The sequence below is a fragment of the Pseudomonas sp. E102 genome (genome assembly GCF_052660185.1).
The window spans coordinates 2,176,374-2,234,044 of sequence record NZ_CP084025.1 but is presented as its reverse complement, the minus strand read 5'-3'; the positions used below and the strand labels follow the sequence as shown (position 1 = coordinate 2,234,044).

General features: G+C 61.5%; 46 protein-coding genes (2 of these 46 cut by a window edge). 15 read left to right on the top strand and 31 right to left on the bottom strand.

Annotated elements, in window-relative coordinates; translation table 11 throughout:
- From DOCECA_RS10075 to DOCECA_RS10045, 7 genes are all read right to left on the bottom strand, one after another.
- A protein-coding gene (locus DOCECA_RS10075) for an amino acid adenylation domain-containing protein (RefSeq protein WP_445571902.1) crosses the window boundary here: on the bottom strand, positions 1–2,033 show its 5' portion. The gene continues 7,432 nt to the left of window position 1, outside the view; 2,033 of the gene's 9,465 nt are visible here — the first part of the coding sequence; the start codon lies at positions 2,031–2,033; its stop codon lies beyond the left edge, outside the window.
- 41 nt (positions 2,034–2,074) lie between these two features.
- Positions 2,075–6,889, bottom strand: coding sequence for an amino acid adenylation domain-containing protein (locus DOCECA_RS10070; RefSeq protein ID WP_445571901.1), 4,815 nt, complete (start codon positions 6,887–6,889; stop codon positions 2,075–2,077).
- Positions 6,890–6,959: 70 nt separating this feature from the next.
- Positions 6,960–7,913 (bottom strand): TauD/TfdA family dioxygenase, encoded by a 954-nt coding sequence (locus DOCECA_RS10065; protein WP_434564112.1) that lies wholly within the window; start codon positions 7,911–7,913, stop codon positions 6,960–6,962.
- A gap of 157 nt (positions 7,914–8,070) precedes the next feature.
- On the bottom strand, positions 8,071–9,000 hold the full coding sequence (locus tag DOCECA_RS10060; RefSeq protein ID WP_445571900.1) for an iron-siderophore ABC transporter substrate-binding protein: 930 nt from the start codon (positions 8,998–9,000) through the stop codon (positions 8,071–8,073).
- Positions 9,001–9,063: 63 nt separating this feature from the next.
- The gene (locus DOCECA_RS10055; protein ID WP_420763717.1) at positions 9,064–10,113 is read right to left on the bottom strand and encodes a FecCD family ABC transporter permease; all 1,050 of its coding nucleotides are present in this window, start codon (positions 10,111–10,113) and stop codon (positions 9,064–9,066) included.
- Positions 10,110–11,093 carry a FecCD family ABC transporter permease gene (locus DOCECA_RS10050; protein ID WP_420763716.1) on the bottom strand — a complete coding sequence of 328 codons (984 nt, stop codon included), beginning with the start codon at positions 11,091–11,093 and terminating at the stop codon, positions 10,110–10,112. Before DOCECA_RS10050 ends, DOCECA_RS10055 begins: the two co-directional genes overlap by 4 nt.
- On the bottom strand, positions 11,090–11,893 hold the full coding sequence (locus DOCECA_RS10045) for an ABC transporter ATP-binding protein (RefSeq protein WP_420763715.1): 804 nt from the start codon (positions 11,891–11,893) through the stop codon (positions 11,090–11,092). Before DOCECA_RS10045 ends, DOCECA_RS10050 begins: the two co-directional genes overlap by 4 nt.
- 289 nt (positions 11,894–12,182) lie before the next feature.
- Between DOCECA_RS10045 and DOCECA_RS10040 the strand changes: the two genes are divergently transcribed.
- Complete coding sequence (locus tag DOCECA_RS10040) at positions 12,183–14,393, top strand: TonB-dependent siderophore receptor (protein WP_445571899.1); 2,211 nt, start codon at positions 12,183–12,185, stop codon at positions 14,391–14,393.
- 192 nt (positions 14,394–14,585) lie between these two features.
- Entirely contained in the window at positions 14,586–15,800 is a 1,215-nt protein-coding gene (locus tag DOCECA_RS10035) for a multidrug effflux MFS transporter (RefSeq protein ID WP_445571898.1), read from the top strand.
- A 7-nt stretch (positions 15,801–15,807) separates the two neighbouring features.
- On the opposite strand, the gene fabF is transcribed toward DOCECA_RS10035, so the two are convergent.
- From fabF to DOCECA_RS10020, 3 genes are read right to left on the bottom strand one after another with little or no spacing between them, the layout of a single operon-like run.
- Positions 15,808–17,106: a beta-ketoacyl-ACP synthase II gene (gene fabF / locus DOCECA_RS10030; RefSeq protein ID WP_434606059.1), complete on the bottom strand. Its 1,299-nt coding sequence runs from the start codon at positions 17,104–17,106 to the stop codon at positions 15,808–15,810.
- Complete coding sequence (locus DOCECA_RS10025) at positions 17,103–20,165, bottom strand: efflux RND transporter permease subunit (protein ID WP_445571897.1); 3,063 nt, start codon at positions 20,163–20,165, stop codon at positions 17,103–17,105. Before DOCECA_RS10025 ends, fabF begins: the two co-directional genes overlap by 4 nt.
- Complete coding sequence (locus DOCECA_RS10020) at positions 20,162–21,271, bottom strand: efflux RND transporter periplasmic adaptor subunit (protein WP_445571896.1); 1,110 nt, start codon at positions 21,269–21,271, stop codon at positions 20,162–20,164. The genes DOCECA_RS10025 and DOCECA_RS10020 overlap by 4 nt, the downstream gene beginning before the upstream one ends.
- Before the next feature lie 211 nt (positions 21,272–21,482).
- Between DOCECA_RS10020 and DOCECA_RS10015 the strand changes: the two genes are divergently transcribed.
- Positions 21,483–22,943, top strand: a complete 1,461-nt coding sequence (locus DOCECA_RS10015; protein WP_445571895.1) for an efflux transporter outer membrane subunit — start codon at positions 21,483–21,485, stop codon at positions 22,941–22,943.
- Between the two features lie 53 nt (positions 22,944–22,996).
- Here the strand turns inward: DOCECA_RS10015 and DOCECA_RS10010 are convergent, their stop codons facing one another.
- On the bottom strand, positions 22,997–23,617 hold the full coding sequence (locus DOCECA_RS10010; RefSeq protein ID WP_420763708.1) for a TetR/AcrR family transcriptional regulator: 621 nt from the start codon (positions 23,615–23,617) through the stop codon (positions 22,997–22,999).
- A gap of 88 nt (positions 23,618–23,705) precedes the next feature.
- Positions 23,706–24,662, bottom strand: a complete 957-nt coding sequence (locus DOCECA_RS10005; protein ID WP_445571894.1) for a threonine dehydratase — start codon at positions 24,660–24,662, stop codon at positions 23,706–23,708.
- Between the two features lie 103 nt (positions 24,663–24,765).
- On the opposite strand from DOCECA_RS10005, the gene DOCECA_RS10000 reads away from it, so the two are divergent.
- From DOCECA_RS10000 to DOCECA_RS09990, 3 genes are all read left to right on the top strand, one after another.
- On the top strand, positions 24,766–25,578 hold the full coding sequence (locus tag DOCECA_RS10000) for a helix-turn-helix transcriptional regulator (RefSeq protein WP_445571893.1): 813 nt from the start codon (positions 24,766–24,768) through the stop codon (positions 25,576–25,578).
- Between the two features lie 168 nt (positions 25,579–25,746).
- Entirely contained in the window at positions 25,747–26,706 is a 960-nt protein-coding gene (locus DOCECA_RS09995; RefSeq protein ID WP_445572159.1) for a response regulator, read from the top strand.
- Between the two features lie 3 nt (positions 26,707–26,709).
- Entirely contained in the window at positions 26,710–27,663 is a 954-nt protein-coding gene (locus DOCECA_RS09990) for a diguanylate cyclase (RefSeq protein WP_434606072.1), read from the top strand.
- A 58-nt stretch (positions 27,664–27,721) separates the two neighbouring features.
- Here DOCECA_RS09990 and DOCECA_RS09985 read toward each other — a convergent pair whose 3' ends face one another.
- Positions 27,722–28,147, bottom strand: a complete 426-nt coding sequence (locus DOCECA_RS09985; RefSeq protein WP_445571892.1) for a VOC family protein — start codon at positions 28,145–28,147, stop codon at positions 27,722–27,724.
- Positions 28,148–28,263: 116 nt separating this feature from the next.
- Here DOCECA_RS09985 and DOCECA_RS09980 point away from each other — a divergent pair, with 116 nt between their 5' ends.
- A complete protein-coding gene (locus tag DOCECA_RS09980; protein WP_434647772.1) occupies positions 28,264–29,190 on the top strand; it encodes a LysR substrate-binding domain-containing protein in 927 nt (308 codons plus the stop codon).
- A 12-nt stretch (positions 29,191–29,202) separates the two neighbouring features.
- Here the strand turns inward: DOCECA_RS09980 and DOCECA_RS09975 are convergent, their stop codons facing one another.
- The 4 genes from DOCECA_RS09975 to DOCECA_RS09960 all read right to left on the bottom strand — a co-directional run bounded on the left by DOCECA_RS09975 (position 29,203) and on the right by DOCECA_RS09960 (position 33,379).
- On the bottom strand, positions 29,203–30,051 hold the full coding sequence (locus tag DOCECA_RS09975; protein ID WP_434606079.1) for an ureidoglycolate lyase: 849 nt from the start codon (positions 30,049–30,051) through the stop codon (positions 29,203–29,205).
- A 25-nt stretch (positions 30,052–30,076) separates the two neighbouring features.
- A complete protein-coding gene (locus DOCECA_RS09970) occupies positions 30,077–30,817 on the bottom strand; it encodes an SDR family oxidoreductase (RefSeq protein WP_434559201.1) in 741 nt (246 codons plus the stop codon).
- On the bottom strand, positions 30,814–32,196 hold the full coding sequence (locus DOCECA_RS09965; RefSeq protein ID WP_445571891.1) for an MFS transporter: 1,383 nt from the start codon (positions 32,194–32,196) through the stop codon (positions 30,814–30,816). Before DOCECA_RS09965 ends, DOCECA_RS09970 begins: the two co-directional genes overlap by 4 nt.
- Before the next feature lie 244 nt (positions 32,197–32,440).
- Positions 32,441–33,379, bottom strand: a complete 939-nt coding sequence (locus DOCECA_RS09960; RefSeq protein WP_434559205.1) for a LysR family transcriptional regulator — start codon at positions 33,377–33,379, stop codon at positions 32,441–32,443.
- A gap of 114 nt (positions 33,380–33,493) precedes the next feature.
- On the opposite strand from DOCECA_RS09960, the gene DOCECA_RS09955 reads away from it, so the two are divergent.
- Both DOCECA_RS09955 and DOCECA_RS09950 read left to right on the top strand, forming a co-directional pair.
- The gene (locus DOCECA_RS09955; protein WP_434647780.1) at positions 33,494–34,675 is read left to right on the top strand and encodes a fumarylacetoacetate hydrolase family protein; all 1,182 of its coding nucleotides are present in this window, start codon (positions 33,494–33,496) and stop codon (positions 34,673–34,675) included.
- A 46-nt stretch (positions 34,676–34,721) separates the two neighbouring features.
- A complete protein-coding gene (locus DOCECA_RS09950; protein ID WP_434559209.1) occupies positions 34,722–36,506 on the top strand; it encodes an IlvD/Edd family dehydratase in 1,785 nt (594 codons plus the stop codon).
- Between the two features lie 57 nt (positions 36,507–36,563).
- On the opposite strand, the gene DOCECA_RS09945 is transcribed toward DOCECA_RS09950, so the two are convergent.
- The gene (locus DOCECA_RS09945) at positions 36,564–38,300 is read right to left on the bottom strand and encodes an OPT family oligopeptide transporter (protein ID WP_445571890.1); all 1,737 of its coding nucleotides are present in this window, start codon (positions 38,298–38,300) and stop codon (positions 36,564–36,566) included.
- 229 nt (positions 38,301–38,529) lie between these two features.
- On the opposite strand from DOCECA_RS09945, the gene DOCECA_RS09940 reads away from it, so the two are divergent.
- The 4 genes from DOCECA_RS09940 to DOCECA_RS09925 all read left to right on the top strand — a co-directional run bounded on the left by DOCECA_RS09940 (position 38,530) and on the right by DOCECA_RS09925 (position 42,017).
- Complete coding sequence (locus DOCECA_RS09940; RefSeq protein ID WP_434606088.1) at positions 38,530–39,300, top strand: substrate-binding periplasmic protein; 771 nt, start codon at positions 38,530–38,532, stop codon at positions 39,298–39,300.
- Between the two features lies 1 nt (position 39,301).
- A complete protein-coding gene (locus DOCECA_RS09935) occupies positions 39,302–40,645 on the top strand; it encodes a GGDEF domain-containing protein (RefSeq protein WP_434606090.1) in 1,344 nt (447 codons plus the stop codon).
- A 23-nt stretch (positions 40,646–40,668) separates the two neighbouring features.
- Positions 40,669–41,403 (top strand): substrate-binding periplasmic protein, encoded by a 735-nt coding sequence (locus DOCECA_RS09930; RefSeq protein ID WP_445571889.1) that lies wholly within the window; start codon positions 40,669–40,671, stop codon positions 41,401–41,403.
- Between the two features lie 83 nt (positions 41,404–41,486).
- On the top strand, positions 41,487–42,017 hold the full coding sequence (locus DOCECA_RS09925) for a cupin domain-containing protein (protein ID WP_445571888.1): 531 nt from the start codon (positions 41,487–41,489) through the stop codon (positions 42,015–42,017).
- Positions 42,018–42,040: 23 nt separating this feature from the next.
- Here DOCECA_RS09925 and DOCECA_RS09920 read toward each other — a convergent pair whose 3' ends face one another.
- From DOCECA_RS09920 to DOCECA_RS09880, 9 genes are all read right to left on the bottom strand, one after another.
- On the bottom strand, positions 42,041–42,949 hold the full coding sequence (locus DOCECA_RS09920; RefSeq protein ID WP_445571887.1) for a hypothetical protein: 909 nt from the start codon (positions 42,947–42,949) through the stop codon (positions 42,041–42,043).
- On the bottom strand, positions 42,946–43,641 hold the full coding sequence (locus DOCECA_RS09915) for a hypothetical protein (protein ID WP_445571886.1): 696 nt from the start codon (positions 43,639–43,641) through the stop codon (positions 42,946–42,948). Before DOCECA_RS09915 ends, DOCECA_RS09920 begins: the two co-directional genes overlap by 4 nt.
- 120 nt (positions 43,642–43,761) lie before the next feature.
- The gene (gene treS / locus DOCECA_RS09910) at positions 43,762–45,828 is read right to left on the bottom strand and encodes a maltose alpha-D-glucosyltransferase (protein WP_434647797.1); all 2,067 of its coding nucleotides are present in this window, start codon (positions 45,826–45,828) and stop codon (positions 43,762–43,764) included.
- 180 nt (positions 45,829–46,008) lie between these two features.
- Positions 46,009–47,262, bottom strand: coding sequence for a lipase family protein (locus DOCECA_RS09905; RefSeq protein ID WP_445571885.1), 1,254 nt, complete (start codon positions 47,260–47,262; stop codon positions 46,009–46,011).
- A complete protein-coding gene (locus DOCECA_RS09900; RefSeq protein ID WP_434676413.1) occupies positions 47,259–48,242 on the bottom strand; it encodes an alpha/beta hydrolase in 984 nt (327 codons plus the stop codon). Before DOCECA_RS09900 ends, DOCECA_RS09905 begins: the two co-directional genes overlap by 4 nt.
- Positions 48,239–48,664 (bottom strand): NAD(P)-dependent oxidoreductase, encoded by a 426-nt coding sequence (locus tag DOCECA_RS09895; protein WP_445572158.1) that lies wholly within the window; start codon positions 48,662–48,664, stop codon positions 48,239–48,241. Before DOCECA_RS09895 ends, DOCECA_RS09900 begins: the two co-directional genes overlap by 4 nt.
- Positions 48,601–49,266: an NAD(P)-dependent oxidoreductase gene (locus DOCECA_RS09890; RefSeq protein WP_445571884.1), complete on the bottom strand. Its 666-nt coding sequence runs from the start codon at positions 49,264–49,266 to the stop codon at positions 48,601–48,603. Before DOCECA_RS09890 ends, DOCECA_RS09895 begins: the two co-directional genes overlap by 64 nt.
- Positions 49,267–49,296: 30 nt before the next feature.
- A complete protein-coding gene (locus DOCECA_RS09885) occupies positions 49,297–50,694 on the bottom strand; it encodes an OprD family outer membrane porin (RefSeq protein WP_434647807.1) in 1,398 nt (465 codons plus the stop codon).
- 83 nt (positions 50,695–50,777) lie between these two features.
- Positions 50,778–52,067 carry a CitMHS family transporter gene (locus DOCECA_RS09880; protein WP_420763683.1) on the bottom strand — a complete coding sequence of 430 codons (1,290 nt, stop codon included), beginning with the start codon at positions 52,065–52,067 and terminating at the stop codon, positions 50,778–50,780.
- Between the two features lie 259 nt (positions 52,068–52,326).
- On the opposite strand from DOCECA_RS09880, the gene DOCECA_RS09875 reads away from it, so the two are divergent.
- Entirely contained in the window at positions 52,327–53,532 is a 1,206-nt protein-coding gene (locus DOCECA_RS09875; RefSeq protein ID WP_445571883.1) for a citrate synthase, read from the top strand.
- Between the two features lie 41 nt (positions 53,533–53,573).
- Here the strand turns inward: DOCECA_RS09875 and DOCECA_RS09870 are convergent, their stop codons facing one another.
- From DOCECA_RS09870 to DOCECA_RS09860, 3 genes are all read right to left on the bottom strand, one after another.
- Positions 53,574–54,947 (bottom strand): MmgE/PrpD family protein, encoded by a 1,374-nt coding sequence (locus DOCECA_RS09870; protein WP_434606110.1) that lies wholly within the window; start codon positions 54,945–54,947, stop codon positions 53,574–53,576.
- A gap of 75 nt (positions 54,948–55,022) precedes the next feature.
- Positions 55,023–55,331, bottom strand: a complete 309-nt coding sequence (locus tag DOCECA_RS09865) for a DUF4387 domain-containing protein (RefSeq protein WP_420763680.1) — start codon at positions 55,329–55,331, stop codon at positions 55,023–55,025.
- On the bottom strand, positions 55,328–56,743 hold the full coding sequence (locus DOCECA_RS09860) for an acyclic terpene utilization AtuA family protein (protein ID WP_434606112.1): 1,416 nt from the start codon (positions 56,741–56,743) through the stop codon (positions 55,328–55,330). The genes DOCECA_RS09865 and DOCECA_RS09860 overlap by 4 nt, the downstream gene beginning before the upstream one ends.
- Before the next feature lie 405 nt (positions 56,744–57,148).
- Between DOCECA_RS09860 and DOCECA_RS09855 the strand changes: the two genes are divergently transcribed.
- On the top strand, positions 57,149–57,502 hold the full coding sequence (locus DOCECA_RS09855; protein ID WP_420763678.1) for a hypothetical protein: 354 nt from the start codon (positions 57,149–57,151) through the stop codon (positions 57,500–57,502).
- Positions 57,503–57,521: 19 nt separating this feature from the next.
- On the opposite strand, the gene DOCECA_RS09850 is transcribed toward DOCECA_RS09855, so the two are convergent.
- Positions 57,522–57,671, bottom strand: the 3' portion of a protein-coding gene (locus tag DOCECA_RS09850) for a LysR family transcriptional regulator (RefSeq protein WP_434606115.1). It continues 726 nt past the right edge of the window; only the last 150 of its 876 coding nucleotides appear in the window; its start codon lies beyond the right edge, outside the window — the gene reads right to left on this strand; the stop codon is at positions 57,522–57,524.

Genomic DNA, 57,671 nt, shown 5'->3' with positions numbered 1-57,671 from the left:
TCAAAGCACTGCGGCGCGGTCTGGGCAATCACATCGTTCGCATCGAGCCCCAGCCCCGGCAATTTACCGAGAATGTTATTGAGCATGCCCGCCTGCGCCACCATCGCGCCCTTCGGCGTGCCAGTGGAGCCAGAAGTGAAGATGCAGTATGCCAATGATGTGCCGTGCACCGTGATGTCGAGGTTATCGTCGCTATAGCTGCCCAGCACCGAAGGGTCGTAGCGAACGGCCTTGGGTCGGTGCATGAGCAGGTCGAGGGCCTGCATCGCCAGCTCGCCCTGCCCTGCGCTATGGATCAGCAACGGCGTGCGGCTCTGGCGCAGCACTTGGGCCAGGCGCTGCGCCGGGTTGCGCGGATCGAGCGGCAGCCAACCGGCACCGGCCTTCAGCGTGGCGACAATCATCACCACCAGATCCAGGCCCCGCTCGTCGAACACCGCGATCAGGTCGTCGCTGCCCACACCCTGGGCGCGCAAGTGCCGAGCCAGTCGGTTAGCGGCGCGGTTCAGCTGATCGAACGTCAGGCTTTGCTCGCCATGGACAACGGCGACACGCTCTGGCGTCTGGCGCACCTGTTGCTGGAATCGCTCAATGTATAAGGGTTGCAGCAGTTGCTCGTCCGCCGCCAGGCCACCGCCGGCCCAAACCTCGTGCTGGTGAGTGACTTCGCTTTCATCCAGCATCGCCAAATGATGCAAGGGCGTGCCGGCGTCTGCGCCGAGGGCATCGCCCATGTTCAACAGCAAGGTGCGGAAATGCCGCAGCATCTGCTCGATTTCTTCGCGCAGGAACCAGTCGGTTTGATAGGTCAACTGCAGGTGCAGGCGCTCGCCCGGCACGATTACCACAGTGACCGGGTAGTTGGTGTGGGTGCGGTTGGCCATGTCGCTGATCAGGTAATCCAACTGGCCCTGGCGCAAGTCGGCGGCAATGGGCGCGTTCTCGAACACGAACAGGCTCTGGAACAAGTCCTGTCGCTGAACGTCGCTCCAGCGCTGGATGTCGGCCAGGGAAACACTTTCGTGTTCGCGCAGGCTCAGGTTTTCGGTCTGCAAGGCTTTCAGCCACGGGCCGAGCTTATCCTCCGGACCACAGCTCCAGCGCAGCGGCAAGCTATTGATGAACAGGCCGACGATGCTTTCCATGCCTTGCAGGTGCACCGGGCGGCCAGCGACGGTGATGCCCATTACCAAGTCGCGATCACCACTGTAGCGCCCGAGCAATAGCGCCCAGGCGCCTTGCACCAGGGTGTTGAGGGTCAGGCCGTGCTGCGCCGCGACGTTCTGCAACGCCTGGGTCTGCCCGGGCTCCAGGAGTTCGACACAGTCTTCGACCGGTTCGGCAGCACCTTGGATGCGACCGACATGACCAAAGCCAAACTCGTTGGGCGTATCGAAGCCCGCCAGTCGCTGTTGCCAGAAGGCTTGGTGATCTTCCGGTTTCTGGGTTTCCAGCCACCGGATGAAGTCGCGATACGGGCGCGGTGTCGGCAGGCTCAGTCGGCGCCCTTCCCGGGCGGCGCGGTAGCCGTTGAGGAAGTCCATCATGATGATCGAGAAGCACCAGGCATCCATGAGGATGTGGTGGTAGCTGCGCACGAACTGGTAGGTGTCGGGCGCCAGTTTGTACAGCCTGACCCGCATCAGTGGCGCCTTGGTGAAGTCCAGGCCTTCGGCACGCTCCGCGCTGAGCAATTGCTCGAGGCGGTCCTGCTGCTCGCCTTCGCTCAGATGCGACCAATCTTCATAGGTGATCGGTAATTCGACCTGCTTGTGCACCACCTGCATCGGGCGTTTCTGCTGCTTCCAGACGAACGATGTGCGCAGCAGTTCATGGCGCTCCACCACCTGCGCCCAGGCCTGGCGGAAGGCCGCGAGGTCCAGGTCCGGCATGACCATGACATGGCGATATTGGAGCAGATACATGCCCTTGCCAGGGTGCATCAGGCTGTGAAACAGCAGTCCTTGCTGCATGGGAGCCAGCGGGTAAATAGCTTCGATATTGCGCGAAACAGCTTTGACCTTGTCGTTCATGCTGACGGTATCCGAACCTGTAATTGGGGGGCGCAGGGGGTTCACTGCTCAAGTTGTTCGAGCAACCCCAAAAATTCATCGTCGGACAGGCCCGAGTCGGCGAAATCCGAAGCCGTGGCGCGGCCCGCCGTAGGGGCCTGACAGTGATCCAGCAAGGTGCTGAGTCGCTGCTGGAATTGCCGCGCCAGTTCGTTCACCAACACCTGATCGTGGACCTGCGGCGCATAACGCCATTCGACGTGTAGCTGGCCTTCATTGACGAGCGCCGTCACGTCCAGCCAATGGGTGCGGCAGGTGCTGGCGGCGCGCATGCCGGGGCACATCGGCCGCGCCAGGCGCCAGAGGCTCGATGCGCCGATCCACTGATCGACACGCCCCAGGTAGTTGAACGTCAGCAGCGTGACGGCACCCAGGCCGTGGGCCGGATCCTGGCGCAGCAGGCCGTAGCCGATGCCTTGTTCGGGGACGCGGCGCAGGGCTTCCTTGGCCGCGATGATCGAGGATTCCAAATCCCAGGAAGTATCGATGGCCAATGGATATCGGCTGGTGTGCCAACCGATGGAGCGCGACAGCTCGGGGCCTTGCTCCCAGCCACTACGACCGTGGCTTTCCAGCTCCAGGGTGACGCGCTCGCGCCCCTGCCATTGGCCGATGACACCGGCCAACGCGGCCACCAGCAGATCCTGGACCTGCGTGCTGTAGGCCGAGTGACAATCGCCCAACAGCAATTGTGTTTGCTCGACCGACAGTTGCATGTCCAGTGTCCGGCTTTCGCCGTATGTATTGGGCTGTTGAGGAGCGCTATGTTCGGCGGCTACCTGCTCATGCCAGTAGCCAACCTGGGCCAGGACGGCGGGCTCGCGGCGATGCTGCTGCAAGGCCTCGCTCCATGCGTGGAAACCCGCCGACACGGCAGGCAACGCGGCGTTCGGTTGCAAGTAGAGGCTTTCCAATTCCTCCAGCAGCACTTGCCAGGACACGGCATCGACCAGCAAGTGATGCGCCGTGCATAGCAGCTCACGGCTCTGGGAGAAATACACCCAGCGGATCAAAGGCGCCTTGCCCAAATCAAAGCCTTGTTGCCAGCGCTGCAACAGCGCTTCGTCCAAGGGTTGGTCTTCGATGTGGAACAACCCGTCGAGCTGGCCCGAGGAAAACGCCTGGTAGCGTTGTTGCCAACCCTGCTCCGACGTTTCAAATATCAGGCGCAAGCTGGCATGACGTTGTAACAGTGCGCCAACAGCCTGGATGAACCGCGCCTGTTCCAATGGTGCGTTCAATGCCAGAAGCAAGGATTGGTTCCAATGCTCGGGCTCGGTTTGCTCCTGGGCGAAAAACCATTGCTGGATCGGCGTCAGGGCGAACGCTGTGACAGGTTCGAGCACGGCCGGCGTAGCGCCCGTCTCCACCGCGCCAAGATCAACCACCTGCTCGGCCCAACCGCGCACGGTTGGGAACTCGAAAATCTGCTTGGGCTTGAGCTGCAGCCCGTGCTGCTTGGCCCGGGCGATGATCTGCAAGCTCAGGATCGAGTCTCCCCCGACACTGAAGAAATTGTCATCGACCCTCAGGTCGGGGTTATTGAGAATCTCACGAGCGATATCGAGCAGACGCTGTTCGAGGTTGCGCTGTGGCGTCTGCACCACTCGGGCCAAGGCGCGTACGCTCTGTTCGGCAAACAACTGCTTGGGCGTCATCAGGATATGTTGCTGGCGGGCCAAGGCAATGATCTGCAGGCCGAGGATCGAATCGCCGCCCAAGGCGAAGAAGTTGTCATCGGGGCCGAGGTCGGGGTTGCCGAGCAGCCCGCGCCAGATATCCAGCAACGCGCTTTCAACCGCATTCAGAGGTTCCTCGATGGGAGACGTCGTCTGCGCGGTGGCCGGCGCTTGCCCGGCCAAATGCTGCAATGCCTTGCGATCGACTTTTCCGTTGGGCAACAAGGCAAACCCATCGAGGCAATGCCACTGGGACGGTTGCATATAGTCCGGCAGTTGCGCTTGCAGGGCGGCCTGAATATCAGGCAACGCGGCCAATGGTGCGACCAGGAACGCCACCAAGCGGTTGCCCGTCAGGGGCGATGGGTTGTTCAGCACCTGTACGTCGCCGACCTGCGGCATCGCCCGCAGCCGTGCCGCAACCTCTGCCGGCTCGACCCGATACCCGCGGATCTTGACCTGCTCATCGAGCCGACCGAGAAACTCCATCTGCCCCCGATGATTGAGCCGCACCCGGTCACCGGTGCGATAGCCATGGGCACCGAAGCGGGCGTGGTCTGAATCGTTGGCGCTGAGGTAACCCAGCGCAACCGTTTTGCCCTGCACGCAAAGTTCGCCGCTGACACCGATCGGCAACAGACGGCCCTCGGGCGAACGCACGCTGACCTGGACATTGGGCAGCGGTCGTCCCAGCGGTGCCGCGCCATCGATATCGACCTCATGAGTCAACACCCCGACGGTGGTTTCACTGGGGCCGTAGTGGTTGACGATACGCAGGTCCGGCATCAATGCCCGCAAGCGCGAAACCAGCTCATGGCCCAGGGCTTCGCCACCGGTGACCAGGCATCGGCGCGGCAATAGGCGCTGGGGATCGTTGGCGACCAGCAAGGCGTTGAGGTGTGAAGGCACAATTTTAAGCAGGTCCACGGGATCGCGCTCAAGCACGGCCGCCAGCTCCTCGGCGTCGAATGACAGTTCCTCAGCCAATAGCCGCAGGCGACGGCCGCTGAGCAACGCACCGAACAAGGCCGTGTGCCCCAAGTCGGTGGCGCAGCTGGCGAGACTTGCCAGACTGGCATCGGCGGACAGATCCAGGCGTTCCAGGCACCCGACCACGTAATGGATCAGGTTGCCCTGGCTGACCATCACCCCCTTCGGCCGTCCCGTGGAGCCGGAGGTGTAGACGACGTAGGCCGACCTTTCAGCGGGCAAGGACGCGCGCAACGGCGATTCACCCGACAACGCCTCAGTTGGCAACGACAGCCACCGCACCGTTTCAGGCAGCCACTCGGGACGCTGGCCCTCGCCGACCCAGACCTTGGGCGTGCCATCCTGGCAGATGTCCTGCAAACGCGACTGCGGCCACTGCGGATCGAGGGCCAGGTAGGTGGCGCCGCACTGCCAGGCGGCGAGCATGTGCATCACCAGCTCGCGGCTGCGGGGCAAGCATAAGGCGATGCGTGCGCCCTCCAGATTCGCGCCTGCTTGCAAGCGCTCGCCACGGGCGACCACTGCACGGCCCAATTCGGCATAGCTGAGCGTGCCCTGTTCGTCTTGCAGGGCAATCGACTCGGGCTTTCGAACGCACTGCTGGACGAACGCCTGCCAGGCGTTGCTGACCGGGACCGGCAGGTCCTCGCCACAGAGCAAGGATTGCTGCGCCGGTGCCAGCCAGTCGAGCTGGGCAAACGGTACGTCCGGCTGTTCGATGACCGCGTGGACCAACGCAACGAACTGGTCGCAAAAACGTTGGACTGTTTCGTGGCGGTACAAGGCCTTGCTGTAACGCCACCGGCACAGGAAGCCGTCTTCCTCGTCGATCATGACCATGTTCAGCTCATGGGCCGCGCCACGCTGCTCCGACAGCAGACGGTCGACGTACTGCTCGAACGGCGCGATGCGCTCCTTGTTGAGGGTGAACATGTGCTGAAACAGCGGCGCCCTGCCCATCTGCCGAGGCAGATCCAACTGTTTGACGAGGCGCGAGAACGGATAATGACGGTGCTGCAAGGTTTGTTTGACGTTGGCGTCCACCTGCCTGGCCCAATCGCCGCCGGACAGCTCGCGCTGCAAACGACAGCGGACCGGCAACGGGTTGACCAGGTAGCCCGGCAGATTGACGTGCTCGCGGCGCAGGCGCCAACCGCTGGGAGTGCCCAGCACAAAGTCATCCTGGCCGGACAGCACGCCGAGAAACTGCTGGAACAAAGAGAACCAACATATATAAGGCGTCACGCCCCATTGACGGGCCACGGCACGAATTCTGGCCGTGGTGGCCCGGTCGAAACGAAACGACAGCTCCCCGCCTTGGAATGCCTGATTGCTGCCGTAGTGGAAATCGGTCGGTAACTCCAGTGCCGGGGCGCCTTCCAATTGCGCCTGCCACCAGGCCAGCTCCATCGGTTCGGCGGCTTCGCTGCGTATGTGCAATTCGCTGCAATAGTCGCGATAGGCATCTGGATTCACAGCGGGCAATGCTTGCTCGTTGATCAGCGCGAACAGTTCATTGAGCACGATGTAGAACGTGGCCAGGTCAGCGGCGATGTGATGAATTACCAGCAGCACGGTGTGCTCGACATCACCGGCGTGAACGTTGCTCAACAGGACGACCCGACTGACGTCGCCGGCTTCCAGGTCGAAAGGCTTATCGGCCCACTCGGTGACGCGCTGCTGCAACGCCTGCCTGTCGGCCGCCTGCAGCGCGATGCGCTCCAGCGGCCGGACTCGCTCGCGGTCGCTCCACTGCAACAGGTCGCCATTGCGCTCGGCATAGGCGGTGCACAGCATGGGATAGCGTCGCTGCACCGTTTCCCAGGCGTCTTGCAGGCGTCGGGGCAAGTCGTCGGTGACGAACTGCGCCTTGATGCGCCCTGCGTAAGCGATGTTATAGGCGCAGCTGTCCGGCTCCAGTCGTTGCAAGAACCAGAGCGCCTGCTCGTTATCCGTCAGCGGGCGCGCTTCAAAATAATCGGGGTGCCGGGCCAGCCATTGCAGCACGTCGGCGCCGTGCGCCGTCAGTTCGCTTGCCAGTTCATCGTCCAACGCCCTAGGTGATCCGGGGGTGATGACCAATTGGCCTTCGACTTTCGATAGGCGAATCCCACGCAGCCAGCAGCGATGCATCAAGCGATCGAGCATTTGATGTCCTTCATTTTGCTTGTTCTGAATGAGCCGCCCCATGTGACGGCTGTCTGCAAGAGCGTCTAGCTCAGTTCGCGGAAGCAGGCTCGGCCATGGCGACCACGACCTTTCGCGCGCCCTGGAATGTCGAACGGCCATGGGCCACCAGCATGTTGTCGAGCATCAGCACGTCACCGGCTTGCCAGGGAAAGCTCACCTGGCAGCGCTGCAATACGGCACGGACATGCTCCAGGGCATCAAGCTCGATAGGCGAGCCATCACCGTAGAAAACGTTACGTGGCACGCCCTCTTCGCCGACGATGGAAATCAGCGTCTCGCGCACGGGTGCGGCGAGATTGGAGATATGGAACAGATGCGCCTGGTTGAACCACACCCACTCCCCAGTCACCGGGTGCTGGGCCACGGCCTGGCAGATCTGGCGGGTGGACAGCTCGCCGTCCTCTTTCCACTGGAACTGGATCTGGTTGGCGCGGCAGAAATGTTCGACTTGTGAACGGTCTTCCGTGCTGAACGCCTGTTGCCAGGGCAAGTCGAGGCCGTTGCCATAGTTGCGCACGTACATCAGGCGCTTCTCGGCGAAACGCTGACGTATGGCGGGGTCGAGTTGCTGGTAGACCTTGCGGCTGTCGGCAATGGGGGTTTCACCGCCCACCGCAGAGGCCTGCATGCAGTGGAACCAGATTTTCATTGGCCAGTTAAGCGAGTAGGACTGCTCGTTGTGTAGAGGGATCACTTGGTGGGCCGGGTACTCGGTCGACGTGTAGACCCGGTTGTTGAGCTTGGTGCGCGGCGTTGAGGCGTAGTCGTAGGTCAGCAGTTCATGACCGAAACCGCGGGCAAATGCTTCAAAGTCCGCTTCGCCATTGAACACAAAGCCACGAAACAGGATGCCGCCCGCTCGCGGTAACTGCGCCTCGACTGCTTGCAGGATCTGCGCCCGGCTGTCCTGCCACGCAGCCCCCGCGCCTGGCGCGTGGAAGATAAATGGCAAGGTCTGTTCGTCGCCCGGTACGCCTTCCATGGGTTGAACCTGTGCACGCGCCAAACCAGTTTCCATTTGTGATCCCTCGCCATTCCGATGAGCGTGTTTTTTCGAGAGCACAAACTATTACAAACGAGTAACAACTGCAATAGAGAATCATTGTCATTAATGACGTTTGTATGACAATCGACACAAATCATTTGGCCTGAAGCGTGCTCTCCCGCTCAGCGATATGGGACATCAACAGGTAGGCGGAACCCAGCAAGCCCTGCATCGTATCGGCATAGCGGCTGCGGTTCAGGTACAGAAACTGGCGGTTCTTCACCGCAAACAGGTTCTGCCATTGCGGCGACTGGCGAAACGCAGCCGTGCTCGCTTCCGAATCGAGCAGTTCTTCGTATGTGTCGATAATGAAATCACTGTCGAAGTCGCCGATTCGCTCCAGGCTGTAGGGCACGTTCTGGCGCGCTTCGCGATAGGCGGCGACACGGCCCAGGCCGAAATCCTTGATGACGTCATCCATCCCGCCACGGCCGATCAACTGGAAACCATCGGTATAGACCTCGAGCGTCGTGACCGTGATCCGCGAAGGGTCCTTGACCCGCTTCTTGAACTCGCTGACGACCCATTCGTATTCATGGAGCATTTCTTCGTAACGCTGCTGCTTGCCGACCAGCTCGGCGAGCTGCCTGGCGTAGGTCTTGATGTCGCTTTCCCGGGAGGGCAGCAGCACGACCGGTGCGATTTTGCTGAGCTTTTCCTTTAGGTCCGCGTGATAAGACAGGCCGACAATCAGGTCAGGCTTCAGGGCGGCGATGGCTTCCAGGTCAGGAGATTGGTGCGAGCCGATGTATTGAATGCCCGTCACGTCGAAGCGCTCTTGGGCACCGCGAAACAGCACGTCCGAAAACAGCTTCTTCCTGCCTGTCGATCCGCAGGGCTTGATACCCAATTCGAGCAACTGATCGGTCAGGCTGAAATCGTGCAGGGAGACAATGCAGTGGGGTGAAACAGGCACCTCGACACGACCGAAACTGTTCTCGAACACTTTGGTTTCGGCCGCGCCAGCGTGCATCGACATCAATGCAAACGGCACGCAAAGCATGCCAAACAACCTCTTGAACACTTCTCTCATCCCTACCCGCACGCGTTTGCCTCCGATAATTTCAAGATAAGCGCCGCTGTGTTTTCAGCGACTGCGTTGACGCGCCAACAATATGATCAGATAAGGTGCGCCGATAATTGCAACCACCAGCCCCGCCGGTAATTGCAGCGGTGGGAACAGCCCCCTGCCCAGTGTATCCCCCGCCAGTACCAGCAATGCCCCCATCAACGCCGACAAAGGCATCAGCGCACCGTGGCGATCGCCTGCCAGTTGGCGCGCCAGGTGCGGCGCCACCAGCCCGACGAAAGTCATGGTGCCGACGTTCGCCACGGCGGCCGCTGTCAGCATGACACTGCACAGCAATAGGAAAGCCATGACACCCGTGACGTTCAGGCCCCGGCTGAGCGCGACTTTTTCGCCCAACTGCAACAGGTTTAATTGACGGTGAAAAAACAGCAAGGGAACCCCCGCGAGCAACAGCCAGGTGCCGAGGCTGTGAACCTGCGGCCAACCGGCCCGGTGCAAGCTGCCGCCCAGCCACATCAGGGCCGACTCGACCTGGTCGATGTTGCCGTAGGTGATCAGTAAATCGGCTACTGCACTGAGCATCGCGGTGAGCCCAACGCCGACAAGGATCAACCGCAGCGGCGAAATCCCCTGGCGCCACGACAGCAGCGCGACGAAGAATGCCACGGCCAACCCGCCCGCCAGTGCCGCCAATGGATAGAGCTCAAGGGGCAACAGCGTGGGCCAGAGCACAATGATCAGCAGCATCGTCACACTGGCGCCCGACTCCACGCCCACCAGCCCCGGCGCCGCCAGCGGATTGCGCGTCAACGACTGCATCAACAGGCCGGCCAGCGACATGGCCATGCCGGCGAGGATCGCCAGGGCCACACGTGGCAGTCGCAATTCCCAAAGCAGATTGCGCGTCGTCGAGTCGACCTGTTCAGGCGCCCACAGCGCTTGCCAGGCCTGGACAACCCCCAACGAATAACTGCCGACAGTCAACGCGTACAACGATAAGGCAACCAATGCGAACATCAGGGCCAGCACCGAAATCACGTCGATGGGCCGGGCCACCCAAGGCAGTAATGGAAGTGCCCTGGGCAAGATCAGCCCAACGCGCGTCATTTGACTTTCCTCAACACCAACGCGACGAAAATCGGCCCGCCGATCAGTGCCGTGACAATCCCGGTGTTCAGCTCAAAGGGCCGCACAACGGTTCGTGCGGCAATGTCCGCCAGGATCAGCAGCAACGCGCCGAGCAGCGGCGCGGCCAGCAATAGCCGTCGATAATCATCGCCAAACAACAGCCGCGCCGCATGGGGCACCACCAACCCGACAAAACCGATCGGTCCCGCCAGCGCCACGGCGCATCCTGACAGCAGCACCACGGAAGCCAGCCCGAACAGGCGCATTTTCAACAAGTTGACGCCCATGCCGGCCGCGGCCTGCGGACCGAGCCGATGGGCGTTCAAGGCCCGGACATTGACCAGGCACAAGACCATGCCCAACACCACATAAGGCCAGACCCATGCCTGCATCGAGCCTCCGGTCACGCCGATCGACCCGGTGAGCCAGCGGCGAAGGCTGTCGAGCCCCTGCTGGTCGAGCAACAGCAGGATTGACGTGATGGCGCTGAACAACGCCGCGATCATCGCGCCGGACAAGGTCAGTCGAATCGGGTTATGGCCCCTGCCCGCCAGCAGCAGGACACCAATGGCTGCCACCAGGGCACCGCTGAAAGCAAACAATGGGATCATCGACAGGTCGTGACCGGGCAGCACCAGCAAGCCGAACACCACGAATAATGCCGCGCCGCTGTTGATGCCGAGAATGCCGGGGTCGGCCAGGGGGTTGTCACCTACCGCCTGCATGATCACTCCCGCCAGGCCAAGGCTGGCGCCCACCAGCATGGCAACCAGCAAGCGTGGCAGGCGGCTGCCACGGATGACGCTCTGATCGGCGTTGTCCGGTGCATACGCCACCAGTGCCTGCCAGGCCTCGTTCCAAGGGATGCTCTTGGCGCCAACCGCCAGGTGCAGCAGCGCGGCCAAGGCGATGGCAACCAGCAGGCCCAGCCACACCGGTATTCGCAAACCGTGACTCACATCGCCTCCCGTACAGCCGATGGCTGGCTACGAGTGGTTTGCGGAACACACAGCGGGTCGCCCGAATAAGGGTCGGTGATGATGTGCGCGTCCAGGTCGAAGACCGCCTTGAGATTCTCACGGGTAAAGACTTCAGCGGGCGCGCCCTGGGCCAGCAAGCGGCCTTCACGCATCATCACCAGGTGATCGGCATAACGCGCGGCCTGGTTGAGATCGTGAAGCACGGCGACGACGGTCTTGCCTTGCTCGCGCAGGTCCACCAGCAGTTCGAGCAAGGTGATCTGATGAGCGATATCGAGAAACGTCGTGGGCTCGTCCAACAGGATCACTGGGGTGTCCTGGGCCAAGGTCATGGCAATCCAGCAGCGCTGCAGTTGTCCACCCGACAGGGTGGCCAACGAGCGATCGAGCAACGGTGCGATGCCCGCCAGTTCGATGGCACGGTCGATTGCCTGCTGATCCTGTTCGGACCATTGCCGCCACCAGCTCTGCCAGGGGAAACGTCCCTGCATCACAAGCTCTCGCACGCTCATGCCGGCCGGTGACGTAGTGCGCTGGGGCAACAACGCCATGCGCTGCGCCAGCGCCCGGCGCGAATACTGCCCCAGAGCCTTGCCGGACAGGTGCACCTCACCCGCGCTTGGGCGCAGCATATGTGCCAGCACATTCAAGAGTGTGGTCTTGCCACAGCCGTTGGCCCCGATCAACGCCGTGAAGCAGCCTTCGGGAATGTCCAGGCTGACACCGTTGAGAATCTGTTGCTCGCCATAGCTCAGCCGCACATTGCTGGCTTTCAGCATGACCGTCCCTCCACCGCCCAAGAGGGCCTGATCGAATCGTCCATCGTACAGATCCCGCGCATTCGTTTCCCGGTAACAACGCTGGAAAACCCACCGCAGGCTGAAAAGTGCGGCACAGAATATGTCGAAACTAAAATAAATTCCCTACAAGCCTGACAATATTAATGCAAACCCTTATCATTCACAGTCAGATTATGGCCAGTAGACACTAACTTCGCTCGCCTGCCCTGCCGCCGGACCGCGACGATAGGCTTGCGAAGATCAATAACAATCCTCAAGGACTTCCTCGATGCTCGTAAGAAAAACAACAGTTGGCACCGAAAAACGTTACGTCTCGCGTCATCCAGCGTTTCACTTGAGCACTCTGGCCCTGGCTTTGGGGAGCATCTTTTCAGCACAGGCGTTCGCCGCACAAGAAGAGGCTGCAGCCAACGCTCCTCTTCAACTCGGCGAAATCAACATCAATGCCGCCGCCGTGGAAAACCCCACGGCGCCGCTGGCCGGCAAAGTCGCCCTGCGCAACGGCAGTGCCACCAAGTCCAACGCGGCCATCACTGAAACGCCGCAATCGGTGTCCGTGGTCACCGCCGATGAAATGCGCGATCGCAAGTCCGACACCATGGCGGACGCCCTCAGCTACACCCCGGGCTTCACCAGCCAACCGAGCAGCTTCAACCGCACCTCGGACCGGTTCCGCATTCGCGGCTTCGACGTCGAATCCGCCACTGGCGGCTCCCTGCGCGACGGCATGCGCCTGCAAAACAACTCCTACGATGGCGTCCAGGACCCGTATGGGTTGGAGCGCGTGGAAGTTATCCGCGGCGCGGCGTCGGTGCTGTACGGCCAACTGTCGCCAGGCGGCTTCGTCAACGGTGTCAGCAAGCGCCCGACCGAAACCCCGCTGCATGAGTTGGGGCTGCAATATGGCAACCATGATCGCAAGCAACTGACCGCCGACTTCAGCGGCCCGCTCGGTGACAGCGAGGTCCTCACCTACCGCCTGACCATGCTCAAGCGCGACAGCGACACCCAGCAGGATTACGTCAACGACGACAAGCTCTACATCGCCCCGGCCCTGACCTGGCGCCCTGATGAAGACACGTCCCTGACCCTGCTCTCGTTCTATCAGAAGAGCGACACGCGTTTCTCCGCCCCGCTGCCCTATCAATTGGTCAAAGGCGTAGGCAACGGCCCCTTCACCATCGGCCGCCACGATTTCATCGGCGAACCCGACTACGACGACATGAACGGCGAGATGTCCGCCATCGGTTATGAGTTCGAACACCGGTTTGATGAACACACCCGTATCAGCAACAAGTTGCGTTACTACGAAGCGGATGTGAAGTGGAAATACATGCAGATTCGGACAGGGAATCCAGTCAATACAGCAGCCGCCACGGGCGTTTTGGGTCGTCAGCACAGTGATCGGCGGGAGCGCTCCCGGGCGTTGGCCAGCGACACCAACATCGAGACGCGTTGGAACATTGGCGGGATTGAAAACACCTTCCTGGTGGGTGCCGATACCTACGACGCGTCATACGACTCGCATAACTTCCGAGCCAACTCGACCTCTATCAATATTGGTGACTACAACTACGGTCAGCCAGTGGTGGTGGACAAGAGCCGGAACCGCGACCGCGGTTCACAGATCGATACCTTCCAGACAGGTATCTACCTGCAAGACCAGATCAAGTTCGACGATCATTGGCTATTGCTGCTCGGCGGTCGCCACGATTGGGCAGATCAGGATCAGGAAGGCTTCGCCACCGGCGAGAAGCTGAGCCAGAACGACGAATCCACCACTTGGCGCGCCGGCCTGGTGTACCAGGCGGACAACGGCCTGGCACCTTACATCAGCTACAGCGAATCATTCTTCCCAGTTGCGGTGGCCGACGCGCCTGGCCAGACATTCAAGCCTACAGAAGGCAAGCAGTACGAAATCGGCATCCGCTACCAACCTCCGGGCAGCAATACACTGTTGAGCGCAGCGGTTTATGAACTGACGCAGGAAAACGTCGTGAAGCGCGACCTGGCTGGCCTCAATCCCCAGCAGATTGGCGAGCAGCGCTCCCGTGGGCTGGAACTCGAAGCCAAGTCCGACATCACGCCTCAACTGACGGTCATCGCGACGTACGCCTACACCGATGCGCGCATCACCAAAAGCGTAATCCAGAGCGAAGTGGGTCAGCGCAGCGAAGATACGCCTTACCACCAAGCCGCGCTGTGGGCCGACTACAACTTCGCCCGTTTCGGCGTACCGCAGCTGAAAATCGGCGGCGGCGCGCGCTACAAGGGAACCACCCAAGCTTCGGGCATCGATTCGCAAATGCCTGCCTACACGCTGTTCGATGCAATGGCCAGCTACCAGATCGACAAGAACTGGGACATCGCCCTTAACGCCAACAACGTGACGAACAAAAAATACACTTATTGCGAATTTGCCATCTGCCGCTACGGCGACGAGCGCGAGTTGGTGACCTCCGTCAACTTCCGCTGGTAAATACCCCTGACTCGGTCGGCGCCGCCAGGTGTCGACCGAGTCATTTCAGCTGTATAAACTTTTGTAAGCCCTCTCGAATCCCCTCATCGCACCCATCCCCCTAAATTTTCCATTGACCTTGACGCCCTAGATGACGATCGTCATATTACGATCATCATAAGCCAGACAAAAACCGGCCAAGGGGATTGATTCATGGAAACTGGGAATGCATCAGCGATTGCAGACGCGCAGCCACTCGCATCGAGCCCAGCCCTGACCGGCCGAATCGTCGCACTGCTCGCCGGCCTCGCGGCCATCGGCATGCTCTCCACCAACATCATCCTCCCGGCGTTCCCGGTGATCGGTGATGATCTCGGCGTGACCGCCCGCGAACTGGGCCTGACGCTCTCAAGTTACTTCGTCACCTTTGCCCTGGGTCAGTTGGTGGTCGGGCCGTTGGCTGACCGTTATGGACGGCAGAAACTGGTGCTGGGCGGACTGTCGGTGTTCATCGTCGGCACCGTCATCGGCGGCCTCGCCACCACCCTTGAGGTACTGATTGCCGGCCGCGTCGTTCAAGCGTTGGGCGTGTGCGCGGCCTCGGTGCTGTCGCGGGCCATCGCACGGGATCTGTTCGAAGGCGAGACACTGGCCCGCGCCCTGTCATTGACGATGGTCGCCACGGCCGCTGCGCCAGGTTTTTCACCCTTGGCGGGCAGCGTGCTGTCCGTCACGCTCGGATGGCGCGCCATCTTCATCCTGGTGGGATTGGCCGCCGTGGTGCTGGCGTTCTTCTATGTACGCGATCTTGGCGAAACCCATCCCGCCGACCGCCGGGCGCCGCACTCTACCGGCAGTGTGGTGCGCGCTTACGCCAGGCTGATGGTGGACAAGCGTTTCATCCTCCCTGCCCTGTCGATGAGCCTGTTGCTCAGCGGTCTGTTCGCGTCATTCGCCGCTGCCCCGGCCATTCTCATGAAAGGCATCGGCCTGACGTCCCTGCAGGCCGGCCTGTATTTCGCATCAACGGTGTTTGTGGTGTTCGCCGCCGGCCTGGCCGCTCCTCGCCTGGCCCGACGTTTTGGCCCAGGTAACACCGCCCTGCTGGGCATTGCCTGCGCCATGGTCGGCGGTGGTTTGCTCATCGTGGGGCCAGCCAGCCCGGGGCTTGGCTGGTATGCGGTGTCGATGGTGACGTTCCTTTGGGGCATGGGCCTGGCGAATCCGTTGGGTACGGCGATCACCATGGGGCCTTTCGGCAAAGAGGCCGGGATGGCCTCGGCGCTGCTGGGTTTTCTCTCCATGGGTGCGGCAGCGTTGACCACCTGGCTCGCCGCCGTGCTGAGCTTTTCACCCATCGCCACACTGGGCGCGATCCAGGCGTCGACCTGCCTGATCGCGCTGGTGCTGTTCCGCTTGCGCCGCTGACGCGGCGTCAATCGTCCCAACGACGGAATAACACGCTGGCATTGACGCCACCAAAACCGAACCCATTCGACAGTGCATGGGTGATCGGCATTTTCCGGGCCTTCAGGCCAACCAGATCGAGGCCGTTGGCTGCCTCGTCGGGATGCATCAGGTTCAGCGTCGGCGGCACGATCTGATCACGCAGCGCCAAAACCGTGAAGATCGCTTCGATGCCGCCGGCCGCGCCCAACAAGTGGCCAGTGGCTGATTTGGTAGAAGTGATCGCCACGCCTGCGCCCGCGCCGCCGTTCGTGCCAAAAACCGCGCGGATCGCCGCCAGCTCACCGGCATCACCCACCTGGGTGGACGTCGCGTGGGCATTGATGTGCTGCACCTCGCTGGGGTTGAGACCCGCCTGGCGCAACGCTTGCTCCATGGCGCGGCGGGCTCCGTTGCCATCCTCCGGGCCCGCGGTCAGGTGGTAGGCATCGGCGCTGGTGCCATACCCCACCAATTCCGCCAGGGGCTTGGCACCCCGGGCCAGGGCGTGTTCCAGCGACTCGATCACCAGCAACCCGGCGCCTTCGGCCATGACGAAGCCGTCGCGCTCCCGATCGAACGGCCGCGAGGCCTCTTGTGGACGCTCGGCAAATCCCGTGGACAGTGCCCGCGCCGCCGCGAAGCAGCCCAACGTCACGCGGTCGATCGCCGCCTCGGTACCGCCGCAGATGGCAATGTCCGCCTCGCCACTCTTGATCAGCCGGGCGGCATCGCCAATGGCTTGTACGCCGGCAGCACAAGCGGTAACGGGCGCACCTAGCGGCCCTTTGAAACCATGCCGGATGGACACCTGCCCGGCCGCCATGTTGGCCAGGAAAGCCGGCGCTGTGAACGGCGACAGTCGACGTGGACCGCGAGCATCGGTGGTGCGCACCGCATCGGCAATCGTGGCGAAACCACCCACGCCCGAAGAAATGATCGTGGCAGTCCGCTCCTGATGGACGGGATCAACAGGATGCCAGCCCGCCTGCTCCAAGGCTTCGTGAGCCGCCACCAGGGCGAACTCGATGAAGCGGTCCATCTTCTTGCGATCCTTAGGCGCGATGAGGCGCTCCGGGTCGTAACCGGCGATACCGTCCTCTTCCAAGGTCGGCACTTGCCCCCCCACGGCGACGCCGGTCCCGTCGGTGACGTCGGCGGACAGGTTGCGAATGCCGGATTGCCCGGCCAGCAAGCGCTGCCAGACCTCTTCCACCCCGCAGCCCAGCGGGCCGACGATGCCTACGCCAGTGATGACGATGCGTTTTTGACCTTCGCGATTTTTCATGGAGCCCTCTTCGTATCAGGACGGATCTTGAACCAGATGGAATACATCGCCGGCAGGAACACCAGCGTCATGATGGTGCCGACGAACGTGCCGCCGATCAGGGTGTAGGCCAGCGTGCCCCAGAACACCGAATGTGTCAGGGGGATGAATGCCAGGATTGCCGCCAGTGCCGTGAGCAACACCGGCCGTGCACGCTGCACCGTGGCCTCGATCACCGCATGGAACGGATCCAGCCCTTCGTTGGCGTTGTGATGGATTTGCCCGATCAGGATCAGCGTATTGCGCATGAGAATGCCCGACAGGGCGATCAGGCCGACCAATGCATTGATACCAAATGGCTGATTGAAGATCAGCAATGTCGGCACGACGCCGATCAGCCCCAGTGGCGCCGTCAAGAACACCATGATCATCGCCGAGATCGAGCGCACTTGCAGGATGATGATCAGCAACGTCAAGGCGACCATGATCGGCACCAGCGGCACGATGGCCTTGCCGGCCTTGCCCGACTCCTCGATGGCGCCCGCCTGCTCGATCCGGTAGCCGGCGGGCAACCTGTTGATGACCGGTTGCAGTTGCTTGATAATCGCGCTGGAGACGTCCGGTGGCTGCAGGCCTTCGGCAATATCGCCGCGCACCGTCATGGTCGGCGTGCGATCACGACGGCGCAGGATCGGATCTTCCATGCGCACATCCACCTCGCCGACCTGGGACAGCGGAATGCGCTGGCCTGTCGCGCCCACTAGGGTGAAACCTTCGATCCGCGCGGGGTCGAGGCGGATGTCACCGGCGGCGCGGCCGATCACCTGCACCGAACGGATGTCCTCGCGCATTGCCGTGATCGGCACGCCGCTGAGCAGGAATTGCAATTGCTGGGCGACCGCATTGGACGTCAGCCCCACCGCTTGCAAGCGGTCCTGGTCGAGATTGAAATGCAGCGTCGGCACCAAGGGTCCCCAGTCGGTGTTGACGGTCCTCATCATCGGGCTCGCCTGCATGATGCCCTGGACCTGACTGGCGATCTCGCGCAGCTTCGTCGAATCAGGGCCCATCACACGATACGCCACGGGGAACGGTGAATACGGGCCGAACACCAATTGAGTGACCCGCACCCGCGCCTCGGGAGCCAGCCCCTCGGCGATCGCTTCGCGGAGACGGAACTTGAGGGCTTCGCGTGCTTGCTGGCTGTCCGTCAGCACGACAATCTTGGCAAATGACGGATCGGGAAGTTCCGGCGCCATCGCCAGGTAGAAACGCGGCGCGCCTTGGCCGATGTAGGCGGTGACGATCCGGGCCTCTTCCTGTTGTTGCAGCCAGGCCTCGACCCTGGCGGTGGTGGCGCTGGTTTGCTCGATGGAGGTGCCGTACGGCATCTGCACTTCCACCAGCACCTCGGGCCGATCCGAGGTCGGAAAGAACTGTTTTTTCACCAGGCCCATGCCGAGGATCGCCAGCACGAATGTCGCGATCACCGTACCGGCCACCCACCATTTACGAGCGATGACTCGCGTCAGCACTCGGCGGAAACGGTTGTAGTGCCGCGTGTTGTAGATGGCCGCGTGCCCGCCTTCGACCTGCTTGATGTCGGGCAACAATTTCACGCCCAGGTACGGTGTGAATGCCACCGCGACCACCCAGGAAGCAATCAGCGCGATGCCGACGATCCAGAACATGTTGCTGGTGTATTCGCCAGCGGTCGATTGCGCGAAGCCGTTGGGCATGAAGCCGATGGCGGTCACCAGCGTGCCGGACAACATCGGTGCGGCCGTGTGGCTCCAGGCATACGCGCTGGCCTTGATCCGGTCGTAGCCCTCCTCCATTTTCACCACCATCATTTCAATGGCGATGATCGCGTCGTCCACCAACAAACCGAGCGCGAGGATCAGGGAGCCGAGGGTGATTCGGTCGAAATTCTTGCCGGTGGCGGCCATGACCACGAACACCACGGCCAACGTCAACGGCACGGCCGCCGCGACCACGACACCCACGCGCCAGCCCATGCTGAGGAAACAGACAATCATCACCACCAGCAGCGCGACGAAGAACTTGACCATGAACTCGCCGACCGCCGAGTCGATATTGACCGATTGATCGGTAACCTTGGTCAGCGCCATGCCCAGCGGCATGTCTTGGTTGATCTTGCTGATCTGCGTATCCAAGGCCTTGCCCAGGTCCAGGCCATTCCAGCCCTCGCGCATGATCACGCCCAATAACAGCGCCTCTTCGCCACCGTTGCGCACCAGGAACGTGGCGGGGTCTTCATAGCCGCGCTCGACAGTCGCCACGTCCGACAGCTTCAGCGAGCGCCCCTGTACCACGACCGGCGTGTCGCGAATCTTCTGCAGCTTGTCGAAAGCGCCATCCAGGCGCAGGAACACCTGCGGCCCGACGGTTTCGATGGAGCCGGCGGGCGTGAGCATGTTCTGGCTGTTGAGGGCGGTAAAGATATCCTGGGGCGACACACCCAAGGTCGCCAAGCGATCGTGGGAAAAGGACACGAAGATCCGTTCGGCCTGCTCGCCGATGATATTGATCTTCTTCACGCCTGGCACATGCAGCAGTTGTTGGCGCAGCGCTTCGGCATCACGCACCAGCCGTCGTTGCGGCTCGCCTTTGGCTTTCAGGGCGAACAAGGCGAAGGTCACGTCGGAAAATTCATCATTGACCATCGGCCCTATAACCCCGGGCGGCAGTTTGATCGCCTCGTCAGCCAGCTTCTTGCGCGCCTGGTAGAACTCTTCCTGCACTTGCGACGGCGGCGTCCGATCGACCAGCGACACCATCGTGAACGCAAGGCCGGGACGGGTATAGGTTTCCGTGCGGTCGTACCACTTCAATTCTTGCAGGCGTTTTTCCAGCGGTTCGGCGACCTGGTCTTGCATTTCCTGGGCTGTCGCGCCTGGCCAGGCGGTGATGACCGTCAGTTGCTTTACCGTGAAGGGTGGGTCTTCCGCGCGGCCGAGCTGGAAAAAAGCGAGGACACCCGCAACGGCGATCAGCAACAGCAGGAATACCGTGATGGAACGCTCGCGGACGGCGAGCGCGGAGAGGTTGAAGCTCATGGGCGACTCCCCGCAACCTTCACGTCTTGCGGTTGCGCAAGACGCACTGCCTCGCCCTCGTGCAGCAGATGGGCGCCGAGCGCAACGATCTGCTCGCCCATTTTCAGCTCGCCCAAGACCTGCGCGGCGTCGTCGCTCAAGCCGACGACCTTCACCGGACGCCAGGCGACTGTCGCCGGTTCGCCCGTGATGACCCAGACACCACTGCCTTTGCCCGAGTCGAAAATGGCAGCGATCGGAACTTGCAGTGCCTGTTCCGTCCGAGGCCCCGCGGCGACCCGGAGCGTGACCGTGGAACCCAGCGGTGCGCTGGCCAGCGCGCCCTCCAACACGTAACGCGCCTCGAAGGTGCGCGTTACAGGGTCGGCGGAATCCGACAGCAACCTCAGCTTCGCATTGACCGCCTCGCTGGCATTGCCGTACAGCGTCGCCTGGGCGACTGACCCCGACGTCGGCCGCAGGGTTTCAGGCAGTTGCACTACGGCTTCGCGCTGGCCTGCCCGGGCCAGTCGAACCACGATTTGTCCAAGAGCGACAACTTGCCCGGGCTCGGCGAGCGTTTCCATCACAACGCCATCGGCGTCGGCGAGCAGCACGGCATAACCAGAAGCGTTGCGGGCAACGTCAGCCTGGGCCTGGGCCGCGCTGAGTTGCGCCCTTGCGGTATCGGCGGCGGCCTTGATCTGGTCGTAGCCCGAGGCGGAAATAGCGCCGGCAGCGACAAGGTCTCGGTAACGAGCCTCGTCATCGGCGGTCTGCTTCGCCCTCGCCCGAGCGGCGGCGACGGCCTCCTGTTGTGCTCGCGCTTGCAGCCCCAGGTCGACAGGGTCCAGGCGCATCAGTGGCTGGCCGCGCTTGACCGTCTGGCCGGTGTCGACCAGCCGCTCGAGGACCTTGCCCGACACGCGAAAGCCCAGGTCGCTCTGGATCCTGGCCGTGACCACGCCGGTAAACGAACGCGACCGGTCGGGCGAACCCAAAACTTGCGCGACCCTCACTATGGGCGCAAGCGTGCGTGGATCTTTCTCGGTGGATGACTCGCCACACGCCGTCAGGACGAGAGGCAGCAAGCAAGCGGCAAGGGTGACAGGTCGGCGCCGGAGCATAAGGTCCCTTTTCATGAGCGGACAGGATGGAAGGCGCATTCTCATTCGAGTGACCATATCTGTCAATCGTCACGACCCATGCACTATGACCGTCAGCCTTCAAGCCGTGTTGCGCTTAACAATTGTCCGTTAGCCCTGCCTGGAAGCCAATTGACAGCGTGTGACCATCTTATGATATGGTCACAATCCGCATCGACTCGAGGAATTTTCCATGCCACCCTTGCGCCCCCTGGCTTTTTTTCTGAGCACCGGCTTGTTGACAGGTTGCGCGGTCGGCCCGGACTACCATCGTCCCGCAGTCCCACTTTCGAGTCGTTACATAGGCCAGCCTCTGGTCGAACAGCGGTCCTCGAGCGTTCGGGCCGACTCGATTGTCTGGTGGGAAGCGTTTGGTGATCCAAACCTCACGGTGTTTGTCACCAAGGCCCTTGAACAAAACCTGGACTTGGCGCAGGCATCGGCGCGCGTGATGCAGGCACGGGCCGGACTGGGCGCAGCGAACGCCGCTTTGCTGCCCTCGGGAAATATCAGTGGCCAGGCCGCGCGCGCCTACCAGTCGGTGGAGACCCCGCTCGGCCAGGTGCTCGATTCAACGCCTGGCTATGATCGATACGGAAGTTCCTACGAACTCAACCTCGGCGCCAGTTGGGAGATAGATGCCTTCGGCGGCCTGCGGCGTGGACGCGAAGCAGCGCTGGCGGACTACCAGGCGTCCGAGGCCGGTGCGGTCGCCACGCGCTTGGCGGTCACCGCGCAGGTCGCCGACACCTACATCACCGTTCGTGGACTGCAGGCCCGGCTGGACATTGCAAACCGACAGGTCAGGACGCAGCAAGACCTGCTGGAAAAAGTCCAATTGCTGTACAACAAAGGCCTCGCCGCCAGCTATCAGGTTCGCCAGACCGAGGGGCAACTGGCACAAGTCCAGGCAACGTTACCGGTCCTGCAGACCGGCCTGGATGCCGCGATGAACGCCTTGGATGTCATGCTCGGCACTCCGCCCGGCACCCATCGGCCGCTATTGGCCGAGCGCCGCGACATTCCCCTCGCCCCACAAATAACCACAACCGGAACGCCGGCGGACCTGCTGCGTCGCCGGCCAGACCTGATCGTCGCCGAGCGTCACCTTGCGGCCTCCAATGCGCGCATCGGCGAGGCCGTCGCCGAGTACTATCCAAAGTTCTCCCTCAGCGCCTTGCTCGGCAGCGCCACGGCGGTGTCCGGCGGTAACTTGTTCAGTGGCGGCGCCAGCCAATCGGCGGGCGTGCTGGGGCTGCGCTGGAGGCTCTTCGATTTTGGCCGCATCAACGCCCGGATCGACGAGGCCAAGGGCGAGGAAGCCGAAGCGTTGGCTGCGTATCGCCAGTCCGTGCTGCGCGCCACTGAAGACGTTGAAAACGCCTTTAGCGCGCTGGTCAATCGCGAAACCCAGGCGACCACCCTCACCCAAGGCGAAACGTCTTTGAACCAGGCCCGTCAATCGACCTTCGTCGCCTACCAGAAAGGCACCGCCAGCCTGATCGACGTGTTCAACGCCGACGAGACGTTGCTGCAGGCATCCGATGCCCGAGCCCAGGCTCGAACGGAATCAGCACGGGCAGCGGTCGCGGCATTCCGTTCGCTTGGCGGTGGTTGGCAAGCTCCCGAGGAAGGAGCTGTGGCGACAAGGTGAACATTTTTAGAAATGGTCACTAAATAGCGGCAAGAGTGGCCATCAGCCAAAGCTCAGGGCATCAGGCTACGCAGGATGAGATTGGTCGTGAGCGTGGGGGCTTCCTCGACGAAGTCGAGGTTGTATTGCAGCAGCAAGGGGTTGACGAACGGCCGCAAGGCCAGGTGGATGGCCTCCACCGTTTCGTCCAGAGGCGTGCGTCGTTCAAACTCGCCGAGCTCACGCCCTTGGCGGATGATCTCCAGCACGAAGCTCTTGATCCGTTCGTTATACGCCTGGGAACTGGGCCAGCGCTCCGAAGCCGAGAAAGCCGCGATATCGTAGAGCTTGCGGTCGTTGAAAAACAAGTTCACGCCCGTGACCACTAACGTTTTGACCAGCCTGCGCAAGCGCTCCGTTGCCGTCAGCCCGTCTACATTGATCGCCTCTTCCACCGCCTCGACGATCGTCGACAGGCAGTTGGCGCAGATGGCTTCGCCGATCGCCTGCTTGGAATCGAAGAACTTGTAGATGTACGCCTTGGAGAAGCCAATAGCCTTGGCCAGGTCGGAAACCGTGGTCTTGCCAAAGCCGTACTGGCTGAAATGTTCATGGGCGGCCGCGATGATCTGGTCACGAATGTCGTGATCGGCGGGTCCACGGGCGCTGGGTGGTGCAATGGATGGCTGGTTCATCGGGGCAGCTTACGCATCCCGACGACCGTTGACAACTTATGACCAAACCTGGATTTAGTCACAATCCCATCGCCCTGTCGTCTCTTGACTACCCGGTTACGCGGGCATACACCGATCGATCGATATTACCGCCGGACAAAATCACCCCGACCTTCTTCCCTTCCATCTTCCCGCGCTCCTGGATAAGCGCCGCCAACGCCGCCGCGCCGGCACCTTCGGCCAGGTTGTGGGTGTCGGTGTAATAGACGCGCATGGCCTCGGCAATTTCCTGGTCGCTGACTGCTACGATGCGCGCCGCGCCAGCGCCGTAGATGGCGAAGGCCTGCGCAATCGGCTTGCGCACGGCGAGGCCGTCGGCAAAGGTATCGGCCGAGGCGGTTTCGCGGATTTCACCCGCTTCAAATGACAGTTTCGCCGCCGTCGCCTCGGTGGACACCACGCCCACGACCTGGGTTTGCAAGCCCAGGGCATCACGGGCAGCGATGACCGCGCAGATCCCGGAGCCGCAGCCAATGGGCACGTAGACGGTGTCCAGGTCAGGCACGGCCTTGAACAGCTCGAGCGCGTAGGTAGCGACGCCTCTGACCAGCTCGGTATGAAACGGCGGTACGAGATAGAGTCCCTGGGTCTGCGCCAGGCGTGCCGCTTCTTCACGGGCCTCATCGAAATCGCGACCGTATTCGATCACTTCGCCACCGAAGCCGCGCATGGCGTCGTTCTTCTCGACCGAGTTTCCCTCCGGCACCACGATCAATGCCCGCAGCCCCGCCGCGCTGGCCGCCAGCGCCTGGCTCTGGCCATGGTTGCCACGGGTCGCGGTGACAATGCCTTTCGTTCGCGGATGCTCACGCTTGAGCCAATCCATGAATGTGATGCCGCCGCGGACCTTGAACGCGCCCGTGGGGGTATGATTTTCGTGCTTGACCCACACCGTGCAACCGAGGCGTTGCGCCAGCAAGGGCCAGGCGTACTGGGCCGTGGCGGGCATGACCTGGTAGACCTGGCGAGCCGCTTGTTCGATATCGTCGAGAGTCAGTGCGTACATGATGGGTCTCCTTGGGTTTCGGCCAGTCTAGCCAGGGACGCCGAAGCCGGGCTTTCAAAAAACTGACCTGACTTTTGTCCCCTCGCTTCACTACTATGGGTAGATGAGCCATCGAAACCGCCCACAGCCACCGCGCCCGACTGAATCGACCCGTCGCGTCGAGGCCGGCCCGTGGCTCATCGAACTGCTCCCCGGTAGCGCCTATTCGGCTCGATACATTGCAACCCAGCCGGTCATCGGCTTTGCCTTCGACAGCCAGCGAGGCCTGCATGCCATTGGCAGCGACCGGGTGCAGCCGTTCTACGCCAAGCCCAACGGCCTGGCGTTCGTCCCAGCCCAGTGCGACGTGTATTCGGAGTCACCCGTTGGCGGCGAATACCTGCGTCTGGTGCGCACTGACGGCGCCGTGCTGCCTGGAGATCATGCGTTCAACAATCGCGTCGACCCACGCGCCAGCGCCCTCGCGCAACGCATGCGCAAGGCGTTGCTGCACGCTTCGGTCGAAGATGATTGGCAAGCCTGGGCCGTGGCGCTGGCCGAGCGCGTGACGCCGGGCGAACATTCTTGCGCAACGCTCCAGGGCTCCATGACCGACAGCCGGATGCGCCTGCTCGACGAGTTCATCGATGCCGGCCTCGATCAACCGCTGGGCGTCTCGGCAATGGCGCAGTTGCTGGGATTGTCCGAAGGTTATTTCATGCGCGCCTTCAAGTTCGCGACGGGCAAAAGCCCCCACGCTTACCTGATCGACCGCCGCCTCGCCAAAGCCCGGGCGTTGATACGCGACTCATCGGCGACGTTGGCACAAATCGCCCACGCCTGCGGTTTCAGCTCCCAGGCGCACATGACAACAACGTTCAAGCAGCGCCTAGGGGTGAGCCCGGCGCAGTTGCGCCAGATGACGAGTGGCGTTTGACGCCCTTGACTTAATGGTCCAGTTTTTAAAAGAAGCCAAGACAGCATCCCGTTCATTGATCAGAGGGCCACTGCCGCCTATGAATGAGGCACGAAGGAACTCCCCCGCTATTCGTCGTTGGACACCCCAGTGCCGTTGATCCCTCTGGTTGTGTGCGATGACTCCACCATGGCGCGCAAGCAAGTGTTGCGTGCGCTGCCGCAAGACTGGCCGGTTTCAGTCACCGAGGCGGTCAATGGCCGCCAGGCCATGGATGCCATACGTCAGGGCCTCGGCCATGTGGTGCTGCTCGACCTGACCATGCCGGAAATGGATGGATACCAGGTCCTGAGCGCGTTGCGCGCCGAAGGCCTCCAGGCGCAGGTCATCGTGATTTCCGGTGACATCCAGGATGAGGCCGTGCGCCGCGTCCTTGAGCTGGGCGCGTTGGCCTTCCTGAAAAAACCGTTCGATGAAAACGAACTGCGCCAGACCCTCAATCGCGTGGGGCTGTTGAGCCAGCCCGCTCAGGCGCCGCCGCAGAACCGAGCGACACCGAACACGGCCATCAGCTTCCAGGACGCGTTCCGCGAAACGGTCAACGTTGCCATCGGCCAGGCAGCCGCCCTGATTGCCAAGGTGCTGGGGGTTTTCGTGCAACTGCCGGTGCCGAACGTCAACGTGCTCGAAGTCGGCGAATTGCACATGGCCTTGAACGACGTCGGCGGTTCCCAGCAACTCACGGCCATCTGCCAGGGGTTTATCGGCAGCGGGATTGCCGGCGAAGCCCTGCTGATCTTCCATGATTCGGAAATCGCCGATATCGCCCAGTTGATGCAGCGCGAAAGCGCCGACTATTCAGACCTGGAGATGCTGGTGGACCTTTCGAGCATCCTGATCGGTGCGTGCCTGAGCAGCATCGCCGAGCAGATCGATGTGGTGTTCTCCCAAGGTCATCCGCAGGTCCTCGGCCAGCATGCGGCCATCGAGGAATTGATCCGGGCAAACCGCGTCCATTGGAAAAAAACCCTCGCGGTGGAGATCAGCTACGGCCTTGAAGGCCAAGATATCCGCTTCGACCTGTTACTGCTGTTCACGGAGGATTCCATCGAGCGGCTGACCCACAAACTCGCCTACCTGATGAGCTGAGCCATGACCGACTCCATCGATCTGAACGAATTCCACTGGTTGCTGGCCATCGTTCAGAGCATCGACGTCGGCGTGGTGGTGCTCGACCGTGAGTACCGCGTTCAGGTCTGGAACACCTTCATGGAGAACCGCTCCGGCGTCCAACCCAAGGACGCCCAGAACCGGAATTTCTTCAGCCTGTTCCCGGAAATCGACCGCCAATGGTTCAGCCGCAAGGTGGAAAGCGTCGCGACCCTGGGCACCCCCGCCTTCACGGTCTGGGAGCAGCGCCCGTACCTGATGCGCTTCAAGAGCTACCAACCGATCACCGGCCAGGAAGAGTTCATGTACCAGAACACCACCTTGCTGCCGCTGCGCTCGCCTGACAACCGAATCAACCACATCTGCCTGGTGATCTATGACGTCACCGACGTCGCGACCAATCGCCATCAGATCCAGGCCGCCAATGCACAACTGCAGTTGCTCTCCAGCACCGATCGCCTGACCGGCCTCTATAATCGCGGTCATTGGGAAGGCACCCTGAAAGCCGCCTACGCCCGCCATCAGCGCTATGGCAACGCCCTGAGCCTGGTGATGCTGGACATCGATCATTTCAAGCAGGTCAACGACACCTACGGCCACCAGGCCGGCGACAAGGTGATCGAACAGGTTGCCGCGCTATTGCACGAGCACGTACGCGAGTCCGACGTGGCCGGGCGCTACGGGGGCGAAGAGTTCGGCGTGGTGCTGTCGGACACCGACCAGGCCGGCGCACGGATTTTCGCAGAGCGCCTGCGCAAGGCTGTCGAACAATTGTTGGTGCAGTACAACGGCCAGGAGATTCGGTTCACCATCAGCCTGGGCGTGGCCGACCTGAGCACGCCGGCGAACGACCATGCCGAGCTGATCGCCCGGGCCGACCAGGCGTTGTATACATCGAAGAAGACAGGGCGCAATCGCGTGACGGTGCATGGCTAAGGACGGCACCGAACCCTATCGCGAGCAGGCTCGCTCCCACAGGGTCATGTGCATGCCGTTATTTGGCGAACAACTGACTCATGTCCTTGAACGCCTTGAACTCCAGCGCATTGCCGCAAGGGTCGAACAGGAACATCGTCGCCTGTTCGCCCACCTGCCCCTTGAAACGCACGTAGGGCTCGATCACAAATTGAGTGCCGAAGGATTTCAGTCGCTCGGCCAGCGCTTCCCATTCAGCCCACCCCAATACCACACCAAAATGAGGCACCGGCACATCGTGCCCATCCACGGCGTTGCTGTGCACGCTTTCCTGGGACGCGGTCTTGGGGTGCTCGTGGATCACCAACTGGTGACCGTAGAAATTGAAATCGACCCACTGTTCACTGGAGCGGCCCTCCTCCAACCCAAACACTTGGCTGTAAAAAGTACGGGCTGCCGCAAGGTCATAGGCCGGAATTGCTAAATGGAAAGGCGAGACGCTCATCGGGACTCCAAAGATTCAATCATGGGATACGCAACCGCGCGTTTGCCCATCGTAGGCGCGGGAACCGAACAATAAAATCAATATAAATTTCTTAGAAAGACCATTAATCTTTATCAATGATCAAAGAACTCAAGACCCTCATTGCCGTCGCGCGCGAAGGCACCTTCGCCGCAGCCGGGCACAAGATCGGCCTCACCCAGGCGGCGGTCAGTGCGCAGATCCAGCGCCTGGAAGCCGAGCTGGGCTTCGAGCTATTCGACCGCAAGGGGCGCACGGCCCACCTCAACAAGCGGGGCCACCAGGTTCTCCTGCAAGCCCAGGAACTGCTTCGCCTTTACGAGAGTCTCGGCTCCGCCACCCCCGGGCTTCCCGCCAGCGTGCTGGTGAACATCGGCGCGATCGCCTCGGTCCAGCGCTCGTACCTGCCGGACGCTCTCGCCAGGTTTCACCAGCAATGCCCGCAGTGCCGCACACGCATCGTGCCGGGCCTGTCGGTGGAATTGATCAATCTGGTGGACGCCGGTGAAATCGACATGGCCGTGATGATCCGCCCGCCGTTCTCGCTGCAAAGCGATCTGCGCTGGACCACCCTGGCATTGGAGCCTTATCGGCTGATCATTCCCCGTGCAATGCCCGGCGAGGATTGGGCGGCGCTGCTGTCCAGCCAACCCTTCATCCGTTATGACCGGTCCTCGTTCGGCGGCAGGCAAGTCGATCGTTTCCTGCGGCAGATGCATTTCACCCTGCGGGAAGTGTGCGAACTGGATGAACTGGACGCGATCATCAAACTGGTGGAAAAAGGCGTCGGTGTCGCCCTGGTGCCGCAGACGTCAGCCCATCAGCCGTGGCCCAAAGGCGTGCGGGCCCTAGACCTGGGGCCACACACGTTTCATCGGGACATCGGCCTGATCCATCGGTCGCGACAGAGCCTGGCCGACCCCGTTGCGATTCTTGCGGAGCTGGTCATCGAGCAGGCAGGCACGCCCGCAAGCGCGTCAGGTGTCGCAGACCCGAATAGGATTGGCGGCACTACTTACCCTTGAACGCTTCCCGGATCAATCCGCCTGCACGGTCACCTGACGCTGCTCACCCAATCCTGCAATCCCGAGGCGCATGGTCTGGCCCGGCCGCAGGAACACCGGGTTGGGCTTGATGCCCAGCCCGACACCCGGCGGCGTGCCGGTCGAAATGACGTCACCCGGTTGCAGGCTCATGCACCGGCTGAGGTAGGCGATCAGTTGCGGCACGCTGAAGATCAGCGTCCGGGTGTTGCCGTTCTGATAGCGATGCCCGTCGACTTCCAACCACAGGTCCAGCGTATGCGGGTCTGGGATCTCATCCTTGGTCACCAGCCACGGCCCGAGCGGGCCGAAGGTGTCGAAGCCTTTGCCTTTGTCCCAGGTGCCGCCACGTTCGAGCTGCCATTCGCGCTCCGACACGTCGTTGATGACGCAATATCCGGCGACGTGCTCCAGGGCATTCGCTTCGTCGATGTAGCGCCCGCCTTTGCCGATGACCACGCCCAGCTCGACTTCCCAGTCGGTCTTGAGCGAGCCGCGGGGGATCTGGATATCGTCATTCGGCCCGCAAATGGCACTGGTCCATTTGTTGAAGATGATCGGCTCTTTTGGCACCTCCATGTTAGATTCGGCGGCATGATCGGCGTAGTTCAAACCGATGCAGATGAACTTGCCGACCTGCCCGACGCACGGGCCGATCCGAGGCTGGCCGGTCACCACCGGCAAGCTGTGCGGGTCGATGGCCGCGAGTCTGGCCAGGCCTTCCGGCTCCAGGACGTTGCCGGCGATGTCCGGCACATGGCCCGACAGGTCGCGGACCTGATGGTCGTCATCCAGCAGCCCGGGCTTTTCCGAACCTTTTTCGCCGTATCGCAACAGTTTCATGAAGTGCTCCTGTTCAAGTGAAAACTCAAAGGCTCATGCCGCCATCGATCACGTGCACCGCTCCCGTGGTGTAGGCGGACGCGTCACTGCCCAGGTACAGCGCCAGTTGCGCGATTTCCTGAGTGTTGCCAATGCGCCCCATGGGCTGACGGTCAAGAAACTGCCGGTAGACCTGTTGCACATCGACACCCTGCTGCGCGGCCTGGTCGGCAATGCGCTGGCGCAGCGATGGTGAATCCACGGTGCCGGGGCAGATCGCGTTGCAGCGGATCCCCTGGCTGACGAAGTCGATGGCGACAGATTTGGTCAGCCCCACCACCGCTGCCTTGCTGGCAGCGTAGGCGAAACGATTGGGCACGCCTTTGACACTGGACGCCACCGACGACATGTTGATGATCGACCCGCCACCCCGCGCCAGCATGCCTGGCAGGAACGCACGGATCATCCGGTACATGGCCGTGACGTTGAGGTCCATCGAACGCACCCAGGCCGCTTCGTCGCAGTCCAGGATGTTGCCGCTGTGCACGTAACCGGCGCAGTTGAAGAGCACGTCCAGGCCGCCGATCCAGTCGCGGACAGCCTCGATGGCGCTGGCCGAGGTGACATCCAGGGTGACCGCCGTCACCCCTTCGATGCCCGCCAATGCGCGCGTATCGATGTCACTGGCAAACACCTCGGCCCCGGCCTGGGCGAAGGCCACCGCGCTGGCGAGGCCGATACCCTGCCCGGCCGCCGACACCAGCACCCGTTTGTTCTGCAGGCTCATGCGGTCTCCAGTTGCGTTGCCGGGACTGCGCTTTTTGGTGCCCTGGCGAGCATCGAGGCCGGAATGGCCAGGATCAGCCCGCCACTGACCAACAGGCACAGGGCCAGGACATAGGTACCATTGTTGATATTGCCGGTAAGCGTCTCGGCCACCGCGGTGATCATCGATCCGGTGAAGCCGGACAGGTTGCCGATGGCGTTGATCATGCCGATCCCGGCAGCGGCAGCGACGCCCGACAACACGGTGCCCGGCAGGGTCCAGAAGATCGGCATCAGGCTGAGGATCCCCGAAGCGGAGACGCTGAGGAACAGCACCGACAGCACCAGGTTATCGGCGAAGAACGCACTGAGGATCAGCCCGGCGCCACCGATGAAGGCTGGAATCGCCGCGTGAAGGCGCCGCTCACCGGTGCGGTTGGAGTGCCGGGCGTTGAGCAGCATCGCCACGACGGCCACCGAATAAGGGATGGCGGTGAGCAAACCGATGTGCAGGCTGTTGGTGATGCCGGTGCTCTTGATGATCGAAGGCATCCAGAATGCCAGGCCATAGAAGCCGGTGTTGAAGGTCAGCAAAATCAACACCAGCAACCACACCCGAGGGTTGAAAAACACCTCGCTCAAGCGCGACGCCTTGCCCTGGTTGTCGGTTTGCAGGTTGGCCTTGAGCATGGCTTTTTCTGCTGCCGACAGCCACTTGGCCTTGTCGATGTTGTCGGCCAGGCAGACGATTACCACGAAAGCCATGATGATCGAAGGAATGCCCTCGATGATCAGCATCCATTGCCAGCCCGACAGGCCCTGCACGCCCTGCATGCTATTCATCAGCCAGCCGGACAAAATCCCGCCGAGGGTCAGGCTGACCGGCAAGGCCAACAGGAACCCGGACATCACCCGGCTCTGCCGGTGGGTCGGAAACCAGTAATTGAGGTAAAGGATCACGCCCGGGAAAAAGCCCGCTTCACAGATACCCAGCAGGAAACGCAGCACATAGAACATAGTGCTCGATTCGATATGGAAGAACGCCGCCAGCGGCACAGTGTAGGCCACCGCCATGGAGATCACCGCCCAGCTGAGCATGATCCGGGCGATCCAGAACCGCGCGCCAAAGCGATGCAGCAACAGGTTGCTGGGGACTTCGAACAGGAAATAGCCCCAGAAAAACATACTGGCGCCCAAGGCATAGACCGTGTTGCTGAATTGCAGCTCGTTGAGCATGTCGAGCTTGGCGAAACCGACGTTCACCCGGTCGAGATAGGCCGCCATGTAGCACAACAGCAGGACAGGCAGGATTCGCCAGATGACCTTGCGGTAGGTCCGGTCCTCGAAATCGAGTCCGCCGGCGGAAGCCTGGGCGGGCGAATGCTCGGAGATGGTTTGCATGAGGTAACCCCTGATTGTTTTTATTGGGTCACGTCGAATGAGCGAGTCATCCGGCGATTGAACGAGGACTCTACTGTCGGGAAACGATTCTTTCCCAATGGCATTTTTGGATTAGTTGATAACCCAGTGTTATCAGAAATCGTAGGGGGCTACTGCGTAGCCCAGCGGGAGCAAGCTCCCTCGCCACGGGTTCAGCGCAAGCAGGCTCTGTGGTAGCGAGCTTGCTCGCGATGGGGCGGCACGTTCAACCACTCAAGCGGGCGTTGTCCTTGAGGATCTCGGCGAACTCCAGGGCCGCGCCCACCAGCGGCTCGTCCTTGCGGGTGAGGATGCCGTAGTCTTGGGGCACCAGGTGCAGCGGCGTATCGAGGGTCTTGAGCTGGCCGCTTTCGAGCAACGGGTCGACCATCGCGTTGGGCAACATGCCGATCATGGGCCCACGTTGCAGGACCTGGAGGAAGGTCTGCATTGAAATCGTGTCGATGGTGTTGCGCGGCATCCCCACACCAGCTTCGGCAAAGGCCAGTTCCATGCGGGCGCGAATCGGCGTGCCGACCGGATAGAGAATCCACGGCAGGTCCACCAGTTGCTGCAAGGATGTCGGCCCAGCGTTGGCCAGCGGATGGCGATCGTTGACCACGATGCAGAACGGTTCGGGGGCAAGGGGCTGGAAGTCGTAGCGCTGCTGCTGGCTTTGATCGGTGAAACGCGCCACGGCTAGGTCGAGCTTCTTTTCTTCGAGCATCTTCATCAGATGATTACTGGTTTGCTCCACCACTTCGATGGACAGCAAGGGCCAGCGCTGCTTGATCTGCAGGATTGCCTCGGGCAACGCCACCGCCGTCGCGGCAAAAATACCGCCGACCTTCAAGTAACCGTGGCCACCTTCTCGCAGGCTGCTGATCTGTTCGACGAACGAACGGGCGTCATTCAGGGCTATTTGCGCGTAGCGCAGCACGTGCTCGCCCAAGGCGGTGGGCGGCATGCTGCGCGGTCGACGCTCGAACAGGGCGAAGCCGAGCAGGCTCTCGATTTCCTTTAGCATTTTGCTCACGGCCGGCTGGCTGAGGTTCATCTGCTCGGCCGCCAAATGCATGTTGCAGGTGCGTCCCAGCGTGTCGATCAACAGCAGATGACGAAATTTGAGCCAGCCGCAAAAGCTGGAAAAGGACAGATCGGACATGGGCATTCCTCGGCGGCGCAATAACCAGGCGTTATCGGATACTGAATATATCTCATTGGAGTTCATCGACAACGGGCCCTAGCGTGAAGGCTTTACGAACCAGGAAGCCTGTCCATGTCGCTATTGCTTACTCCCGAGAACACCCTGCCGGTCGATGGCGTGGCCGGCACGTTGATTGGTCGCGCCTGGGTCCCGGGGCGGATCGCCGGGCCTTCGCCCATCGTGCTGCGCAGCGACGGGGTGTTCGACCTCTCGGATCGATTCGCGACCCTTAGCGACCTACTGGAAACACCCTCGCCCCTGGCGACGGTAAGAGAGACGCCTGGCACCTTCATCGCCACCCTCGAAGCACTCTTGGCCAACACCGGCCCCCACGCCGACCCGGCCAAGCCGTTCCTGTTGCCGCCGCTGGACTTACAAGTGATCAAGGCGGCCGGCGTGACGTTCGCGGCGAGCATGATCGAGCGGGTCATCGAGGAACAGGCCGGCGGCGACGCGGCCCGCGCCGAAGCCGTGCGCGCCACGGTCCACGGCGTGATCGGCGACAACCTGCGCTCGATCGTGCCGGGTTCCGAGCAAGCGATGCGCCTCAAGGCGTACCTCATCGAACAAGGTATGTGGTCGCAGTATTTGGAAGTGGGCATCGGCCCGGACGCGGAAATTTTCACGAAGGCGCCGGTGCTGGCCGCCGTGGGCAGTGGCAGCCAGATCGGCATTCATCCCGCCTCACAATGGAACAACCCGGAGCCGGAAGTAGTGCTGGCGGTGGACAGCCGTGGCCGGATCCACGGCGCGACCCTGGGCAACGACGTCAACCTGCGGGACATCGAAGGCCGCAGTGCGCTGTTGTTGAGCAAGGCCAAGGACAACAACGCCTCGTGCGCCATCGGGCCGTTCATTCGCCTGTTCGACGAGCAGTTCAGCCTGGACGATGTGCGCGCCTGCGAAGTCGATCTGCACGTTCAAGGCGAAGACGGTTACCGGCTGCACGGTTGCAGCTCCATGAGCCAGATCAGCCGCGATCCGCAGGACCTGGCAGGCCAGACACTCAACGCCAACCATCAATACCCCGATGGCTTCCTGCTGTTTCTCGGTACGCTGTTCGCCCCCACCGAGGACCGTGATCATGCCGGCAGCGGTTTCACCCACAAACTCGGCGACCGCGTCAGTATCAGCAGCCCGCTACTGGGCAGCCTGCATAATCAGGTGACCCATAGCTGCGACGCGGCACCGTGGACCTTCGGCGTCGGCGCCCTGTTGCGTAACCTCGCCGCGCGGGGGCTGCTCGACCGCTGAGCCCGACAGATCGTCGATTCACCCAATTACAAGAGAGAAATGAATCATGAGTGACACGCCAAAACGCCGCCTGCGCAGCGAGCAATGGTTCAACGACCCGGCCCACGCGGACATGACCGCGCTGTATGTCGAACGCTACATGAACTACGGGATGACCCGGGAAGAGTTGCAATCGGGCCGGCCGATCATTGGCATCGCCCAGACCGGCAGCGACCTGACGCCCTGCAACCGCCATCACTTGGAACTGGCGCAACGGGTCAAGGCCGGGATCCGCGACGCCGGTGGCATTCCGATGGAATTCCCGGTGCACCCCATCGCCGAACAGTCGCGTCGCCCAACGGCGGCCCTGGACCGAAACCTGGCGTATCTGGGCCTGGTGGAAATCCTCCACGGCTATCCCCTGGACGGCGTTGTGCTCACCACGGGTTGCGACAAGACCACCCCCGCCTGCCTGATGGCGGCAGCCACCACCGACCTGCCGTCCATCGTGCTGTCCGGCGGGCCGATGCTCGACGGTCGTCACAAGGGCGAGCTGATCGGCTCCGGCACAGTGCTGTGGCACGCTCGCAACCTGATGGCCGCTGGCGAGATCAACTACGAAGGTTTCATGGAAATGACCACGGCGGCCTCGCCCTCCGTGGGCCACTGCAACACCATGGGCACCGCCCTGTCGATGAACGCGCTGGCCGAAGCCCTGGGCATGTCGTTACCCGGTTGCGCAAGCATTCCGGCGCCGTACCGCGAGCGCGGGCAGATGGCCTACGCCACTGGCAAGCGCATCTGTGAACTGGTGCGCCAGGACGTGCGCCCTTCCCAGATCATGACGCGTGAAGCCTTCGAAAACGCCATCGCCGTCGCCTCGGCACTCGGCGCATCGAGCAACTGCCCGCCGCACCTGATCGCCATCGCCCGGCACATGGGCGTCGAGTTGAGCCTGGACGACTGGCAAAAAATCGGCGAGGACGTGCCGCTGTTGGTCAACTGCATGCCCGCTGGCAAATACCTGGGCGAAGGCTTCCACCGCGCGGGCGGCGTGCCGGCCGTCATGCACGAATTGCAAAAGGCCGGCCGCTTGCATGAGAACTGCGCCACGGTCAGCGGCAAGACCATCGGCGAGATCGTCAGCGGCAGCCTGACCTGCGACGCCGACGTCATCCACCCCTTCGACACCCCACTCAAGCACCGCGCCGGTTTCATCGTGCTCAGCGGCAACTTTTTCGACAGCGCGATCATGAAGATGTCGGTGGTGGGCGAAGCGTTCCGCAAGACTTACCTGTCCGAACCCGGCGCCGAGAACAGCTTCGAAGCGCGGGCCATCGTATTTGAGGGGCCGGAGGACTACCACGCACGCATCGACGACCCGGCGCTGGACATCGACGAGCGCTGCATCCTGGTCATCCGCGGCGCTGGCACCGTGGGCTATCCCGGCAGCGCCGAGGTGGTGAACATGGCTCCGCCCGCCGCGCTGATCAAGCGCGGCATTGACTCCCTGCCGTGCCTGGGCGATGGTCGCCAGAGCGGCACCTCGGCGAGCCCGTCGATCCTCAACATGTCCCCGGAAGCGGCCGTTGGCGGCGGCCTGGCGCTGCTACAGACCAATGACCGGCTGAAAGTCGACCTGAACACCCGCACCGTGAACCTGCTGGTGGACGACGCCGAGATGGAGCGGCGCCGCCGCGCCTGGACGCCAAACTTCCCGCCGTCGCAAACGCCTTGGCAGGAACTGTACCGGCAACTGGTCGGGCAGCTTTCCACGGGCGGTTGCCTGGAGCCGGCCACGTTGCACCTGAGGGTGATCGCCCGCAGTGGTGAGCCGCGACATTCACACTGACTCGGCGCCACCCACCGCTTCCAGTGGCGAGCGAGCTTGCTTCCTCGCCACGGGGGCTCACAGATTACCGAGCATCTCCCACAACGAAGCCCCCACCCCGGTAATGCTCTCCCCGGCAATCAACCCCGCCGCCGCCGTGATGGCGAAGCGTTCGGTGAGGCTCGGCCAGCGGCAGCTCACCAGCCAGGTCAGCACGGCGCCAAGGGCCATCATCAGCGACACCGAGGCCGGCAGGACAAACGCCAGGCCCAGGGCAGCCGTGCTGGGCAGGTAGCGGGCGCGATGGGCCGGCAGCAGGCTGTCGAGGATGCCCAGCAGCAAACCGACGGCGCCGCCGATGAAGATCGCCCAGCGGATGCTCACCGACAACGAGTCCAGGCCATGGGTCAGGGTTTGCGCCACGGCCTTCCAGGTGGCGACGGCCGGGGCCGGCCATTCTTCGGTGAGCAGCATGGTTTGCGGGTCGGGGATCAACGCCAGGTAAGCGAGCACGCCGACGATGCTGCCGATGAAAATCCCCAGCGTCTGGGCCAGCAGTTGCTTGCGCGGCGTCGCGCCGATCGCCCGGCCGACCTTGAAATCATTCATCAGGTCCGTGCATTGCCCCGCCGAACCGCCGGCGGTGTTGGCGCTCATCAAGTTGATCGGCACCTGCCCCGGTGCAACGATGCCGAAGCTCAGCTGGGACAGTTGCCCAATGGCGCCAATGGGCGGAATTCCGGTGGCGCCGACTACCCGGGCTGCCACCGCCGCCAGGCAAATGGCCAAGGGAATGGTCAGCAGCGCCATCCAGGGATTGATGCCGAACAACATGGCTTGCAGGCTGACCACCAAGACGATTGCCAGCAAAAACCCAACGGCGGGCCCGGCCTTGGGCACCGCCCAGGACGCCGCGCCACTGGCCTTGGTTGAGCGGTGCAGCGACCACAAGCGGATCGCCAGGGAAGCCAGGGTCGCGCAAACCATCAGGCTCACGCCCGGCCACAGCAGCCATTCCACTAGCACGGCGAATTGCGGGCCGCTGCTGCCGGGCGGCAAGTGCACGAGGCCATTTTCCAACAGCCACGGCGCCAACCCACCCCACGCCAACAGCGCGCCGAGCAACAGGGTCAGGCCGACACGGATGCCGATGATGCCGCCAAATCCCACCAGCAATAGCGACGGATCCGCGGTAAATGTCAGCCGCTCCAGTTGGGCGCTCGGCGACCAGCGCGGGATGGCCCAGGCGAAGGTATCGACCCACTTGGCGAACCCGGACAGCGCGGCTGCGCCGAGCAGCACCTTGAGGCGCGTCGCGGCTTCGTGGCCGTGATTGTAGATATGCAACAAGGTCTCCAGGGTCGCCATGCCCTCGGGAAACCTCAGCGCCTTGTCGTTGAGCAACGAGGGGCGCAGGTACCAGGCGATCCAGATACCCAGGAAGCTCACCGAAAATACCCACGCGACCATCGGCAACGCGTCGAGTTGCTGGCCGGTCAGCAAGGTGTACGCCGGGATCGGCGCCACCAGCCCGCCGGAAATGATCGATGCCGCGGCCGACGCCACGGTCTGGTTGATGTTGCTCTCGTGGAGCGTCCAGGGCAGCCGGCCGGACGATCGCTTGGCCAGGCCCTGCCAGATGCCGTAGCCCACCAGCAAGGCGATGATCGACATGTTGAATGACCAGCCGATCTTCAATCCCGCATAGACATTGGAGGGCGTCAGCAAAATACCCAGCACGATCCCGGTGATTACCGCGCGTGGGCTGAACTCGCGCTCTACGGGGCGCACGTGGGAGGTCGAGGTTGGATCCATGCGAATTCCTTATCGGCAGAAAACAGCGCGTTCACCCGGGGCGACGACCTAACAAGTGAGCGTTGTATTGACGGAAGGTTCACCGGCGCGTCCTGGCGTCCGCGTGATAGAGCGGTCGCCCGGAAGATGGGTAGCTGCGCTCAAGCAACACCCTCACCCAGCCGATAACCTGGATGACGAAGGCCCTCAGGCCTCGCCAGGCTCTGCTGGCTGCATAGGGTGATGATCAATGGCTTCGCTGCTTAACCGCTTACTGATGTGTGGCGCCCTGATGCTCCTGGTTGCAGGTGGATCGGCGTTGGCCATCGCGGCTGAGCCGCCACTGCGCATCGTCACCGAGGAGTTGCCGCCCTACAACATGACGCAGGACGGCCGGGTGACCGGCATGAGCACCGAAGTGGTCGAGGCTGTGCTCAAGGAGATCGGCGTCGAAGCGTCGATCCAGCCCATGCCTTGGGCGCGGGCCTATGAACTGGCGCTCAATGAAAGCAATGTGTTGATCTATTCCATCGTGCGCACCCCGGCGCGCGAATCGCTGTTCCAGTGGATCGGCGCCATCGCCCCGACCCAGTGGTATATCTATTCACTGGCCGAGCGGCCGGTGAAACTCGACTCCCTGGCCGATGCCCATGGGCACCAGATCGCTACCGTCAATCAGGATGTGGGCGAGCAGTTTCTCGTCTCGAAGGGCTTCCGCATCGGCGAAGAACTTCAGTCCAGCACCAAATATGAACACAATTACCGCAAGCTCAAGGTCGACCACGTGGAGCTGTGGATTTCCAACGAGCTCAACGCGCTGTACCTGACCCGTCAGAACGGCGAAGACCCGGACAAAGTATTGATCAAGTCGCTGGCGCTGCCCGAACTGAGCAGTGCCGACGGCCTGAGTATGGCGTTCAGCCGCAACACGCCGCCGCAGACCGTCGAAAAATTCCGCGCAGGCCTGCAAGCCATACGTCGCAACGGCGTCTACGATGCCATCGCGCGCAAGTGGTTATGAGATGGACAGCCATCTCACACCCCCACCCTCTCAACGGGCACAGGCCAAGACCCTCAGCTCCCTGGGCCGGCGCCTGGTCCTGGCGACCCTGCTGTTCTGCCTGTTTTTCACAGTGGCGATGGTCACCTGGCGCACCTGGCTGGCCTGGGAAAGCAACCTGACGGACATGAATGCCGAGCTGGGGCTGATCGACCAGGTTTTCCGCGACACCTTGGCTCATGCGATCTGGGAGATGGACCGCGACTCCCTGGACAAACAGCTTGCCAGCGTCGCCAAGGCCGCGCCGGTCGGACGCGTGGCGCTGAATGTCCTGCGGCCCGGCCGGTCGCCGGAAATCATCGAGCTCAATCGCTACACCACCGGTAACGAAGGGGTAGCACCGGTATTGCACCGCGAGCTCATCGCGCAGCCTTATCTCGGCGCCCACGAAAAAGTCGGCGAGCTCATCATCGAAGGCGATAACCAACTGCTGTGGCAGCGCCTGTGGGGCGAAGCGCGCAGCATCGTCATCACCCAGATCATCCAATCCATGCTGCTGGCGGGCCTGGTCATGACCATGTTCAACCGCCTGGTGACGGTCCACGTGGTGCATATCGCCCGGCACCTGGGCGAGCTCGAGCCACAAACACTCAAGCACCACCTCAAGCTGCAGCGTTCGGTGGATCGCCAGGACGAGTTGAGCTTGCTCGAATCCCAGGTCAATGAACTCCAGGACAATCTCCACGCCCACCTTGAGCGCCAGCGTTCGGACGAGCTGGCGATCGCCGCCAGCCGCGATCAACTGGTCGAGCTGGTCGAGGCGCGCACCGCTGAGCTCAAGGCCGCCAACCAGGCCCTCGAAGCCTTGTCCCGTCACGACGCCTTGACGGGCCTGGCCAACCGTCGCCATTTCGACGAGCTGAAGGAAGTCGAGTTTCGCCGCGCCATGCGCCACAAGACGCCGCTTGCGGTGCTGATGTGCGACGTCGATTTCTTCAAGATCTACAACGATACCTATGGCCATATGAACGGCGACCAATGCCTGCAACAGATCGCTGAAACCCTGCGCGAGGTCTTCGGCCGCTCTGGCGAGCTGACCGCACGGGTCGGTGGCGAGGAATTTGTCGTCCTGCTGCCCAATATCGACGCAGGGCAGGCCTGGGAGGCGGCCCAACGCTTGCGTGGCGCCCTGGCCGAACGCCAACTGCCCCACAGCGGCTCATCGATCTCCCCATTCGTCACCCTGAGCATCGGCGTCGCCGAGCTGGACCCCGAGGCCATGGATCATTTCGACCAATTGATGCAACGCGCCGACCAGGCGCTGTACCGGGCCAAGCACCAGGGCCGCAACCGCGTGTCCCTCTAATCATCGCCAAAACCGAGGTCTGTATGCGCCACTCATTGATGCTCTGTTCATGGGTATTCCTGGCCTTGAACAGCCTTCAAAGCCAGGCCGAAACCATCGAGGTCGTGACCGAGGACTCGTTGTATGCCTATCTGCGCGACGAGAAATTGGTCGGCCCCGGTATCCATATCGCCTCCGATACCTTGAAGCAGGCCGACCTCGACGATTTCCACATGGCCCTCTACCCCTGGGCGCGGGCCTATGAAATGGCGCTGCGCGAGCCCAACGTGCTGATCTTCCCGCTGGATCGCACCCCGGCCCGTGAACAGCTGTTCAAGTGGGTCGGTGAAATCCATCGTTCCACCAGCCGGCTCTACAAGCTGCGCGACACGGCCTCCATCGCCATTGGCACCCTGGAAGAGGCCAAGCAGTACAGCATCGGCGTGGTACGAAATGACGCCAAGCAGGTTTATCTGCAAGGTCGTGGCTTCAGCCGACTGGTCGTTTCAGCGAATAACCACGATAACTTCCAGAAACTGTTGAACCGTCAGGTCCAGCTGGTGCCGATGCCGGAGAACACCGCGCGCCTGATGAGCCAGGATGCCCGGATTGACTTCAATCTGCTGGAGGAGGTCTACGCGCTGGATGAGCAGCCCCATCGGGTTTACCTGGCGTTCAGCCTGAGCACACCCGACGAGACGGTCGCCAAGGCACAACGCGCTTTCGAACAGCTCAAGGCTTCGGGTGAAGTGGAGCGGATCATGAAGGAAAAGCGCTGACGGGCGGCACCGGTCAGCGACGTTGAACTCTCCCCTCGAACGCATCGTCTAGCCCATAAAGGCACAGATGTGAAGGTTCTTCGATGAGCACGTTCAACGCACTCCCGGATTCAATCCAGCCCTTGTTGCTGGAACGCAACGATTGGGTACCCAACAACCCACGCCTGCCGGTGATCATTTACCGTGATGCGGTCGCGACCCATACCGACGATCTGGCCGCCCGCCTGGAGCAGACTTTCCGCGCCAACGGCTGGCCACCGCAATGGCGTTACGGGATCTACGACTTTCACCACTATCACACTGAAGGCCACGAAGTGCTCGGTGTTGCCAGCGGCAAGGCTCGCTTGATGATCGGAGGCCCCAACGGCCAAGTCATCGACGTCAAGGCCGGTGATGCGCTGCTTCTCCCCGCCGGCACCGGGCATTGCAACCTGGACTCCAGCGAGGACTTCCTGGTGGTCGGCGCGTATCCACCCGGCCAGCAGGCCGACATCTGCCGCGAAGCGCCGAGCGAGGCGCAACTGGCAAACATCGAAGGGTTGCCGTTTCCGGATCGGGATCCGGTGCAGGGTGCCAACGGCGGCGTCAGCCGGTTTTGGACGGACCAACGCTGACATCTGGCCGAACATGTGAGCGGTCAGCGGCCGTATACCTGGCGCAACTGCTCCTGAGTCAACGCGTCTTCGAACGGCACCGGCACTGATTTCACCGCGCCGTAGAGGTTGCGGTAGCGCCAGTAATTCCCATTGTTGGCCAACTGATAACCGCGCTCGACTACACGCTGCCCATCAAGCACATAGCGCAGGGTTTCCTGGGCCGCTTCCGGCGGCGCCGGCAACATCAGGTCGGCAGCCAGCACACGCATCGACTCATCGATACATTCGTCGAGCGCCGTCGTCACTTGCGCCAGGTCCAGCGAGCCGTCGTCGACACAACGCTTGCCGCAACGCCGGATCGGCTGGCTGGAGACTTCAATGCGCATGCGATACAACGCCGAACCGGCGATGTCCTGGACCTGCACCTGATTGATCAATACGAAGCTGCCACGATCAGGCGTCAGCATCAGCTTGGGCTCGATCACCAGGCGGGCACTGATGTCTCCCCCGCCCTGCTTGAGACCCGCTGCCAGCGAAGCCTGCTGGAAACGCTGTTGCAGGCGCTCCTGCAACGGCACGCCGGCAAGCAGGTCCGCCAACGGCCTGGACTCCTTCGCGGCGGTTTGTTCGGCATCGCGTTGCAAGCTACCGCTGCCCATCTGGGTATTGATCAGGCTGGCAACCAGCAAACCGGCAAGCCCAGCAGCGTTGCCAGAACTGGCGACCAGGTTATGACTCGACGAAGCAGCCTTCTGTGCGGCCTCGGCGTCCACCACCGTAGTGGCACCGACAAACGCCTGGGGCAGTTGCAGGTCAACCTTCACCCCGTGGGTCTGGACATAGGACACCGCGTCCGGCGTTTTGAACCCGGCCGGCGGGGCTGGCTTCTGCGCGCAACCCGCCACCATCAGCAAGGCCACCGAGCCGAGCGCTATCAATCCGCGCTTCATTGCTCGAACGGTGTGATCATTTGCTGGCGACTCGTGTCCATCGCCTGGTAAAAGGCGTTGGTCAGATTGGTGTAGTTCGGTTCGTCCCACTCGCCCTGGGCTGCCTGCACAACGGAGAAAGGCTTGAACCACAGGAGCCGGTTGTCGGCCAGATCAACCACCATGCCCTGCCCGCCCACCTGCGCCATGGGGACGCTGGTCGGCACGATGCTGTAATAGCTGCGGGTAGCGCCCGTTCCCATCACGTTCACCAGCAGCAGGCGATCGACACCGTAGGTGGCCTTGATCGGCGTCAGGTCACGGGTGGTGTAGCCTTCGCGGAAACTGACTTCCTTGTATTTAGTCAGGTCCACCGGCTCGTTGATGCGCTTGGCCTTGTAACCCTTGGCCTGCAATTTGGCCACGATGGCGTCCGGCAAGGTGTTGAGGTCGCGTACTTGCCATTTTTCAACGTTATCGCTGAGCTTGCTGTTGACGCCTTTATTGATGGCCAGGTCCAGCAACCCCTGATTGCCGGTCAGCGCCAGCACCGGCTCCGGCACCACGTTGATCGCCACGCCAATGGTCGGCTCCTTGGCGTCCCAGAATTGATGGTCCACCGGTACCGGCGGTTGAACGTGGGCGCAACCGGTGAGGGTCAGGCAGGCAAGAACGGTCAGTGTCGCGAGGGTGCGAAGCGTACGAAAAGACATGTATCAAGTCCCTATGATTAAAATCGATGCTGCTCATATCGGCAGCTGCGGCATTAACAATAGTGGCATATTGATATTTATCTTTTCAATCTTCCTCACAGATCAAAGACTTCGACTGCCTCAGATCATCGGCGAACTGCTCACCACCCGCAACGCCAGCCCCTCGAACGCGTCCAAGGTAATGGTGAACTCGCCTTCCGACGTGAGATCCCCTTCGACTCGCTCATTGATGATGTCCACCACCGGTCCCGGCGCGATATCTGGCAGATGGAGGGTTTCAGTGATGGGCGTCGAGCCGAAATTCAGCGCGGTGATCTGCGTGCCTTTGCCGGCCGGCAGTTCATGGACCATGATCAGCAACCCTGGATGCTCAACGTCCGGAATCAATATCTGGCGACTCGCGGCGATGTCGTAGGCCCGGCGCGCGGCCAGGATTCTGCGCAGTTGCGAGGCGAACGAATCCGGATCCTTCAATTGGCTCGGCAGGCTGCCATACAACGTCCTGGCGCGGGGCATTTGCCCGGCAGACATCGGCGCTTGCGGGTTGAGGTCTACAAGGTCGTAGGCGCCGCGATGGATCCAGCGCGTGTCGCCGTCGCGCATCAAATGCTCGACCTGCTCCGCCGGCAACGGCAATGCCCCCACCAGATCCCAGCCTGACAAGGCGAACACGCCCGGCTGCATGGCGTTGAACATCACCAGCAGTAGATGCACCTGGCGAATCTGCTGGATATCGGCGGCGGTGATGGCATCGAGGTCGCGGATGCCCAGCGCGGCGGTGATGATGCTGGCCGTGGTGCAGGACACGCCGTTGGTCACGAACCTCAAGTTGTAAGGCGCATGTTCACCGGACAGGCGCTCATACATCTGCTCGCGAATGTGCTCGCGCAAGATGTTGCCGGGAAACGTCTGGCCTTGGTAGAGGTAGGTGTCATGGGCGTGCAGCGTCCAGAAGTGCACCAGCTCAAGGGTCAATTCGTCGTGGTTTTGCAGCGCGTGGATCAGCGACCCCGGATCGATGCCAAAGGCGTGCATCTGGCGCAGCATCAAGCGCAGGAATTCGGTATCGCCCATCAGCAAGGCATGCTGGTAGGCCGGTCGCGTGATGAAGTCATAGGACAGGTCCGCCCCGCCGTGGGACATGGCGGCGATGTCATCCAACGTCAGGTTCAATTCCTGGAAACTGAAACCCCCTGCCTTGCGAATCGCACCGCCGAGCAGCTGGTTACCGGTGATCGACAGCGGGTGGCTCTCGGACCATGCAGTGCCATCGAGCTTGCGCTCGACGCCCAGGAAACCGTTGGCGTCCAGGCGCAGGATCTTCGCCCCCATGCAATCGATGGCGTGCAGCGCATCGCCAATGATCATCTGTTGCGCGGCAAAGCTTGGATCAAGCCAGTTCAGCGACGGCTGCCCTTCCTTGAAGTAATGCAGGTAGACCCAACGCCGCGGCTTGCCATCCACACCCATGACGACGGGGGTTGCGCTCCAGTCGGTTTCCTTGACGCCGGGTTCGAAGAAGATCACCCGCTGCAACTGGCCGACGATGTAGTGCTTGTCGCGCAGGGCGTCCACCTGCTGCGCGGTGAGATTCTGCGCGTCGCGCCCCTCCTCGACTTCAGGCAACAGCGGCCAGTCTTCCTCGCGGATCTCCACCATGTGGTAGAGGCCTGGATAGTCGTCGTAGGCCATCTCCGCCAGGCGGAAATCCGCGCCCTTGCCGGTGTGGGACGGGATGACGTCGTCGATGACCACGGCATTGTGGGCAGCGGCCATGCGTGTCAATGCCTGCAACTGGGCCTCGGTGCCCAGTTCCGGGTCGATGTCGAAGCTGATGCGGTCGAAGTTGCCGTCGATCGTCGGCGTAAATTCAGTGCCGTGCAGGCCTCCGGACCTTTTCAAGGGGCCGTTGTGGATGCCCTGGATGCCGATCTTCGACAGCGCATGCCACAAGGTTTCATCCCCCAGCGCTTCGAGCACCGTGCCATCTTCCCGGGTGACGATGGAGGCCGGGTACGCGGTGAACCAAACGGAGGATAGCGCGCAGGCGTCACGGGGCCGGGTGTGTGCGAAGGGCTGTTGCCACAGGCGCCCTTGTCCCGAGTAAAGCTTGGCCCGCTGCCTCGCCGCCTTGAGCATCGATTGCTCCACCAGCCAGTCGACATGGTTTTTCTCAGCCATCGTCATGAAAACAATCACCCGTCATAAGGAAAAATTGGCCCGGCGCCTGGTATCCAGGGCGCCGCTTATGACTCATATGAGGCCGTGGCCTGGCAATCGTTGCATTGGGACGGTTCGCGAGATGGCAAACCCGCCAAAACCGTGGAGAGGGAGCAACTTCCCTCGCCACATAGGTCTATTCAGCACTCAGTCGTCGTTGAACAGCGCTCCTTCGTCTCTCTCCCCCGGCGGACCAGGTCTTTGCAAGGTGGCGCAATTCGAACCATCGCCCTGCCCATCGAGTCGGGCCCTGACGAATGCGAAGGCATCTTCCAGCGAACCGTGCAACACCCCGTCATGCCCCAGGCCTTCATAGGTGCGCCAAGTGACGGGGTTGCCGGCGGCGCACAACGCCGCCGCGACCGCGTACTGCCGCTCTGGCGTGATCGTCTGATCTGCCTGGCCGGTGGCGATGAACAACGCAAACGCAATCGAAGCCTGCGGCATGTCGGTGGACGGGATGCGCGCTGCGTTCAATGCCTCGGGGGTGATTGTCAACAGCTCTGCAAACGAACCGATCCGCAACGCCTTGGATTTGAGCGCAATGTCACGGGTACAGCCCTGCCGGGCGACGTCCAGCAATTGGAGGCCCTTGGCGGTCAGGATGGTTTCGATTGGCGGTCCGTCTTCGCGCAGGCCACCGGACGCCAGGACCAGGAACACGGTGTTGGATTGGCGTGGCGGCAGCGCAATGGGGCCTTGGGGAAACGTGCTGTTCGGCGCCGTGAGTATCGCCCCCAGGATAGGCAGTTCGGGTGCGTAGGTTGTTGCAAGTATCGCCGCGCCCAACGCCGCCCCGCCGCCCTGGGATTGCCCGGCGAGGAACGTGCGAGGGGCGATCAGCCCTGGTCTGATGGCGCGGGCAGCGCGAATCGAGTCGAGAACGGAACGTCCCTCGGCTTGCCAGAATGTATAGGGATGCGGCCCCGGCCCGCCCAGTCCTTGGTAGTCAGTCACGACCACCGCGAACCCTCGCGCCAGCCAACGATTGATGTACGCCGCGTCACGGTCGCGCAGCCCGGTCCAGGAGGGCGCGCACGCATCGGCGATCCCCTGCGTACCGTGGGCCCAGGCCAGCAGCGGCCAGCCTTCGGCGGGGGGATTGCCCGCCGGCAGGTATAACGCGCCGCTGACCGGAACGAGGCCGGAATGCCAGCGTTCGTCAACCGAACTGTAGAGCAGGCGTATCGCCTGCGCGGCGGCAGGCATTAGTGCCTGCACTGGCATGCGCTCGTTTCGCAGCAGCGTACCCGGCGATTCGGGCATTGCCTCAGGCCAGCGATAAAACGCCGACAACTGCACATCCCCGGCAACGGGCCCGACAGGCAGCGTACCGGCGGCCATGCCAACGGATGCCGCGACGCAGGCCCATGCAAAGGCCGCGATTCGGAAAACATTCATGGGAGGTTCGCCTGGTTGGAAAGCGCCTTGCGCAACGCGTTGCCCTGAGCAGCGAGTACGTTGCGCGCGATGGGCGCCACTTCGTTGAAACGGATAAAACCGTGGGTCATGTTCGCCAGGACTTGCAGGCTCGCCGTCACGCCTGCGTTCTTCAGCCGCTGTGCCAAAGCTCGGTTCTCATCCAGCAGCGGGTCCAGCTCGCCAACGACCAATCGCGTCGGCGGCAGGTCCGTCAGGTCAGCCGTGATTGGCTGCACCCGCCAATCGTCCTCATCATCGGCCAGATAGCTGGCCCAATAGGCGCTCATGGTTTCGACCGACAGATTCTGCCCTGCGTATCCGCCCAACCGTTGCCACGAGTTGGAGGTCATGTCCCGCGAGTAGCTGCCGTAGAACAGCAACAGCTGGCGCAGCGCATCGATCCCCGCGTCACGCAGCGCAATGGCCGCGCCCAGGGCCAGGTTCGCGCCCGCCGAATCGCCGCCCAGGGCATAGCCGCGCACCGGGCAGTCGGTGATTGCCCCGAGCTTGATGACACGGCTGACGATCGCTACCACCTCGTTGAACGCCACGGGAAAGCGATGCTCCGGCGACAACGCGTAGTCGATGGAGAGCACCGCCAGGCCACTGTCGCGAACCAACTGACGCAGCGGCGCGTCCCAGCCGGCCAGCGAACCATGGCGAAATCCGCCGCCATGGCAGTAGAACATCAAGCAAGGCGTCTCATCGCCCTCCGGCCAATAAAGCTTGCAGGGAACCGTTCGGCCGTTGACGCAAAAGCCCAGCGTGCGCTCGTAGCTCAGGGGCACGCTGCGGTGCGCCGCCCACGCATTGATCCGCTCCAACTGGCCCCGGACGCTCTGCACATCGCCCTGGACGATCGGAAGCAGGCCCTGTTGGCGCAGCGACGTCGCCACCGCGAGCAAGTCGGGATGAACCGGCGGGCGTGACTCCGGCGACGGGTTTTCGCTACGACTCATGGCCACACCTGCGTGCCGGCGGGTCGTCGTCCGTCCGCGATGACGCAATGGCTGGGCGGGCTGCGCCCTTGCAGGACGGCCACCGCGCACTGGGCGGCAATCAGGTTGGTGCGATTGAGCCCCTCGACCGTGGAGGCCCCGACGTGGGGCGTCACGACCACGTTCGGCAGTTGGATCAATCGTTCGGTCACAGGTAAAAGCGTGGGGTCAGACTCGCTTTCGAAGACATCGAGCCCCGCCCCTGCCAACCGGTTCTCCCGCAGCGCGCAGAGCAGATCCGCATCGCGCACCAACCCGCCCCTCGCGGTGTTGATCAATACCGAGGACCCCTTCATCAGTCTCAATGCGTGCTCGTCGATCAACCCTTGGGTTTGAGGATTGAGAGGCGCATGAAGGGTGACGAAATCGCTTTCCTCGAGCAGCGTTTCCAGACCAACGAATTTACCGTGGGCGATACCGTCGAGCTGTGTTTGTGAGGATCAGGGGTAAAAATCAACGGTGTTACTTCAAACCCGGACAAGCGCTGCAGAACGCCCTGGCCGATCCGCCCCATCCCGACGACGCCCACCGTCTTGCGGTACAAATCGCCGCCCAGGGGGATCGACCAATCCCCTGCGGACAATCCCGATTGGCAGCGTTTGAGTTGGCGGCACACAGCGAGCATCAATGCCACGGTGTGGTCGGCGACGCTTGCGTCGTTGCCGCCGATCGCTATGGTCGCGACCTTCCCCGCCGCTACCACCGCCGCCGTATCAACCCGTTCGTAACCCACACCGCGACGGGCGATGACCTGCAAGCGCGGGAGCGAGCCCAACAGGCTGGACGTGATAGTCGCGTGCCCGACGATCCAGCCATCAGCGTCCTTCAAGATGTCGGTCAGTTGCTGTTCACTCAGGTCGCCGTCCGCTTGCCCGGGCGCCAGGTCGGCGACGACTACATCACAGCCGCGGCTCTCCAGGAAGTCGGTCGCCATGGCATCGAAGAATCGCTGTGTGACCACTATTTTATGACGAGGTGTAGACATCTCGAGCCTCTCGATAGAGCGGTTGAACTTCTAAAATGCGTAGTCCAGATAGACCCGCGCTTCCGAACCGCTCACCACGTTATCGGGTTGAGCGGAAACCAGTGCGACGAAGTCCTGGTTAATCCGGTAGTTGATATAAATCAGGCCCACGGAAAGTCCTGCGTATTCTTTTTCGTCAAAGCGATAGTAGAGGCGATATTCATTTTGTCGCTCGGTCACGTCGGTGCGTCGACCGCTGAACGGGTCGGTCGCGTCAAACTCACCTTGTTTATAAATAGTCATGACCTTGAAACCATCCAGCGAAGCGCCCAATAAAGAATGCCCGCTCAAGTCATATTCGGCGCCAATCTGCCAGGTTCGCTCACCGTCGTTATTGAAATCATTGCCGGAGCGTGTCCAGGCATCCATCCGGCCGTCAACATTATCGCCGTGGTCGAAGTAGGCATAACCCAGTTGCCCGTTGCTCAACTTTGCCTGGGTCTCGGAAAAAGAAAGACCCAGGCGAAGTTTATCGAGCAATAAACCCAGGTTGATATTCAACCATGTCGCGTCATCATCGTAAGCCGCCTCACCCGCCTCCCAGTCACGCTCCCAGATTCGCCCAGCTTTCTGGAACTCATAATATTGGGTGTCCAATACCACACCGGCTTTGTCGCCCAGCGGCGCTTTTAATGTCAGCCCATAACGGGTGTTTTCATTGAAGTCCCGCGCCACCCCGTGGGCGTAACCCAGCTCGACAGCTTTCAAGTCGTAATTGATGCCGTAGGTATACAGATCCTTGATTTCCTCGCCCGTCTGGCTCAGCAGGTGCTCGAAGTCTTCCCTGTCCCGAGGCGAGGTGCGGTTGATGTAGGCGGTTTCGAACCCCAACGTGCCAGGAAGCGGACCGATCCCCATCTCGGTGAAGTTCAAATGGGCGCGGCCTCCCTGGTAGGAGCCGGGCACGATCCGAGTGTCCAGCGTGACCAACGTTCCGGCGTCGAACCGCCCCCGACCTACTTGGGAATCGGCATTCCAGCCGTTGCCCTCGTAACGCAACTTGAAATAACTCTGTCCAACTTTGGCAAATCCACCGTTGGTGCCGTCAGTATCGTCGAACAGGTCCCGGCCATTGTCTTTTGAATCGATCATTGCCACGCCATACAAAGAGGCATCAATCCCTACAACCCCGGCCCAATAACTGGAGTTGTAATCCAGGATCGCACCGACGCCTGTGCCACCCAGCTCGGCACCGTCCGGAAAACCGCCAAAGCGATCTTCGATCAAATCGTTGGCGATACGCGTATTGATATAGACCGAACGAAGATAAGCATTCAACTTCCCTTCATGCTGGAACCTGTCAGGATCACTGATGGTTGCCGAAAGGCAAACTTCAGACATTAACAATGTCGACAGGAACGTCATAGCGACGGCGTTAATCGATTTCATCGACCACCTCTCTATTATTTTTATTTTGACGTGAGCAGACGCGAACTGGCGTCCTTTGAACTTCGGCGCAGCGAACTAATTAATTAATAAATCGCCCGGGTAATAACTGCCGTTACAATCAGGACAACGCTGCTGCCGATCGCCCAGAGCAGGCAATAGCGTTGCATGTCGCCCATGTCGCGCTTGATGATTCCACTGATGAGATAGACCGCTGCAACCAATGGGCTCAATGCATGCACCGGCTGCCCCAGCACCGACGCGCGAGCGATATGCATCGGGTCGATGCCATATTCGGCAGCCGCGGCCCCCAGCACCGGTAAGATGCCGAAGAAAAACGCGTCATTGGACAGCAGGAAATTGAGCGGCAAGGCCACCAGCGCAGTAATGATGCTGAAGTATTGGCCACCGCCGTCGGGAATCAGCTGGACGATCTTCCCTGACATGGCATCAACCATCCCGGTGCCGGACAAGATGCCGGTGAACGCACCTGAGGCAAATATCAGCGCGATGACCATCAGCACACTTTCCGAGTGAGCCGCGACTCTAGCCTTCTGCTCCGCCAAGCGTGGATAGTTGATCAGCAGCGCCAGGGAAAAACCCACCATCATCAGCAACGGCAAGGGTGCCAGCCCTGTGGCCATGGAGTACATGAGCCCCGCGGTAAGCACCAGGTTGACCCAGAAGAGTTTCGGCCGATGGGTTTCGGCGTGTACGGTCGGCAAAGCGACCTCCTGCGGTGCGGCGTCCTGGGTGCCGGGCGTCCATCCCAAGCGGCGCCGCTCCTTTCGGCCTATCCAGAACGCCACGGCAAACGCATAGGCAAGCCCCACCAGCATCGCCGGCACCAGCCCCAGGAACATTTCTGCCACATCAAGGTGAAGGGCGCTGGCGGCGCGGGCGATCGGTCCTCCCCAGGGAATCAGATTGACCACGGTGTTCGTCAGCAAAAGCATCAATGCCAGGATCAGCGGGTTCATCCCCAGCCGCAGGTAAAGCGGCAGGAACGCCGTCGTGACGATCAGCACAGTCGTTGCGCCATCGCCGTCGAAGGAGATGACGGTGGCCAGCAACGCAGTGCCCAGTACGACTTTAAGAGGATCATTTCCTACATGGCGCAGGATTTTCCTCACGGCGGGTTCGAAGAGCCCGGCGTCGAACATGATCGCGAAATACAGGATTGCAAACATCAGCATCAACGCGGTGGGCGCAACTTGCTTGACGCCGTTCATCACCATCGCGCCCAGTTCCGGTCCTGCCCCACTGGCCAGCCCGAAGGCAACCGGAATAAGGATGAGTGCCGTCACAGCAGAAAGTCGTTTGCTTATGATCAAGGCCATAAACGTGACGACCATTGCGAAACCTAACCAAGCCATGCGTTTCACCTTTTCGTTTTTATTGTTATCGATGCATCGAAAAATCAATGTGAACAACTCTTGCGCAGCCGAAATCTACATAGGGGCTGAAACGCTGTAAATCTTGATTTTTTTCGTCAACATCCCGGCTTAATCGGGCCCATCCCGCCATCGGTCGTCTAAAAAACACGTGTTGAAATTTATCCACCAATACACATTGACGACCTGACTGCATATCTAATAAACATGTACGACTTCCAATCACCCGAGTGGGCCCGTCATGCCAGAACAAGAAGGCCTTTACCTCTCGGCAGACGAGGCAGCCGCCCTGCTCCGGATCAGCCTGCCGACGTTGTACGCCTACGTCAGTCGCAAGAATATCCGCTCCATCAAAATCGCCGGGACGCCCAAGCGTCGCTATTGGGCCGAGGATATTCAGCGGTTGGTGAAGGTCCCGGCGGCGGAGAAACCCGTGGCGAAGCGCCCATCGCCCTCGGACAGTGCGATTACGCTGATCACCGATGATGGGCTGTTTTATCGTGGCCATGACGTCGTCGAGCTCGCGGACCGGGCCACCGTCGAAGAGGTGGCCGAGTTGATCTGGCAGGTGCCTTCGGCGTTCGGCGATTCGCTGCCTCGCACCCCGAAGGACAGCGCCAAGCTGTTGCAGATTTACGAGCACATGTCTGCCCAGGAAAAAGCCATCGCGCTTTTCCCCTTGGTCCAGCGAGAGAATCCCAAAGCGTTCGACCTTTCCCCGGACAGCTACGCCCGTACAGGCGCCGATGTCGTGAGGTGGTTTGCCGCGTTGGTCGTGGGGGCGACCGAACCGAGTACGCAACCCCTGCATGAGTTCATCACCCAGTCGTGCGGCGCCCCGCCGGCCCACGCCGATCTGATCCGGCGCCTGTTGATCCTCAGTATCGACCATGAGCTGGATCACACCACCCACAGCGTCCGCGTCGCCGCCACCACCGGCGCCACTCCGTACTACGCGGTCATCGCTGCACTCGCCGCCGCACGGGGCCATAAAATCGCCTATGGCAGGAATGAAGCCGCCAGTCGGATGATCGAAGAGATTTGTACCGCCGTGGACCCTACGCGACCGATCTTGCAGCGCTACAACCAGGACGGACACATTGTCGGGTTCGGTCCCAATGTCCACTCGATCAACGACCCGCGTGCCAGCAATCTTTTGGCGGCGCTCACGGCTGCCTTTGATGGCGACAGTGAGTTCATCAAGCTGCAAAAAGCCTTCTCGGTGGCCTCGGAGCTCGTGGCGTACCCACCGGAATTCATTCTCATGGTGAGCTTCATCGGCAGGAAACTGGGATTGCGCGGGCAGGAAATTTCATTGGGAGGCGTAGGTCGATCCATCGGCTGGATCGCCCACGCCAGCGAGCAATACAACCAACACCACGAGGGCCGCCCTCGCGCTCGCTACACCGGGACGCTGCCAACGGCGACCGATACCGGACGCCGCTGATTGGGGCATTCGTTGGCGATGCCATTGGGGCGCTGGCGACCCTAGGAGGCAACCATCGCCGCAAACAATGTCTCGAACTCGGTTTGATGCTCGAGCCCCGCCACGAATCCAAGCACCGCAGCCTGTGCCGATGCATCGAGATGCGGCATCGCCATGCGCCGGAACTTGCGCTCGAAGTCGCTATCGGTCATTGGCGTTTCGACCGAACCGGGACCGGTGATCATCTCGCTCACGACCAGCTCGCCGCATTTCAGGGTTACGCAAACACGGTTGGCAAGGTGCCGCGGAAACAGCGCGGTGAGCGCCGGATCTTCGACGACGCTGACTTTCTTCATCAAGGCAATCACTGCGGGGTCGGCGATCTTTTCTGCGGCGTACGAGCCGACCGTGATATCGCCATCGAGCAAGGCCCGGGCGACGTTGTAAGGCAGGCTGTGGTCAGCCGTTTCGCGGGTTTTCGGCAGCCATTTCTCTGGGGTATCGGCGAGGACCCGACGGTTGAATTCAGACGTTTCGATTGAAATGGCGGCAATGTCCTGCACACCGTCAATCCGCTTGCGGATATCCAGCGCGGCCCAGACGGCCGTGTGCAATTCGCCATTGGTGGGAAACGTCTTGGTCAGCGAGCGCCGTATCGCGTAGTCGCCGTTGCCGGGCGTGCCGAAACGACTGATGTCCAGGTCGAACGGTCCGCTAATCTGTTTGAAGAAGCCCATCTCGCCTTCGAAGATCGGCGACGGCCCGGTCATGCCATGGCGCGCCAGTTGCGCTGCGAAAATCGCGTTGCGAGCGGCATTGGCCGCGGAACAGCCCTTCCAGTCGGACAACGACCCGCTGCGCACTTGCCGCATCGCCAAATGCCCGCTCAGGGCGATGTTGATCGCTTGCTCGGTCTGCGCCACGTCCAGCTTCATCAAGTTGGAAGCCGCCGCCGCCATCGCGACGTTGATGTAGTTCACGTGGTCCCAGCCACGCTTGTTCAGGCTCGCCACATCCTGCAAGCGCATTTGGATCTCATATGCCAGGACGATGGCCGAGACCAACTCAGCCCCGGATGCGTTTTCGGCTTGCGCCACCGCCAGGCAGGCCGGGATGTTATCGCTCGGATGGCCGGGCTCCAGGCCCATGTAGCCATCGTTGTAGTCCAGGAAACGAACCATCAAGCCGTTGGCGAAAGCTGCGATTTCCGTCGTTGTTCTGAGGTTGGTGCCGAATACGCTGGATGATTGCGCCGTGTTTGCAGCGGCGTAACAGAGGGCAGCCTTGACCGGGTCACTCCCGTAGGCGCCCAGTATGCACGCCAGGCTGTCGATGAAACGCTGGCGTACCAGTTTGATGATGTCTTCGGGCAGGCGTTGGCTACGAAATTCATGGGCATATCGCGCAAGGCGCATCGCAACGGTCGGGTCCGTCATAGTTACCTCGGGTAAACAGGGGGTCGGTCCTCGTCCATGAGGCACACAAATCAAGGCTCGAGCGGGCGCCCGGCCTCAGTCGACGATCACGTCAAGCAGACGGACGTATTGCTGGCCGGCGTGCATGTCGCGCTCGACCATTCCGCCCTGGGGCGTCGCACGGGGATAGGAGATCTTGACCATTTCCAGATCCGGCACCGGGATCCGCTTGACCCGTTCCGGGTCGGTGCCGTAGAGCGTTGCGAATTGAGCCGGCGAGAGTGCCGCGCAATTGGAATAACGTTCGAAATTCTCGCGTCCGTTGAAAAAGATATCGAACGTAACCCAGAACGGCCCCGCTTGTTTGGATCGGACGTGCCGGCATACATCACGCAACTTAGTCATTGTGCAAGTTCCTTCACAGCTATTGTGGTGTCCGACAGATCAATCCACTTCAAACGAACCAATTCAAGGGGATTCTCAAGTTGCACCACGTGATTCAACTTGAACTCGAATATTTGCCCGCGAGGTATATCGGCCGGTGTAAAGGCAAACCCATAGGAAGGCAACTCCTTACCCATCACGCTTGGATAATGGAAGAAGTACGGATTACACGCCTGGGCAATGGTATTGGCCATTTCCTGCGTTGCAGCCGTGGCGACAAACAACATCCCTATTTCCGGTGGCGGTAACGTTCCGGCTGCGGGTTTGACACCGGTCACGCCATTCCACCCGTACATGCGCAGGGAAATATGAAACTCGCCCAACTCTTCAGCAGGAATCGACTGACGTGTTCTCTTATATAGCGCGTCCAGCAAACGGTCATGAAAACCATCGATGTCCTTGAGCACATCGGGGTCCTGAATGCCCACCAGCATGATGGTTTGGTACAAACCGGCGGCAGCGCCTTCCAACTTCATGGTGTAAGGCATCGGCTCCCATTGCGAGCCTTCTACCCGAACAGCGCGCCCATTCAAATCGGTGTAGCGCGCCTGGGCCACGTTCAAGATTCCGCCGGGCTCCAACAACCGGAACGGGTCACTGTTTTCGTAGAGCATATGGGCCGATACGCTATGGGGCGTGCACTGGTTGTCCAGGCTCAACGGCTCGACTTCGAAGCCGTTCGCGTCAACACTGAGCAGGATCCCCGACCCTAGCGTCGGGTTGACGGCGCATTGCACGCCGCATTCACCTGTCTTGCCGGCATGCCAGGACGGCCCCCATGGCGCGCCTTTCCAAATGGGATAGCAGCCTATGACGGCTGTGTCGGTCGAACGGCCGGCCAATATGATATCGGCGCCCGCATCCAGCGCGGCGAGGAAGGGTTCAACCCCTAGGGCAGCGACAATGTGCTCACAGGCGTCCACTGTCGCGTCGTCCAACTCGGCGTGGGGCGGCAATGGTTTGATACGACCTTCAGCGTTCAGCTTTTTAATGGTTTGCTTGTCTTGCTCACAATAAATGAGCGCAATCTTTGGTGACACACCCAACTCCCCGGCGATTTCCAAGGCAATATCACGCGTCCAATCAAGATTCAGATCGCCGCCCGCCTGCCCCGAAGTCCCGACAATAATCGGCACGCCGGATTGGGCCTGGGCCTTCATCAGAATAGTCAGGTCGCGCTTGACCGCGCCTCGGTTATTCTTCGATTTGCCAAGGGCAAGATAAGCCGCGCCGCTGTCGGTTGAACCCGCGTCCGTGGCAATTACTTGGGCCCCCGCCGCCAGCCCATAAGCAATTTCTTCTTCTCGTACACCCGCTCCCAATGAACCACAGGGGACAATCACTTTTACACAACCTTCAAATAACTGCTTCATGACACCCTCTTCTTGGCGACTCAGTGCGCCAATAATAGGGGCTGCAATTACGTTGACAAGTGGACAGATTTTGTCCATATAGCCCTGCGAATTAATGCTCTCGGAAGGCTACCGCAAGATAACTTTTAATGATTAATCGTGTTTATCCTGCATAACTAATGAAGAAAAAAATCAAGTACAAATATCTGTTCGAAGGCGCTCGAAGCGCACATGGCAACACGTTCAAAACGGCCGTTTGTCCCGCCCGTGGCTCTTCCCAGCCATCGCTTCAAGGGACGGGAAAAAGCGCGACATGACGCCCTCCGTGACGTCAACAATCCGTCACCAAAAACCTTCCTATAAAAACTTTTATATGAAGCGCCATTTTTCCGACAGATGGCACTGATGTCCCATTGCTGAAGATTTGTGAGCGGGCTCATCATCCGCCGCATGATCGCTGTGCGTTCAGGCGCTAAAACCGCGCTGACACAGGACGTAACCAACCGCATCGCTCGCTGGAGCAACATTAGGATGATGACTGTCTATTTTCTTGTCATGAGGATCTGTAGTGGCATGGAAGGCTGTGTGGAAGAGCGAAACCCCGGGCCGACCTATGCATCCAGACAGATGTGTATTGAAAGCGCGCAAGTCATGGCACCGCGCAAAGGCGTGAAATACAAATGCCGCAGCGAGCGGTTATGGGTCTCCGACGAAGTGCAGAGCCCGGGCGGTTACGACGCGGTCGTTTCAACCAAGGTCAAGGAACAGCCCTTACCTTGAGTGGGCGCAAACCGCTCCGTTATCCTTCCAGTGTCAATGACATATCCGGGTAACGGGCGCACAGGAAGTCCACAAACGCGCGAACCTTCGGCGCCGCCAGGCGCCTGGAGGTGTGCAGGACCCACAACTGTCGTTCGGCGCTTGCGACCATCCCCCACTGGACCAACTC

Coding starts and splice junctions, on each gene's coding strand:
- DOCECA_RS10070 (WP_445571901.1), bottom strand. CDS start 6,889: ATGCTCGATCGCTTGATGCATCGCTGCTGGCTGCGTGGGATTCGCCTA.
- treS (WP_434647797.1), bottom strand. CDS start 45,828: ATGACGATGGCTGAGAAAAACCATGTCGACTGGCTGGTGGAGCAATCG.
- DOCECA_RS10005 (WP_445571894.1), bottom strand. CDS start 24,662: ATGTACGCACTGACTCTCGACGATATCGAACAAGCGGCTCGCCAGGTC.
- DOCECA_RS09950 (WP_434559209.1), top strand. CDS start 34,722: ATGAGTGACACGCCAAAACGCCGCCTGCGCAGCGAGCAATGGTTCAAC.
- DOCECA_RS09975 (WP_434606079.1), bottom strand. CDS start 30,051: ATGAAACTGTTGCGATACGGCGAAAAAGGTTCGGAAAAGCCCGGGCTG.
- DOCECA_RS09900 (WP_434676413.1), bottom strand. CDS start 48,242: ATGAGTCGTAGCGAAAACCCGTCGCCGGAGTCACGCCCGCCGGTTCAT.
- DOCECA_RS09970 (WP_434559201.1), bottom strand. CDS start 30,817: ATGAGCCTGCAGAACAAACGGGTGCTGGTGTCGGCGGCCGGGCAGGGT.
- DOCECA_RS10000 (WP_445571893.1), top strand. CDS start 24,766: ATGAGCCATCGAAACCGCCCACAGCCACCGCGCCCGACTGAATCGACC.
- DOCECA_RS09925 (WP_445571888.1), top strand. CDS start 41,487: ATGAGCACGTTCAACGCACTCCCGGATTCAATCCAGCCCTTGTTGCTG.
- DOCECA_RS09995 (WP_445572159.1), top strand. CDS start 25,747: ATGGCGCGCAAGCAAGTGTTGCGTGCGCTGCCGCAAGACTGGCCGGTT.
- DOCECA_RS10055 (WP_420763717.1), bottom strand. CDS start 10,113: ATGACGCGCGTTGGGCTGATCTTGCCCAGGGCACTTCCATTACTGCCT.
- DOCECA_RS09945 (WP_445571890.1), bottom strand. CDS start 38,300: ATGGATCCAACCTCGACCTCCCACGTGCGCCCCGTAGAGCGCGAGTTC.
- fabF (WP_434606059.1), bottom strand. CDS start 17,106: ATGAAAAATCGCGAAGGTCAAAAACGCATCGTCATCACTGGCGTAGGC.
- DOCECA_RS09980 (WP_434647772.1), top strand. CDS start 28,264: ATGATCAAAGAACTCAAGACCCTCATTGCCGTCGCGCGCGAAGGCACC.
- DOCECA_RS09940 (WP_434606088.1), top strand. CDS start 38,530: ATGGCTTCGCTGCTTAACCGCTTACTGATGTGTGGCGCCCTGATGCTC.
- DOCECA_RS09920 (WP_445571887.1), bottom strand. CDS start 42,949: ATGAAGCGCGGATTGATAGCGCTCGGCTCGGTGGCCTTGCTGATGGTG.
- DOCECA_RS10020 (WP_445571896.1), bottom strand. CDS start 21,271: ATGCTCCGGCGCCGACCTGTCACCCTTGCCGCTTGCTTGCTGCCTCTC.
- DOCECA_RS10025 (WP_445571897.1), bottom strand. CDS start 20,165: ATGAGCTTCAACCTCTCCGCGCTCGCCGTCCGCGAGCGTTCCATCACG.
- DOCECA_RS09930 (WP_445571889.1), top strand. CDS start 40,669: ATGCGCCACTCATTGATGCTCTGTTCATGGGTATTCCTGGCCTTGAAC.
- DOCECA_RS09965 (WP_445571891.1), bottom strand. CDS start 32,196: ATGCAAACCATCTCCGAGCATTCGCCCGCCCAGGCTTCCGCCGGCGGA.
- DOCECA_RS09935 (WP_434606090.1), top strand. CDS start 39,302: ATGGACAGCCATCTCACACCCCCACCCTCTCAACGGGCACAGGCCAAG.
- DOCECA_RS10040 (WP_445571899.1), top strand. CDS start 12,183: ATGCTCGTAAGAAAAACAACAGTTGGCACCGAAAAACGTTACGTCTCG.
- DOCECA_RS09880 (WP_420763683.1), bottom strand. CDS start 52,067: ATGGCTTGGTTAGGTTTCGCAATGGTCGTCACGTTTATGGCCTTGATC.
- DOCECA_RS09875 (WP_445571883.1), top strand. CDS start 52,327: ATGCCAGAACAAGAAGGCCTTTACCTCTCGGCAGACGAGGCAGCCGCC.
- DOCECA_RS09870 (WP_434606110.1), bottom strand. CDS start 54,947: ATGACGGACCCGACCGTTGCGATGCGCCTTGCGCGATATGCCCATGAA.
- DOCECA_RS09905 (WP_445571885.1), bottom strand. CDS start 47,262: ATGAATGTTTTCCGAATCGCGGCCTTTGCATGGGCCTGCGTCGCGGCA.
- DOCECA_RS09990 (WP_434606072.1), top strand. CDS start 26,710: ATGACCGACTCCATCGATCTGAACGAATTCCACTGGTTGCTGGCCATC.
- DOCECA_RS10015 (WP_445571895.1), top strand. CDS start 21,483: ATGCCACCCTTGCGCCCCCTGGCTTTTTTTCTGAGCACCGGCTTGTTG.
- DOCECA_RS09860 (WP_434606112.1), bottom strand. CDS start 56,743: ATGAAGCAGTTATTTGAAGGTTGTGTAAAAGTGATTGTCCCCTGTGGT.
- DOCECA_RS10045 (WP_420763715.1), bottom strand. CDS start 11,893: ATGCTGAAAGCCAGCAATGTGCGGCTGAGCTATGGCGAGCAACAGATT.
- DOCECA_RS10035 (WP_445571898.1), top strand. CDS start 14,586: ATGGAAACTGGGAATGCATCAGCGATTGCAGACGCGCAGCCACTCGCA.
- DOCECA_RS10010 (WP_420763708.1), bottom strand. CDS start 23,617: ATGAACCAGCCATCCATTGCACCACCCAGCGCCCGTGGACCCGCCGAT.
- DOCECA_RS09885 (WP_434647807.1), bottom strand. CDS start 50,694: ATGAAATCGATTAACGCCGTCGCTATGACGTTCCTGTCGACATTGTTA.
- DOCECA_RS09890 (WP_445571884.1), bottom strand. CDS start 49,266: ATGTCTACACCTCGTCATAAAATAGTGGTCACACAGCGATTCTTCGAT.
- DOCECA_RS09955 (WP_434647780.1), top strand. CDS start 33,494: ATGTCGCTATTGCTTACTCCCGAGAACACCCTGCCGGTCGATGGCGTG.
- DOCECA_RS10065 (WP_434564112.1), bottom strand. CDS start 7,913: ATGGAAGGCGTACCGGGCGACGAACAGACCTTGCCATTTATCTTCCAC.
- DOCECA_RS09915 (WP_445571886.1), bottom strand. CDS start 43,641: ATGTCTTTTCGTACGCTTCGCACCCTCGCGACACTGACCGTTCTTGCC.
- DOCECA_RS09865 (WP_420763680.1), bottom strand. CDS start 55,331: ATGACTAAGTTGCGTGATGTATGCCGGCACGTCCGATCCAAACAAGCG.
- DOCECA_RS09960 (WP_434559205.1), bottom strand. CDS start 33,379: ATGTCCGATCTGTCCTTTTCCAGCTTTTGCGGCTGGCTCAAATTTCGT.
- DOCECA_RS09985 (WP_445571892.1), bottom strand. CDS start 28,147: ATGAGCGTCTCGCCTTTCCATTTAGCAATTCCGGCCTATGACCTTGCG.